The organism is Rhodobacter sp. SY28-1 (assembly GCF_005222785.1).
Taxonomy (GTDB): domain Bacteria; phylum Pseudomonadota; class Alphaproteobacteria; order Rhodobacterales; family Rhodobacteraceae; genus Tabrizicola.
This window is the reverse complement of the sequence record NZ_STGH01000002.1, coordinates 499204-553405: the sequence shown is the minus strand read 5'-3', so window position 1 is coordinate 553405 and position 54202 is coordinate 499204. Positions and strand designations below refer to the sequence as shown.

At 66.4% G+C, this 54202-nt stretch carries 56 protein-coding genes and 2 pseudogenes (2 of these 58 running past the window's edge); 25 read left to right on the top strand and 33 right to left on the bottom strand.

The features are described 5' to 3' along the window. A pseudogene (locus E8M84_RS21940) lies at window positions 1-246 on the top strand (transposase) (its annotated part extends 18 nt beyond the left edge of the window); the annotation flags it as partial. A 110-nt stretch (window positions 247-356) separates the two neighbouring features. Here the strand turns inward: E8M84_RS21940 and E8M84_RS11750 are convergent. Next, the gene (locus tag E8M84_RS11750; protein ID WP_137111381.1) at window positions 357-1502 is read right to left on the bottom strand and encodes an alpha-D-ribose 1-methylphosphonate 5-triphosphate diphosphatase; all 1146 of its coding nucleotides are present in this window, start codon (window positions 1500-1502) and stop codon (window positions 357-359) included. Between the two features lie 95 nt (window positions 1503-1597). Here E8M84_RS11750 and E8M84_RS11745 point away from each other — a divergent pair, with 95 nt between their 5' ends. Beyond that, complete coding sequence (locus E8M84_RS11745) at window positions 1598-2284, top strand: DUF1045 domain-containing protein (protein WP_137111380.1); 687 nt, start codon at window positions 1598-1600, stop codon at window positions 2282-2284. Here the strand turns inward: E8M84_RS11745 and phnN are convergent. Genes phnN through phnG form a run of 8 tightly spaced genes read right to left on the bottom strand, consistent with a single transcriptional unit; the run spans window position 2266 to window position 7876 of the window. Further along, entirely contained in the window at window positions 2266-2805 is a 540-nt protein-coding gene (gene phnN, locus E8M84_RS11740; protein ID WP_137111379.1) for a phosphonate metabolism protein/1,5-bisphosphokinase (PRPP-forming) PhnN, read from the bottom strand. The two genes, E8M84_RS11745 and phnN, sit on opposite strands and share 19 nt — an antisense overlap. Next, on the bottom strand, window positions 2802-3497 hold the full coding sequence (phnL, locus tag E8M84_RS11735) for a phosphonate C-P lyase system protein PhnL (protein WP_137111378.1): 696 nt from the start codon (window positions 3495-3497) through the stop codon (window positions 2802-2804). The genes phnN and phnL overlap by 4 nt, the downstream gene beginning before the upstream one ends. Before the next feature lie 4 nt (window positions 3498-3501). Beyond that, window positions 3502-4287, bottom strand: a complete 786-nt coding sequence (gene phnK / locus E8M84_RS11730; RefSeq protein WP_137111377.1) for a phosphonate C-P lyase system protein PhnK — start codon at window positions 4285-4287, stop codon at window positions 3502-3504. Further along, window positions 4284-5162, bottom strand: coding sequence for an alpha-D-ribose 1-methylphosphonate 5-phosphate C-P-lyase PhnJ (locus E8M84_RS11725; protein WP_137111376.1), 879 nt, complete (start codon window positions 5160-5162; stop codon window positions 4284-4286). The genes phnK and E8M84_RS11725 overlap by 4 nt, the downstream gene beginning before the upstream one ends. Further along, complete coding sequence (locus E8M84_RS11720) at window positions 5162-5752, bottom strand: histidine phosphatase family protein (protein WP_137111375.1); 591 nt, start codon at window positions 5750-5752, stop codon at window positions 5162-5164. Before E8M84_RS11720 ends, E8M84_RS11725 begins: the two co-directional genes overlap by 1 nt. Beyond that, window positions 5749-6849: a carbon-phosphorus lyase complex subunit PhnI gene (locus E8M84_RS11715; RefSeq protein WP_137111374.1), complete on the bottom strand. Its 1101-nt coding sequence runs from the start codon at window positions 6847-6849 to the stop codon at window positions 5749-5751. The genes E8M84_RS11720 and E8M84_RS11715 overlap by 4 nt, the downstream gene beginning before the upstream one ends. Further along, entirely contained in the window at window positions 6849-7430 is a 582-nt protein-coding gene (phnH, locus tag E8M84_RS11710; RefSeq protein ID WP_137111373.1) for a phosphonate C-P lyase system protein PhnH, read from the bottom strand. The genes E8M84_RS11715 and phnH overlap by 1 nt, the downstream gene beginning before the upstream one ends. Continuing rightward, window positions 7427-7876, bottom strand: a complete 450-nt coding sequence (gene phnG, locus E8M84_RS11705; protein WP_394347411.1) for a phosphonate C-P lyase system protein PhnG — start codon at window positions 7874-7876, stop codon at window positions 7427-7429. Before phnG ends, phnH begins: the two co-directional genes overlap by 4 nt. Before the next feature lie 112 nt (window positions 7877-7988). Between phnG and phnF the strand changes: the two genes are divergently transcribed. Next, window positions 7989-8702: a phosphonate metabolism transcriptional regulator PhnF gene (phnF, locus tag E8M84_RS11700; RefSeq protein WP_137111371.1), complete on the top strand. Its 714-nt coding sequence runs from the start codon at window positions 7989-7991 to the stop codon at window positions 8700-8702. Here the strand turns inward: phnF and E8M84_RS11695 are convergent. The 11 genes from E8M84_RS11695 to E8M84_RS11645 form a co-directional block, all read right to left on the bottom strand. Further along, window positions 8693-9310, bottom strand: coding sequence for a chloramphenicol acetyltransferase (locus E8M84_RS11695; RefSeq protein ID WP_137111370.1), 618 nt, complete (start codon window positions 9308-9310; stop codon window positions 8693-8695). The genes phnF and E8M84_RS11695 overlap by 10 nt on opposite strands. Beyond that, a complete protein-coding gene (gene phnE, locus E8M84_RS11690) occupies window positions 9310-10632 on the bottom strand; it encodes a phosphonate ABC transporter, permease protein PhnE (RefSeq protein WP_137111369.1) in 1323 nt (440 codons plus the stop codon). Before phnE (E8M84_RS11690) ends, E8M84_RS11695 begins: the two co-directional genes overlap by 1 nt. 1 nt (window position 10633) lies before the next feature. After that, window positions 10634-11512, bottom strand: coding sequence for a phosphonate ABC transporter, permease protein PhnE (gene phnE, locus E8M84_RS11685; RefSeq protein ID WP_137111368.1), 879 nt, complete (start codon window positions 11510-11512; stop codon window positions 10634-10636). A 63-nt stretch (window positions 11513-11575) separates the two neighbouring features. Then, window positions 11576-12472: a phosphonate ABC transporter substrate-binding protein gene (gene phnD, locus E8M84_RS11680; protein WP_137111367.1), complete on the bottom strand. Its 897-nt coding sequence runs from the start codon at window positions 12470-12472 to the stop codon at window positions 11576-11578. Window positions 12473-12513: 41 nt separating this feature from the next. After that, window positions 12514-13332, bottom strand: coding sequence for a phosphonate ABC transporter ATP-binding protein (gene phnC / locus E8M84_RS11675; RefSeq protein ID WP_137111366.1), 819 nt, complete (start codon window positions 13330-13332; stop codon window positions 12514-12516). Window positions 13333-13424: 92 nt separating this feature from the next. Continuing rightward, the gene (locus E8M84_RS11670; protein ID WP_137111365.1) at window positions 13425-14336 is read right to left on the bottom strand and encodes a lysophospholipid acyltransferase family protein; all 912 of its coding nucleotides are present in this window, start codon (window positions 14334-14336) and stop codon (window positions 13425-13427) included. A gap of 18 nt (window positions 14337-14354) precedes the next feature. After that, on the bottom strand, window positions 14355-15590 hold the full coding sequence (locus E8M84_RS11665; RefSeq protein WP_137111364.1) for an alpha-D-ribose 1-methylphosphonate 5-triphosphate diphosphatase: 1236 nt from the start codon (window positions 15588-15590) through the stop codon (window positions 14355-14357). Continuing rightward, on the bottom strand, window positions 15587-16255 hold the full coding sequence (locus E8M84_RS11660; RefSeq protein ID WP_240790363.1) for a class I SAM-dependent methyltransferase: 669 nt from the start codon (window positions 16253-16255) through the stop codon (window positions 15587-15589). The genes E8M84_RS11665 and E8M84_RS11660 overlap by 4 nt, the downstream gene beginning before the upstream one ends. Next, window positions 16252-17067, bottom strand: a complete 816-nt coding sequence (gene phnE, locus E8M84_RS11655; protein WP_137111363.1) for a phosphonate ABC transporter, permease protein PhnE — start codon at window positions 17065-17067, stop codon at window positions 16252-16254. Before phnE (E8M84_RS11655) ends, E8M84_RS11660 begins: the two co-directional genes overlap by 4 nt. Beyond that, window positions 17064-17867, bottom strand: coding sequence for a phosphonate ABC transporter ATP-binding protein (locus E8M84_RS11650; RefSeq protein WP_137111362.1), 804 nt, complete (start codon window positions 17865-17867; stop codon window positions 17064-17066). The genes phnE (E8M84_RS11655) and E8M84_RS11650 overlap by 4 nt, the downstream gene beginning before the upstream one ends. A gap of 7 nt (window positions 17868-17874) precedes the next feature. Then, window positions 17875-18741 carry a PhnD/SsuA/transferrin family substrate-binding protein gene (locus tag E8M84_RS11645; protein ID WP_137111361.1) on the bottom strand — a complete coding sequence of 289 codons (867 nt, stop codon included), beginning with the start codon at window positions 18739-18741 and terminating at the stop codon, window positions 17875-17877. A gap of 534 nt (window positions 18742-19275) precedes the next feature. Between E8M84_RS11645 and E8M84_RS11640 the strand changes: the two are divergent. After that, a pseudogene (locus E8M84_RS11640) lies at window positions 19276-19790 on the top strand (IS5 family transposase). Window positions 19791-19868: 78 nt separating this feature from the next. Here the strand turns inward: E8M84_RS11640 and E8M84_RS11635 are convergent. From E8M84_RS11635 to E8M84_RS11620, 4 genes are read right to left on the bottom strand one after another with little or no spacing between them, the layout of a single operon-like run. Then, complete coding sequence (locus tag E8M84_RS11635; protein ID WP_137111832.1) at window positions 19869-20690, bottom strand: sulfite exporter TauE/SafE family protein; 822 nt, start codon at window positions 20688-20690, stop codon at window positions 19869-19871. A gap of 8 nt (window positions 20691-20698) precedes the next feature. Next, on the bottom strand, window positions 20699-21565 hold the full coding sequence (locus tag E8M84_RS11630; RefSeq protein ID WP_137111360.1) for an NAD(P)-dependent oxidoreductase: 867 nt from the start codon (window positions 21563-21565) through the stop codon (window positions 20699-20701). Continuing rightward, window positions 21562-22176 carry an RraA family protein gene (locus E8M84_RS11625; protein WP_137111359.1) on the bottom strand — a complete coding sequence of 205 codons (615 nt, stop codon included), beginning with the start codon at window positions 22174-22176 and terminating at the stop codon, window positions 21562-21564. The genes E8M84_RS11630 and E8M84_RS11625 overlap by 4 nt, the downstream gene beginning before the upstream one ends. Further along, the gene (locus E8M84_RS11620) at window positions 22173-22871 is read right to left on the bottom strand and encodes a fumarylacetoacetate hydrolase family protein (RefSeq protein WP_137111831.1); all 699 of its coding nucleotides are present in this window, start codon (window positions 22869-22871) and stop codon (window positions 22173-22175) included. Before E8M84_RS11620 ends, E8M84_RS11625 begins: the two co-directional genes overlap by 4 nt. A gap of 217 nt (window positions 22872-23088) precedes the next feature. Here E8M84_RS11620 and E8M84_RS11615 point away from each other — a divergent pair, with 217 nt between their 5' ends. The 4 genes from E8M84_RS11615 to E8M84_RS11600 are packed head-to-tail and all read left to right on the top strand — an operon-like array spanning window position 23089 to window position 26496. Then, the gene (locus E8M84_RS11615) at window positions 23089-24120 is read left to right on the top strand and encodes an ABC transporter substrate-binding protein (RefSeq protein ID WP_137111358.1); all 1032 of its coding nucleotides are present in this window, start codon (window positions 23089-23091) and stop codon (window positions 24118-24120) included. Beyond that, window positions 24120-24935, top strand: coding sequence for an ABC transporter ATP-binding protein (locus E8M84_RS11610; RefSeq protein WP_137111357.1), 816 nt, complete (start codon window positions 24120-24122; stop codon window positions 24933-24935). The genes E8M84_RS11615 and E8M84_RS11610 overlap by 1 nt, the downstream gene beginning before the upstream one ends. Further along, window positions 24932-25792, top strand: a complete 861-nt coding sequence (locus tag E8M84_RS11605) for an ABC transporter permease (protein WP_137111356.1) — start codon at window positions 24932-24934, stop codon at window positions 25790-25792. Before E8M84_RS11610 ends, E8M84_RS11605 begins: the two co-directional genes overlap by 4 nt. Then, the gene (locus E8M84_RS11600) at window positions 25792-26496 is read left to right on the top strand and encodes a GntR family transcriptional regulator (RefSeq protein WP_240790361.1); all 705 of its coding nucleotides are present in this window, start codon (window positions 25792-25794) and stop codon (window positions 26494-26496) included. The genes E8M84_RS11605 and E8M84_RS11600 overlap by 1 nt, the downstream gene beginning before the upstream one ends. Window positions 26497-26891: 395 nt before the next feature. Here the strand turns inward: E8M84_RS11600 and E8M84_RS11595 are convergent, their stop codons facing one another. The 4 genes from E8M84_RS11595 to cobU form a co-directional block, all read right to left on the bottom strand. Next, window positions 26892-28409: a YifB family Mg chelatase-like AAA ATPase gene (locus E8M84_RS11595; RefSeq protein WP_137111354.1), complete on the bottom strand. Its 1518-nt coding sequence runs from the start codon at window positions 28407-28409 to the stop codon at window positions 26892-26894. Between the two features lie 209 nt (window positions 28410-28618). Continuing rightward, complete coding sequence (locus tag E8M84_RS11590) at window positions 28619-29491, bottom strand: glutathione S-transferase (RefSeq protein WP_137111353.1); 873 nt, start codon at window positions 29489-29491, stop codon at window positions 28619-28621. A 73-nt stretch (window positions 29492-29564) separates the two neighbouring features. Next, window positions 29565-30131 carry a histidine phosphatase family protein gene (locus E8M84_RS11585; protein WP_137111352.1) on the bottom strand — a complete coding sequence of 189 codons (567 nt, stop codon included), beginning with the start codon at window positions 30129-30131 and terminating at the stop codon, window positions 29565-29567. Further along, window positions 30128-30658, bottom strand: a complete 531-nt coding sequence (cobU, locus tag E8M84_RS11580; protein WP_137111351.1) for a bifunctional adenosylcobinamide kinase/adenosylcobinamide-phosphate guanylyltransferase — start codon at window positions 30656-30658, stop codon at window positions 30128-30130. The genes E8M84_RS11585 and cobU overlap by 4 nt, the downstream gene beginning before the upstream one ends. Window positions 30659-30722: 64 nt before the next feature. Here cobU and E8M84_RS11575 point away from each other — a divergent pair, with 64 nt between their 5' ends. The 5 genes from E8M84_RS11575 to E8M84_RS11555 are packed head-to-tail and all read left to right on the top strand — an operon-like array spanning window position 30723 to window position 35166. Beyond that, window positions 30723-31601, top strand: coding sequence for an RNA polymerase factor sigma-32 (locus E8M84_RS11575; protein WP_137111350.1), 879 nt, complete (start codon window positions 30723-30725; stop codon window positions 31599-31601). Window positions 31602-31661: 60 nt separating this feature from the next. Further along, complete coding sequence (locus E8M84_RS11570) at window positions 31662-32360, top strand: gamma-glutamylcyclotransferase (protein ID WP_137111349.1); 699 nt, start codon at window positions 31662-31664, stop codon at window positions 32358-32360. A 52-nt stretch (window positions 32361-32412) separates the two neighbouring features. Then, on the top strand, window positions 32413-33609 hold the full coding sequence (coaBC, locus tag E8M84_RS11565; protein WP_137111348.1) for a bifunctional phosphopantothenoylcysteine decarboxylase/phosphopantothenate--cysteine ligase CoaBC: 1197 nt from the start codon (window positions 32413-32415) through the stop codon (window positions 33607-33609). A 55-nt stretch (window positions 33610-33664) separates the two neighbouring features. Next, window positions 33665-34135, top strand: coding sequence for a dUTP diphosphatase (gene dut, locus E8M84_RS11560; protein ID WP_137111830.1), 471 nt, complete (start codon window positions 33665-33667; stop codon window positions 34133-34135). Then, entirely contained in the window at window positions 34132-35166 is a 1035-nt protein-coding gene (locus E8M84_RS11555; RefSeq protein WP_137111347.1) for a HesA/MoeB/ThiF family protein, read from the top strand. Before dut ends, E8M84_RS11555 begins: the two co-directional genes overlap by 4 nt. 139 nt (window positions 35167-35305) lie before the next feature. Here the strand turns inward: E8M84_RS11555 and E8M84_RS11550 are convergent, their stop codons facing one another. Together E8M84_RS11550 and E8M84_RS11545 are read right to left on the bottom strand one after the other, a co-directional pair. Beyond that, entirely contained in the window at window positions 35306-35950 is a 645-nt protein-coding gene (locus tag E8M84_RS11550) for a DUF924 family protein (protein WP_137111346.1), read from the bottom strand. Between the two features lie 77 nt (window positions 35951-36027). Continuing rightward, window positions 36028-37401 (bottom strand): amidase, encoded by a 1374-nt coding sequence (locus E8M84_RS11545; protein ID WP_137111345.1) that lies wholly within the window; start codon window positions 37399-37401, stop codon window positions 36028-36030. Between the two features lie 160 nt (window positions 37402-37561). On the opposite strand from E8M84_RS11545, the gene E8M84_RS11540 reads away from it, so the two are divergent. From E8M84_RS11540 to E8M84_RS11525, 4 genes are all read left to right on the top strand, one after another. After that, a complete protein-coding gene (locus E8M84_RS11540; protein ID WP_137111344.1) occupies window positions 37562-38347 on the top strand; it encodes a transporter substrate-binding domain-containing protein in 786 nt (261 codons plus the stop codon). 51 nt (window positions 38348-38398) lie between these two features. After that, entirely contained in the window at window positions 38399-39193 is a 795-nt protein-coding gene (locus E8M84_RS11535) for an amino acid ABC transporter permease (RefSeq protein ID WP_137111343.1), read from the top strand. Window positions 39194-39349: 156 nt separating this feature from the next. Next, window positions 39350-41359, top strand: a complete 2010-nt coding sequence (locus tag E8M84_RS11530; RefSeq protein ID WP_137111342.1) for a M3 family metallopeptidase — start codon at window positions 39350-39352, stop codon at window positions 41357-41359. Between the two features lie 9 nt (window positions 41360-41368). Beyond that, window positions 41369-41833, top strand: coding sequence for an MgtC/SapB family protein (locus E8M84_RS11525; protein ID WP_137111341.1), 465 nt, complete (start codon window positions 41369-41371; stop codon window positions 41831-41833). On the opposite strand, the gene E8M84_RS11520 is transcribed toward E8M84_RS11525, so the two are convergent. Beyond that, window positions 41830-42783, bottom strand: coding sequence for a GlxA family transcriptional regulator (locus E8M84_RS11520; protein WP_137111340.1), 954 nt, complete (start codon window positions 42781-42783; stop codon window positions 41830-41832). The two genes, E8M84_RS11525 and E8M84_RS11520, sit on opposite strands and share 4 nt — an antisense overlap. Before the next feature lie 73 nt (window positions 42784-42856). On the opposite strand from E8M84_RS11520, the gene E8M84_RS11515 reads away from it, so the two are divergent. From E8M84_RS11515 to E8M84_RS11490, 6 genes are all read left to right on the top strand, one after another. Beyond that, a complete protein-coding gene (locus E8M84_RS11515) occupies window positions 42857-43771 on the top strand; it encodes a 3-keto-5-aminohexanoate cleavage protein (RefSeq protein WP_137111339.1) in 915 nt (304 codons plus the stop codon). A 348-nt stretch (window positions 43772-44119) separates the two neighbouring features. Then, the gene (locus E8M84_RS11510) at window positions 44120-45595 is read left to right on the top strand and encodes a carnitine 3-dehydrogenase (RefSeq protein ID WP_137111338.1); all 1476 of its coding nucleotides are present in this window, start codon (window positions 44120-44122) and stop codon (window positions 45593-45595) included. Further along, on the top strand, window positions 45592-46347 hold the full coding sequence (locus E8M84_RS11505) for an SDR family oxidoreductase (RefSeq protein ID WP_170971909.1): 756 nt from the start codon (window positions 45592-45594) through the stop codon (window positions 46345-46347). The genes E8M84_RS11510 and E8M84_RS11505 overlap by 4 nt, the downstream gene beginning before the upstream one ends. 9 nt (window positions 46348-46356) lie before the next feature. Continuing rightward, window positions 46357-47520: an acyl-CoA dehydrogenase family protein gene (locus E8M84_RS11500; RefSeq protein WP_137111337.1), complete on the top strand. Its 1164-nt coding sequence runs from the start codon at window positions 46357-46359 to the stop codon at window positions 47518-47520. Window positions 47521-47784: 264 nt separating this feature from the next. Further along, on the top strand, window positions 47785-49770 hold the full coding sequence (locus E8M84_RS11495; RefSeq protein WP_137111336.1) for an acetate--CoA ligase family protein: 1986 nt from the start codon (window positions 47785-47787) through the stop codon (window positions 49768-49770). Further along, window positions 49770-50573: a carnitinyl-CoA dehydratase gene (locus E8M84_RS11490; RefSeq protein ID WP_240790360.1), complete on the top strand. Its 804-nt coding sequence runs from the start codon at window positions 49770-49772 to the stop codon at window positions 50571-50573. The genes E8M84_RS11495 and E8M84_RS11490 overlap by 1 nt, the downstream gene beginning before the upstream one ends. Window positions 50574-50580: 7 nt before the next feature. Here the strand turns inward: E8M84_RS11490 and E8M84_RS11485 are convergent, their stop codons facing one another. After that, window positions 50581-51117 (bottom strand): dihydrofolate reductase family protein, encoded by a 537-nt coding sequence (locus E8M84_RS11485; protein WP_137111335.1) that lies wholly within the window; start codon window positions 51115-51117, stop codon window positions 50581-50583. A gap of 140 nt (window positions 51118-51257) precedes the next feature. Here E8M84_RS11485 and E8M84_RS11480 point away from each other — a divergent pair, with 140 nt between their 5' ends. Then, window positions 51258-51728: an OsmC family protein gene (locus tag E8M84_RS11480; protein WP_137111334.1), complete on the top strand. Its 471-nt coding sequence runs from the start codon at window positions 51258-51260 to the stop codon at window positions 51726-51728. 140 nt (window positions 51729-51868) lie between these two features. Beyond that, the gene (locus E8M84_RS11475) at window positions 51869-53479 is read left to right on the top strand and encodes a GMC family oxidoreductase (RefSeq protein ID WP_137111333.1); all 1611 of its coding nucleotides are present in this window, start codon (window positions 51869-51871) and stop codon (window positions 53477-53479) included. Window positions 53480-53639: 160 nt separating this feature from the next. Here E8M84_RS11475 and betC read toward each other — a convergent pair whose 3' ends face one another. Continuing rightward, a protein-coding gene (gene betC / locus E8M84_RS11470; protein WP_137111332.1) for a choline-sulfatase crosses the window boundary here: on the bottom strand, window positions 53640-54202 show its end. It continues 940 nt past the right edge of the window; 563 of the gene's 1503 nt are visible here — the last part of the coding sequence; the start codon falls outside the window, past its right edge; it ends in the stop codon at window positions 53640-53642.

The window sequence follows — 54202 nt, the reverse complement described above, 5'->3', positions numbered from 1 at the left end:
GCTTTGAAAGACAAGGGGATACGAGCCTGCATCCCTGGTCGGACGTCGCGCGGCAAAGCTGTCCGCTACGACAAGCGCCGCTATCGCCGCCGAAACCGGATCGAGATCATGTTCGGTCGCCCGAAAGACTGGCGCCGTGTCGCAACCCGCTACGACAGATGCGGCAAGACCGTCCTGTCCACCGTCGCACTCGCCGAAACGGTCGTGTTCTGGCTTTCAAGATCAATGAGTCTGGACCCTAGCTGACCTTAAAAGGTGATCCATATAATCCGAGATCAACCATAAGAACGCTACGGGCGGAATTCAGACATTGGATTGTAAGGGATGGCCAACGGGCAGGTTCTAGAAACACCGCCCTACGCCACCCGCTGCCCCTGAACCCAGACGCCGCGTAAGGCTCCTGCAGTCCCGATCCTTGCGACCCGGACCAGGTCTGCGCGTGCTTTAAGCGCGATCTTTCCTCTGTCGGAAAGCCCCACGGCATCGGCTGGAGCCCTGGTGACTGCAGCAATCCCGCGCGAGATGTCGCCCCATAGGTCGCCCAACATCAGCGCCGCCGAGAGGAGCGACGACGGCACATAGTCGGACGACACGATGTCCAGCAGATCGGCCTCGGCAAGGTCCGAAGCGGCGACATTGCCGGAATGGCTGCCGCCCCGGATCAGGTTGGGCGCCCCCATCATCACCTTGATGCCATGGGTGTTGCAGGCCCGTGCCGCTTCGATCGTGGTGGGGAATTCGGCGAAATGCGCGCCATGTTCTGCCGAACGGGCGACATGGCTGGTCTCGGTATCATCATGGCTGGCAAGCACCGCGCCATAGCGGCGGGCGGCGGCGACGGCGGCGGCCTCGTGCGCTGCGCCCAGCCGGGCCTTCAGGTCCAGCTGGCGGGCGACATGGGCGTCCCAGTCGGCGTCCGAAATGCCATGCTTGCCGATGTAGTAGTCCTTGAGCTTGGACATGTCGCGGAACTGCCGGGCGCCCGGCGTGTGGTCCATCAGGCTGACGATGCCGATGCGGTCCTCGGGGCCGAACTTTGCCAACTCGTCGATCAGCGTCTCGGAACAGACCTCGGCGCGCAGGTGCAGGAAATGGCTGATCTTCAGCGCCCCCTCGGACCGCAGGTCCAGGATTTCGTCTGCCAGCGCCCGGGCATATTCGCCATAGTTGGCCTTGGAGTTCGACACGACGGAGCCAACCCGCAGGGCGTCGAAGACGGTGGTGATCCCGACTGAGGCAAGCTCGGCGTCATGGGCGATGATCGCGGCGGCATGGGGCCAGTTCACCTTGGGGCGCGGCTCGATATGGCGTTCCAGGTTGTCGGTGTGCAGCTCGATCAGGCCGGGCATCACCAGGTCGCCGCCGCAGTCGATGGCACCCGCCGGGACCGAAGTGCCTTCGGTGATATCGCTGATCTGGCCATCCTTCAGCCGCACCTGGCCGCGCAGGGTTTCGGTCGGCAGGACCAGGGTGGCATTGGCTAGGATCGTTTCGGTCGTCATCTCATGCTCTCTTGTCTTGCGGTCCGCGGGTGGCTGGCGTCTGGTGACACGGTCCCGTCACATGGATGTGACAGAGCCCCGCTACCCCGCCGAGCATGGACCAGATGAATCGCTACGCCGTCTACTATGCGCCGCGCCCGGGGCAGTTTGCCGATCTCACGTCCCAGTGGCTGGGCTGGGATGCCGCCAAAGGGCAGGCACTGGCGCAACCTTTGGTTCCTGGCATCGCCGATGCGGCAGGCATCACGGTGGACCCGCGCCGCTATGGCTTTCACGGCACGATCCGCGCGCCGTTCCGGCTGGCGGAAGGGGTGGACGAAGCCGAGGTCCGGAGCAATGTTGCAGAGCTTGCGGCCAGTCTGGCGCCGGTGATCTGCAAGGGGCTGGTGCTGGAGAACCTGCACGGGTTCCTGGCCCTGACACCGCAGGGTTGCGAGGCGGCGCTGCTGGAGCTTGCGGCGCAGGTCGTCGAAGGGACCAACGCCTTGCGTGCGCCCTTGACCGGGGCAGAAATCGCGCGTCGTCGGCCGGAAAGCCTGTCGCCCCGCCAGCGCGACCTTCTGGACCGCTGGGGCTATCCCTTCGTGATGGAGGAGTTCCGCTTCCATCTGACGCTGACCGACGGGCTTCCGATTGCCGACGCGGGGCCGGTGGCAGAGGCGTTGCAGGCGCATTTCGCGCCGGTTCTGCCGCAGCCCTTTGTGATCGAGGACCTGTGCCTGTTCGGCGAGGATACGGCGGGTCGGTTCCATCTTCTGCACCGCTATGCGCTGACCGGCTGAAGCGCGGACAGAAGACGCGCGACGCCGATTGCGGGGCTGGCATCGTTCACAACCGTCTGGAAGGCGATCCCAACGGGCATCTCGAAGGCTGCGCGCGTCAGGCGGGCGCGGATGTCTTCGGCGCTTTCGCGGCCACGGGCGGCAAGGCGGGCGGCCAGGACGATGTCCGGGGCTGTGACAAGGATCACGCGGAGGCTGGGGAAGACTTTGGCCGCCAGGGGCAGGGCGGCGCGGCTGCCGTTGAAGAGGACGGGCCCGGGGCTGGTGACCTGGTCCTTCGGGATGCCGTAGGACAGGCCATGGGCCTGCCAGGTCAGGGCAAAGTCGCCCTGCGCCTGGCGCAAGGCGAACTCGGCTGTCGTGACGCCGTCGAAGTCCTCGCCACCAGCCTCGGTCGGGCGGGTGATGACCCGGCGGACGAGGCGGAGGTCGGGCCGTGCCATCACGGCACCCGCGATCAGGGTGTCCTTGCCGGCGCCCGATGGTCCGACAATGGCAAAGACCTGGGGCGCAGGGATCATGCCGCTGCGCCGGGGATCAGGCGGGGCGTGAAGCCGGTCACATCGACCAGCCGGTCGCAGACGCGGGTGCGGGCGGCTTCGTCGTGGAAAATGCCAAGGATCGCCGCGCCGCGCGTCTTGGCTTCCTCGATCAGCGACAAGACCACTTCGCGGTTGGCGGCATCAAGGCTGGCGGTGGGTTCGTCCAGAAGGAGGACAGGATAGGCATGGGCAAAGCCGCGCGCGATGTTCACCCGCTGCTGCTCGCCGCCCGAGAAGGTGGTGGGCGAGAGGGTCCAAAGGCGTTCGGGGATGTTGAGGCGGGTCAGAAGGCTGGCCGCCCGGGCACGCGCCTGATCCGGCGGGGTGCCGAGACTGAGAAGGGGATCCGCCACCACGTCCAGTGTCGGCACGCGAGGCACGACGCGCAGGAACTGGCTGACATAGCCCAAGGTCTCGCGCCGAAGCCGGATGATCTCGCGCGGGGTGGCCGTGGCCACGTCGAGCCCGCCCACCGTCAGCCGGCCCTCGGCGGCAAGGTAGTTGCCATAGACCATCCGCATCAGCGTGGATTTTCCCGCGCCGGATTGTCCGGTCAGCCCGACACATTCGCCCGGAGCGACGGTCAGGGACGCCCCGGCCATGACCGGGATCACCGCGCCGCCCTGATTGTGCAGGGTAAAGCTTTTGGACAGGTTTTCGATCCGGATCATGGGGTTACACCTGCAGGACGGACGAGACGAGAAGTTGGGTATAGGCGTGCTGCGGGTCGTCCAGCACCTGGTCGGTCAGGCCCTGTTCCACAACGCGGCCCGATTTCATAACCATCAGCCTGTGGGCGAGGAGGCGGACCACGGCCAGGTCATGGGTCACGATGATGACCGACAGGCCAAGGTCGCGTACCAGTCCGCGCAAGAGGTCCAGAAGCCGGGCCTGCACGCTGACGTCGAGGCCGCCGGTCGGTTCGTCCATGAAGACGAGGCGGGGCGAGGTCACCAGATTGCGGGCGATCTGCAGGCGCTGCTGCATGCCGCCGGAAAACGCCGAGGGGCGGTCGTCGATCCGGTCGCAGCTGATTTCGACCCGGCCCAGCCAGTCGGAGGCCTTGCCGCGGATCTCGCCATAGTGCCGGGCGCCGACAGCCATCAGCCGTTCGCCCACGTTGCCGCCCGCGCTGACGCCCATCCGCAAGCCGTCGCGGGGGTTCTGGTGGACATAGGCCCAGTCGGTGCGGGACAGGCGGCGGCGGTCGGTCTCGGACATCGCCAACACATCTCGGCCGTCGTAGGCGATGCGGCCGAGGTCCGGGCGTTGATGGCCGGCGAGGCAAGAGAGCAGCGTGGACTTTCCCGATCCGCTTTCGCCGACGATCCCCAGCACCTCGCCGGGGTAGAGGTCGAAGGACACGTCCGCGCAGCCGATCCGGGAACCATAGCGTTTCGTAAGCCCATCGACCTTCAGCAGCGGTTCGTCGGTCGCCACGATCCTTTCAAGCACGGTCATTCCGCAGCCTCCGGTTCGGGCGCCCAAAGGCGCCCCTTCATGCCCCGTGCCCGCCTGCCTTCGCAGAAATCGGTGTCAGAACAGACGAACATCCGCCCGCCCTGGTCGTCGGTGATGACCTCGTCCAGATAGCTGTGGCTGGACCCGCAGAGGTCGCAATCATGCGGGGCTTTCGAGGCGTGGAACGAGTGGTCGTCGAAGTCGAGGCTGACGACCTCGGTCCAGGGCGGCACGGCATAGATGCGCTGCTCGCGCCCCGCGCCGAACAGCTGGATCGCCGGGTTGCCCGAAAGCTTGGGGTTGTCGAACTTGGGGATGGGCGAGGGGTCCATCACATAGCGGCTCTCGACCTTCACCGGATAGGCGTAGGAGGTCGCGATCTGGCCGTGGCGGGCGATGTCCTCGTACAGCTTCACATGCATGAGGCCGTATTCCTCCAGCTCGTGCATTTTCCGCGTCTCGGTCTCGCGCGGTTCAAGGAAGCGCAGGGGTTCGGGGATCGGGACCTGGTAGACGAGGATCTGGCCCGGCTTCAGTGGGGTTTCCGGGATGCGGTGGCGGGTCTGGATCACCGTCGCCTCGGTCGTGTGTTCGGTCACAGCCACCCCTGCCGTGCGGGCAAAGAACTTGCGGATCGAGACGGCATTGGTGGTGTCGTCGGCGCCCTGGTCGATGACCTTCAGCCGGTCCTCGGGGACCAGACAGGCCGCCATCACCTGCACACCGCCGGTGCCCCACCCATAGGGCATCGGCATCTCGCGGCTGGCGAAGGGGACCTGGTAGCCCGGCACGGCGATGCCCTTCAGGATCGCGCGGCGGATCATCCGCTTGGTCTGTTCGTCGAGATAGGCGAAGTTGTAAGCCTGATCGGTCATCAGATCGTCCTCCAGTCCGCGTCCGTTGTCCAGTCCGGCAAGTGGATGACGAAATAGTTGCCACCACCGGCCGGCTGGTCCTCGGACCGGTCAATCGGGCGCCCAAGGCATGCGCAGCGCAGAAGCGTACCGACAGCACCGTGGGAGACGATCAGGATATCGCCCCCGCTCTGGTCCAGTTCGGCGATCGTCCGCACCGCGGCCACGACCCGGGCCTGCGCCGCGCGGGCACTTTCCCAGCCTTGCACCTGTTGGTCGGGGTTTGCGAAGAAGGCATCCGCCATCGCCTCGAACTCAGGCGGGGGGAGATAGCCGGTGGCAGAACGGTCGTTCTCGGCCAGTGCGGTCACGATCCTGGGCGTCAGCCTCAGATGGGCAGCATGGATTTCGGCCCCGTCCCTCGCCTTGCGTTCGTCGCTGCAGTAGACCGAAGCGACCCCGCGCAGCACGGGATCGCGGGAGAACGCCTCATGCCGCGACCGCCCGAGTGTGTTCAGCGGCCAGTCCGGCACTGGTCGGTGCGGGTCGATCTCGACCTGCGCATGGGTGACGAACACCAATCGTCGGGACGACTGCGCGACAGAAGTCATTCCGCCGCCTCCTGCATCGCCATCGCTTCGGAGCGCAGCTTGCGGACCAGTTCCAGCTCGGCCTGGAAGTCGACGTAGTGCGGCAGCTTGATGTGTTCGAGGAAGCCGGTGGCCTGGATGTTGTCGGCGTGCATCAGGACGAATTCCTCATCCTGCGCGGGGGCGCCGGTGAAATCCTCGCCCAACTCTTTCCAGCGCAGGGCACGGTCGACGAGGCTCATCGAGATCGCCTTGCGTTCGGACTGGCCCATCACAAGGCCATAGCCGCGGGTGAATTGCGGCGGCTCAGTGCGGCTGCCCTTGAACTGGTTGACGGTTTCACATTCGGTCAGCTCGATCTCGCCGATCTCGACCGCAAAGCCCAGTTCGGGGATGTCCACCTCGACTGCGACGGTGCCGATGCGCAATTCGCCGACGAAGGCGTGGGTCCGGCCATAGCCGCGCTGGGTGGAATAAGCCATCGACAGGACAAAACCCTCATCCCCCCGGGTCAGGGCCTGAAGGCGCAAAGCCCGGTCGGCGGGCAGTTCCATCGGCTCGCGCGACAGGTCGGGGGGCGTGGCGTCGGACGGATCGGCGGTCTCGATCAACCCATCGCGGTTGAGGAAGCTGGTGACATGGGGGACGCGTGCCTGCCCCTCGCTCCGACCCTTTTCCTCGGGGGGAGAGGGGGTGTCTGACGGCTCGCCCTCGGCCATCAGTGCGAAGTCAAGAAGGCGATGGGTGTAGTCGAAGGTCGGCCCCAGGACCTGGCCGCCGGGAAGGTCCTTGAAGGTTGCCGAAATGCGCCGGTCCACCGCCATCGCGCCGGTATCCACGGGGTACGAGGCCGCAAGGCGCGGCAGCGTGGTGCGGTAGGCGCGGATCAGGAACACCGCCTCGATCAGGTCGCCGCGGGCTTGCTTGATCGCAAGGGCAGCAAGGTCGGGGTCGAAAAGCGAGCCCTCGGCCATCACCCGGTTCACGGCAAGCTTCATCTGCTCGCGGATCTGCGGGATGGTCAGTTCGGGGACCGACGGGTCACCCCGCCGCTCCTCGGCCAGCCACTGGTGCGCGTTGTCGATGGCGCGTTCGCCACCCTTGACGGCCACATACATCAGATCGCCTCCACGCGGGTAGACCGGGGCAGGCCGGCGATGCGGTCGCCGGCAGTGAAAATCGTGTCGAAGCCCAGCGGGAACCGGGCCCGGTTGGCGCGGAAGGCCGCGGTTTCGGGCAGGTTGAGCCAAGTCGCGGTTTCGATCCCGGGGCCGGTCAGGCTGGGACCGTGGTTCGTCAGTCGGTCGCATTCGACGATCAAGGTGGCCGAGCGGTCGGGATAGTCTGGCTGGCCGATGCGGAAGCGGCTGACGGGCTGCAGATCCTCCCACCGGCCAAGCGCGAATGCCGCGCCCTCGGCACCGACCAGCGGCGCGCCGATATGGAAGGCCACCCAGTCGCGCAAGGCGGGGCGGTCGATCGAGCCCGCCAGATGCAGGGGCGTGGTGCCGTCGCAGAGCGTCAGCAGGACGACCCCGGCGGCCACCGACAGGGGGGCTGGGGGCAGGGCGCCGGACACCCGGCGGATCGTGCCGGGACGGGCCATCGCCTCCAGCACGTCGCGGAAGGCGCGGGCGGACTGGACGGGGGCCTCGGTGAAGCCGCCTTCAAGCGCGTCATTCTGACGGGGCGCGTTCATTTGTCCTCTCCCCGGACCATGGTGAAGAAGTCGACCTTGGTGCCTGCTGCCTTGGCGGCGCGGGCCTCCCGGTGGGACCGGGCTTCGGACTCCAGCGGGTACAGGACCTGCGCGGTCAGGTCATTGGCGCGGTCGGTCTGCATCAATGCATCCACCGCCGCCGCCCGCAACGCATGGGCCTTGTCGCGGCCCTGCACCCAGGCGTGACCCACCTCTCCCGTCGCAAGCCGGACCGAGGCCCGGGTGACCGTCATCTCGCCCAGGTTGAAGGGCGCGCCCGTGCTGCCGACCCGGCCGCGGACCATGACCGCGCCGATCTCGGGCTGGCGGAGGACATGGTGGGGCGGCAAGTCGGGGAACAGCGCCGCGAGCCGGGCAGGGGCGGCCTTGGCCAGCGTTGCCATCCATGTCTTCCGCGTGAGGGGCGAGGCGTCGGTCATCTGCATCTCGACAGGTTGAGGGGGTTGTCTAATGTACTAGACAACTATACAAATCATACCTGACGGGCGGCCCTTGGCCAACCGGAGAGTTGTGAATTTTTCGTGACAGGAGAAATGCTTGGCGAAAGATGCCCTTTGGTCGGCGATTGCCGCGACCCTGACCCGTGAATTCGGGGCGGGACATTACCGCCCGGGCGACAAGCTGCCCACCGAGGCCGAGCTTGCCGCGCGGTTCGGGGTGAACCGCCATACCGTGCGCCATGCGCTGGCGGCGCTGGCCGAGCAGGGGCTGGTCCATTCCCGGCGGGGCGCAGGGGTCTTCGTGGTGCTGCGGCCGACGGATTATCCGCTGGGCAGGCGGGTGCGGTTCCACCAGAACGTGCTGGCGGCGGGCCAGACGCCCTCGCGCCGGATCAGCCGGGGCGAGACGCGGGCCAGCGATGCCGAGGAGGCGCGCGCACTGCGGCTCAAGCCGGGGGACGCGGTGCATGTGGTCGAAGGTGTCTCGCTGGCCGACAGTCAGCCCATTGCGGCTTTCCGCTCGGTGTTTCCGGCGGCGCGGTTTCCGGGCCTTCTCGACAGGGTGCGCGAGATGGGGTCGATCACCCGGGCGCTTTCTGCGGAGGGGCTGGCCGACTACACCCGGGCCGAGACGCGGATGACGGCGCAGCTGGCCGACCCGGTCCTCGCCGTGGCGTTGACAGTGCGGCCCGGCGCGCCGGTGCTGCGGACAGTGGCGGTGAACGTGGACCCCAAGGGCGTGCCGGTGGAACTGGGGACGACCTGGTTCGCGGGAGAGCGGGTGACGCTGACGGTGGCCGATCAGCCGTGATACTTTTCCAGGAACGCTTCGGCCTTCAGGCTGCGGAAGTCCGTCAGCGCGGCGCGCAGGCGGTCATGCGGCCAGTCCCACCAGGCGAGCGCCATCAGCCGGTCGGCGATGCCGGGGGCAAAGCGGGGGCGCAGTGGCTGGGCGGGCAGACCGGCCACGATCATGTAGGGGGCCACGTCCTTGGTCACGACGGCACCCGAGGCGATGACCGCGCCCGCTCCGATGGTGACCTCGGGCTTGACGATCACCCCGTGGCCCAGCCAGGTGTCCGGCCCGATCACCGTCCGGCGGCTGGCGCGGTGGGCCATGAAGTCCGCATCGTCGGTCACGTCGTCCCAGTAGTAGGCCGAGCGATAGAGGAAGTGGTGCAGGCTGGCGTGATCCATCGGATGATCCGTCGGCCCGATCCGCGTCATCGCGGCGATATTGGCGAACTTGCCGACGGTCGTGTTGGCGATGTCGGACAGGCGGTCGCAATAGGCGTAGTCCTGAAAGGTCGAGTTCAGCACACGGCTGCCTTCGCCGACTTCGCAGTAGGCACCGAAGGTGGAGTTGACGATCTGGCAGCCGGGATGGACGAAGGGTGCGTCGGGCGAAAGTTTCGGCATCAGTTGCCCTTGATCAGCTTGCGCCGGAGCCAGCCCGAAAGGCTGTCCATCAGCATGACCATCAGGACTATCAGGACCATGTAGTAGGCCACTTCCTCCCAGTCCTTCTGGGTGATGATCGCCTGCGTCAGGAGCAGGCCGATGCCGCCGCCGACGATGGCACCGATCACGGTGGCGCTGCGGGTGTTGGATTCGAGGTAGTAAAGCACCTGGGACAGAAGGACCGGAGTGATCTGCGGGATGACGCCAAAGCGGGCGCGCTGGAGGCTGTTTGCGCCGGTCGACTGGATGCCCTCGACCTGCTTCTCGTCGATGTTTTCCAAGGCTTCCGAGAAGGTCTTGCCGAAGGTGCCTGCATCGGTGATGGCGATGGCGATGGCCCCGGTCATCGGACCCGGCCCGAAGGCGCGGCTGAGGATGATGGTCCAGATCAGCCCGTCCACCCCGCGGATGAAGTCGAAGAACCGGCGCACGGCAAAGCGCAGGGGACCCAGGGGCATGAAGTTCCGCGCGGCAAGGAAGCCCAGAGGCAAGGCGACAAGGGCGGCAGTCATGGTGCCAAGGAAGGCCATCAGGATCGTCTCGAAGATCGCCCAGGCCACGTCGCCATGCCGCCACATCTTGTTGGTCCAGAATTCGCTGACCATGTAGCCGAAGTTGGTTCGGTCGGGGTCGATCCGGTCAGCCGTCGTGGCAAGGCCGATCAACTCGCCGAAGCCCTTGCCGTAGAACGGACTGTCGAGCGTGAAGAACCAGAGCTCCCAGCCGGGTTCGTACTTGAAGGTCTCGACCTTGGAGCGCGAGTAGTTGAAACGGCCCGCGTCGGTGGTGACGGAGACCTTGTTCTCGGACACAGAAATCCAGTCGGGAATGGGTTCCGGGGCGGTCAGGACCGGCTTGCCGCCTTCGGGGCGGATGTCGATGGTGCCGTAGTCCGGCACGACATAGCGCGCGCCCTGGTCGTCGTAGGTCACAATGTGGCCTTGGCCAAGGTCGATGGTGGTCGTCGTGCCCGCGATGGTCACCCAGTCGGGCAGCATGCCGTCGGGATAGGTGCCCTTGGTCTCACCCTCGATCGCGACCTCGATGCCACCTGTGCGGTTGTCGCGGGTGACGTGGGTCTTGTGCGTCCAGAAGTCGGACAGAAGGATCGCAGCATTGTCGAAGCGGGCGCGCTGGGCGAGGCCTGCGAGGTCGAAACTGATCGCGGCGTAGACGAGGTAGGCCAGGATCGCCGCCGGGATCGCGAAGGCCAAGCGGCGCTTGCGCGTGAAGCTTGCTGTGACGGTATCGGCAAGCGTGGGAGAGAGTAGTGCGGTCATCTCAGTGCCCCTTCACCAGCTTCTGACGGTAGCGGTCGGAGATCTGGTCGATCACCACGATGGTCACGAACAGCAGCGCGAATATCGCGACGACCTCGTCATAGCGGCCCTGGCCCCATTGCATCGCGAGCTTCAGGTCATGGCCGATGCCGCCTTCGCCGACGAAACCCAGAATCGCACTGGCGCGCACGTTGATCTCGAAGCGGAGGAGCGCGTAGGACAGCCAGTTGGGTGCCACCTGCGGGATCACCCCCAGCCACATGCGCTGCGACCAGTTAGCGCCGACGGACTGCAGGCCCTCGATGGGTTTGAGGTCGGCGTTCTCGGCCACTTCCGAGAAAAGCTTGCCAAGGGCGCCGCCGGTGTGAAGCGCGATGGCGATGACGGCGGGAACCGGGCCGCCGCCAAGGATGTAGATCAGCACCAGCGCGATGACGATTTCGGGGATCGCGCGCAGGGCGTCCATCGTGCGGCGGAAGACGGGGATGAGGCGGGGCCAGCGGGCGAGGCCGCGGGTGGCCAGCAGCGACAGCGACATCGCGGCCAGCGCGCCGATCAGCGTGGCGACGGCGGCGATGTTCAGCGTCTCGATCAGGGCGGGGATATGGGCGACGAAGATGCCGGGAAGATTGGCCAGCTTCTGCCAGGCTTCCGCGAAGACTTCGGACGGGAAGTCGAAGACCTGGTGCAGGCCTTCCAGGAAACCGCCGGCGTTGCGATGCTCGGCCAGGTTCCAGCCTGACGCCATCAGGGCAACGAAAATGACCAGAAGGATGCCACCATACATCCGCTTGCGGCGGACCATGTCGAGATAGGCTTCGTTGCGGTTGGACAGGTCGGGGCGCTGGCCCTGTTCTGGTCCGAAGGCGATATCGACCATGGGATCATCCGGATATGAAAAGGCCGGACCCCGGGGAGCGCGGGGTCCGGCCGGTCAGAAGGCTTACATGCCTTCCTGAAGCTTGCGGGCAGCCAGGATGCCGAGGTAGTCCTCGTGCTTGACCGGGACGAAGTCCTTGGCCTCACCGGCGGCGACGTTGTAGGCGCACTCCGGGTCGGTTTCCCACATCGTGTCCATCATCGCGTAGACCTTGTCCTTGACGTCCTGCGGCAGGGCCTTCCGGACGACCAGCGGGCCTTCGGGGATCAGGGTCGAGCGCCAGATTTCGACGAGGGTCGACATGTCGACGAGGCCAGCGTCTGCCGCCTTGCGGAACGCGCCCGAGCCGTAGCCGTCTTCCCAGTTGCCCAGGCCGTCAGCCCATGCCACGCCTGCCTCGAAGTCACCGTTGGCTACGCCGACGATGGTCTGCTCATGGCCGCCGGACATCTTCACTTCGCTGAAATAGCTTTTCAGGTCTCCATATTTTGTGGTCAGTTCGGCGGCGGGAACCAGGTAGCCCGAGGTCGAGTTCGGGTCGGCGAAGGCGAAGGATTTGCCCTTGGCGTCGTCCATCGTCTTGATGCCCGAGTCGGCCTTGGCGAAGCCGATGGAATAGTAACCGGTGGTGCCATCGACATTCTGTTTGGTCAGCATCACGTCAACCGCTTCCGGGTCGGTCAGGTAGACCTTGGCGTAGGCCGAAGCGCCGAGCCAGGCATAGTCCAGCGAGCCGCCGAGCAGGCCCTGGATCACGCCGTCATAGTCGGCGGGGGTGAAGAGCTTGACCGGAACGCCAAGCTCGGCCTCCATCTTGACGCGCAGGCATTCGGTCGAAGCCATGCGGTCCTGGGCGTTTTCGCCGCCAAGGATGCCGATGTTGAATTCGGTGATCTCTTGCGCGAAGGCCGAGGTGGCCATCACGGCGGTCAGTGCGGTTGCAGTCAGCAGCTTTTGCATGGGAACTCCATGAGGTTGAGGCCCGTAGCCCGGGCCGGGGGTCACGACAGCATGAGATCCGCGTAGGTGCGGTCGGCCGTGGTGTCGGCAGGGATCGAGGTCGACGTCGCGGCCTCGTTGAAGCTTTCGTCGGCGCCGTAGATGTCGCGGGCGGTGCCGGTCGACAGCTGGTCGGGGGTGCCGTCAAAGACGATGCGGCCGTCGCGCATGCCGATCACCCGGTCGCAGTAGCGCCGTGCGGTGTCGAGCGTGTGGAGGTTGGCGATGACCATGCGGCCGTCTTCCACGTTGATGCGCTTCAAGGTGTCCATGACGACCTGGGCGTTCATCGGGTCGAGGCTGGCGATGGGTTCGTCGGCGAGGATGATCTTCGGGTCCTGCATCAGCGCCCGGGCGATGGCGACGCGCTGCTGCTGGCCGCCCGAAAGCGCCTCGGCCCGCTTGGTGGCCTGTTCGGAAATGCCAAGCCGATCAAGGATTTCCAGCGCCTTCAGGATGTCGGTCTGGGTCCAGAGATTGAACATGGTCTGCAGGGTGGAGCGGCGGTTCAGGATGCCGTGGAGGACGTTCGAGGCGACATCCATCCGGGGCACCAGGTTGAACTGCTGGAAGATCATCGCGCATTGCGATTGCCAGGCCCGCGCCTCGGCTCCCTTGAGGGCGAGAACGTTGCGCCCATCTACGCGTATCTCGCCCGAGGTTGCGTCGAGAAGCCGGTTCATCATGCGCAGAAAGGTCGATTTCCCCGCGCCAGAGCGACCGATGATGCCGACGAAGGCCGGGCGGTCGACGTGGAAGCTGATGTTGTCGACGGCGGCCTTCTGGCCGAACATCCGCGTCACGCCTTGTACGTCCAGCATCGATACGTCCCTCGCCTTCGGTTTCTGGGGCGAGTCCTACGGACGGGTTGTGACAGGTTGTCGAAGGCTGCGTGAAGCTTGTGTAACGGGGGCTACCACTTGACGTGGCTGGGCCAGATGTAGGTCTCGTCGATATCCTTCAGCGTGGGCGAGGCAAGTGCCATGCAGCGGCGGCGGAGTTCGCCCGCCACCTGGTCCCGGTCACAGGACCGAAGGTCCGCAGCCGTGATCGGCGCGCCGATGCGCAACTGCACCGGGCGACCCATGCGGCGGCGGGTTTCGTGGAAGATGAGGGCCACGCGCAGGGGGTAGGAGGCGTGGCTGGCCAGCTGGAACAGCCGCGAGTTCTGACCGGAGAAGTGGACGGGCAGGGTGGTCACCCCCGGCAAGGTCGCAAGGCGGCCGACAAAGGGATGCCATGGCGCATCGACGGCGCGGCCCTTCAGGGGCTTGTTCGCCGTGGCCACACCCCCCGCCGGGAACACCGCGACGACTTTCCCGGCCATCAGCAGGGAGGCCGCGCGGCGGCGGGTCTCGGCTGTCAGGCGCCGCGCCTCGGGCGTGCCCGAAAAGTCCACCGGCAGAAGGTAGGGGTCCACCTCGGGCACCCGGCAGAGAAGGCTGTTGGTCAGGATCTGCACATTGCCACGCAGGTCCATCCCCAGATGCCCCATCGCCAGCCCGTCCACCACGCCGAAGGGGTGGTTCGCGACCAGAAGCACGCCCCCCGTGCGGGGGACCCGGTCCAGATGCTGCGTGCCCTCGGCGATCTGCAGCGTGATGCCCAGCTTGCGCAGCGCGGCGGCGAAGACCGGCTCACCCGCCCAGCGGTCATAGTTCAACCAGTCGAGGTAGAGCCTGCGCAGGTGCGGCTGTCCGGTCAGGGCCTCGACCGCGCGGATCAGGGTCTGGCGGAACAGCGACTGGCCGGAATGCGCATAGCTGAAATCGACCGTGCTGGTCGGTGGGGCGATGGGCGCGTCGGTCAGGATGTCGAGCAGCATGATGTCCTCGTGACGGGGTCAGATGGCAGGTTCGGGCAGGCGGGGCAGGGGCAGGGCGGAATAGCCGCCCCGACCCGCGACCCAGGTGCGCAAGGGGGCGGGGGCCTGGCCTTCGGGCCAGTCGAGCAAGAGAAGATCGGCGCGCAGGCCCGGCGCGATGCGCCCGCGGTCGGTCAGGCCCATGGCCCGGGCGGGGTTCAGCGCGACAAGAGCCCAGAGCTGGGGCAGCGGGGCCACGCGGTCGGTCAGCATCCGCACCACCGCCCCCAGCATCGCGGGGTAGTAGTAGTCCGAGGCAAGAATGTCGCAAAGCCCGCGCGTCACCATTTCGGCAGCACCCGGGCTGCCCAGATGGCTGCCGCCGCGCATCGCGTTCGGGGCGCCAAGGACAATGAAATCCCCCGCCTCGCGCGCCGCATGGAAGACGCGGTCGTGCATCGGAAACTCGGCCACCTTTGAGCCCAGCCCGCGATAGAAGCTGCGGGTCTCGGCCTGGCTGTCGTCATGGCTGAGCATGGGCGCGCCCGACTTGCGGGCAAGGGCGGCGATGCGGGCGATGTGGTCGGGGACCTTTGCCCGGCGCTGCCAGACGCGGGCGATCAGCGTGGTGTAGTCCTCGGCCGACAGCTGCGCGCGGCGGGCCTGGTCTGCCATCTTCTTCCGGAAACGGGGGTCATCGAAGGAGGTGACGGGATAGGGGTTCACCTGATCGAAGGGCCGGTCCTGCACCGGGATGTCGTAGTCCAGCAGCATTGACGTGGTGTGGTCGTTGAACGCCAGCGACGGCCGGTCCGGCCCGGACAGGACATGGGACAGAAGCGGCTCGGCCTCGTGGCAGAAGGTTTCCCAGCGCAGCTGGATGCGGTTGTCGGTGGTCAGGCGCGGGCGCAGGGCTTCCAGCGCGCGGACGACGGCCCATCCGGTTTCGACACTGCGCAGGCCCGGCTCCCATGACAGGGTCAGGGCGTGATAGGCCGTGGCGATCCCGTTGGCGGCAAGCTGGCGGTCGGTTTCCAGAAGGGCGGTTTCGGTTCCCACCATGACGCCGGGGCGCGGCATCAGTTGGCGCTCGAAGGCATCGCCGTGCACGTCGATGAAGGCCGGGGCCAGAACCCGGCCCTTGCCCGGGACGATCGCCGCCCCGTCGCGGGGGACGTCCAGCCCGGTGATCCGGCCATCCTCGATACGGACCGAGGTGACCTCGACCCGGTCGTCCAGAACGACGCGGGCGCCTTCGATCAGCTCGGCAGTCATGCCAGACGTTCCGCCAGGAGGTGCCAGTGCCAGGAGCCGGGCTTTTCGTGCGGGCGGTCGAACAGGGTGTAGACCTCGAACCCCCAAAGAAGGGACAGAAGGTCGGGCGCGTTGCAGAAGTAGTGCGGGTGGATCTTGTCGCCGGGGCCGTCGAAAACCCAGGTGTTGCGGCTGATCTCGCGCCCCTTGGCCTTGGCCTGTTCGACCGGCAGGCGGCGGGCCGAGAGCATGGTGCAGAGGAATGTGCCGCCGGGGCGGGTGACGCGGGCGACCTCGGACAGTGTGCGGCGGACGATGGCCTCATCCCCGTGGTAGATCACGTTCCAGGCCAGGACATGGTCGAAGCTGGCGGCCTCGAACGGCAGGTCGGTCATCGGGGCCTGCACGCAATCGACGGTCAGGCCCTGCGTGAAGGCCGCGGCCGAGGTGGCGGCGACGGCGGCCTCGGAGGCGTCAAGTGCGGTGACCTTGTGGCCGTCGCGGGCAAAGGCGAGGGCGTGGCGGCCGATGCCGGCGCCGAGGTCGAGGATGCGCGTCCCCGGGGCCAGGGTCGAGGCGTGGTCCATCACCCAGGGCTCGGCCATCGCCCAGGGGCTGGTGCCGTCAGCCTTCTGCCATTCGGTGTTCCAATAGCGATGGGCGGTGTCGGTGGTCATCTGGTTCATATCAGTTTCCTGCGGATCCAGCCGGATCCCTGTTCCACGGCGATGACGAGGGCGAGCATCATCAGGATGATCGCAAGGGCTTCGTCGTAGTTGAAAAGGTCGAAGGCGACCTTGAGGTCGACCCCGATGCCGCCCGCGCCGACCAGGCCCAGGGCGGCGGACCCGCGCACCGATTTCTCCAGCGCGAACAGCGATGTGGCGGTGAAGGAGGGCAGGCAGGCCGGCAGGATGGCCGAGCCGATGATGCCAAGGCGGCTGGCGCCGATGGCGCGCAGGGCGTCCTGCGGGCCGGGGTCGGTCTCCTCCATCGCCTCGGCGAAGAAGCGGCCGGCAAAGCCGATCTTGTCGACCATGATCGCCATGACCCCGGCGGCGGGGCCGAGGCCGACGATGATGATGAAGATGATGGCCCAGACCAGGTCCGGCACGGTGCGGAAGAGCGCGATCAGGGCGCGGGCGGCGGTGCGGACGATGGGGTGGGGCGACAGGCGGTCGGTGGCGAGGATCGCGAAGGGCAGGGCGAAGATCAGGCCCAGGACGCAGCCCGCGACGGCCATCTGCAGGGTTTCGAGGATCTTCCAGCTGATCGGCTCGATCCGGCTGAAGTCGGGCGGGAACATCTGGGTCAGCAGGCCCGAGGGCGCGAAGAGGCGCTGGATGCCATTGGCCAGCTTGTCGGGTGCCGGGGCGGTGGAGACGAGAGAGGAGATGACCAGCGCGCCCACGGCAAGGAGGGCCACGTAGCCGAGGAGGCCGGGTTGCCGGAAGCGGGCGGGTGCAGACCGAGGAGCGGAGAGGCTGGTGTCAGTCATGCCGCAATCTCATGGTCGAAGAAGCGGCGGAGGAGGGCGGCGTCGGTGCCGGGCGTTGGCCGGTCCAGCGCGATGCGGCCCTGCGCAAGGCCGAGGATGCGGTCGGAATAGGCCAGCGTATGTTCCAGCCGGTGCGAGATCACCAGGAGTGATAAGCCGTCCTGTCGGACGAGGTTCAGGAGAAGCTCCATCACCTCTTGGCCGGTCTGCGGGTCGAGGCTGGCGTCGGGCTCGTCCGCCAGAATGAATTCGGGCCGCTGCATCAGCATCCGGGCGATGGCGACGCGTTGTTGCTGGCCACCCGACAGGCTGTCGACGCGGGCAAGCGCGCGGTCGGCAAGGCCCACGCGGGCAAGGCAGGCCATCGCCTCGGACCGGACGGGGGCGGGGGCCAGGAACTGCGCCCAGGTGCGGGGGCCGGACATGCGGGCCTGGACGCCGTGGACGACGTTGGACAGGACGGAAAGCCGCGGAACCAGATTGTGGCGCTGCCAGACGATCCCGACCCGAGCGCGGAAGCGGCGCAAGGCGGCGGGGGAGAGCTTGTCCACCTCTTGCCCCAGCATCCGGACCTGGCCCGAGGTCGGTTCGACCAGCCTGACAAGGCAACGCAGGAGGGTGGACTTGCCGGACCCGTTCGCGCCGATCAGGGCGGTCGACTGGCCCGGCGCCAGCGCGAAATCCACGCCGCGCAGGATGTCGTGGCCTGAGAACGACTTGGCGAGGCCAGACACGGCAAGGACCGGCTCCACTGTCGTGGAACCGGCCAGGGCCCGGGATGGAAGGACGGGCGCGTTCATCTGCGGATCACTGACCGACGAATTCGGTGAACTCGGTGATCCCGATGTTTTCGTACATCTTGCGGACCACGTCGTAGTCGGCGTCGGTCACCGCCGCGTTGAAGGCGCCGCCGATGTACTTGGCGTTCTCTTCGGTCGAGGTGATGGCGGCCAGAAGCGTTTCGCCCTGGTCGGCAAAGGTCTTGCGGACCGTTTCGACCACTTCCGGCGCCACCTTGGGCGAGGCGAGGAGGATGTCGTCGGGCAGCTGGTCGCCCTTCACCACAACGCGGAACTTCTGGTCGGGGAACTTCTCGGTGATGCTGTCGATATGGGTGCGGTTCAGGCCGATCCCGCCGATGTCGCCCGCGATCAGCGCCTCGACCGCGACGTTGCGGTTCAGGAAGACGGGTTCGTAGTCGACCGCGTAGCCGAGCCCTGCCTTCGACAGAAGATCGACCGGGCCAAGGTGCTGCGAGGTCGAACCGATCTCGCCGAAGGAGATCTTCATGCCCTTCAGGTCCTCGGGCGTCTTCACCGGGCTGGCATCCAGCACGACGACGGTCGAATAGTAGTCCGGCCGCTTGAAGGTCACGACAGGCTGGGCGTCGAGGCGGGCGTTGAACACGACATATTCCGCCGGGCCGGTCAGGACGAAATCGACCTGTTCGGCGGCCATCGCCTCGACCGCCACGGTGCGGCCCGAGACCGGGAAGAATTCGACCTTCAGGCCCGAAGCGGCCTCGAACGCTTCCTTGAACGGGCCCATCTCGCGCTGGAGCGCTTCCAGACCGTCGATGTCGGTCACGGCAAAGCGGATGGCTTCCTGAGCGGCAAGCGGGGTGGCGAGGCTAAGGCCGAAAGCCAGAAGTCCAGAGGCGAGGGTGTACTTCATCAAATTGCGTCCTGTTCAGGTGATGCTGAACCGGCGGTAGCATGGCAGGATGACAGCGGAGCGACGTGCAAATGACAACTCTGCAACAGGCAAGCCAGGTGCTCAGGCGTGACGCCGGCCAAAGGAGTGAGTTCGCACTTTCCCGCGGAGAGATTGGGAAAATCGGTGTTTCCGCTTTGCGCTGAGGGCGACCGCGTGAAAGAGGAGGGTGGAGAGCGGTCTGACGGCGCTACGGCATGGCGATCGCAGCAAGGGTTTGATTTCTGTCGCTAAAGCAGAATGCAGCGAGCTTACAGAGCCCTATCTGACGATAATGATAAGCGCTGTTCAGATAGCGGAGTGAAGGCATGGTCCCACGCCAAGTCTTGAACTACGCCGGCGACGCGGCGTGCTGCAATGAAAATGACCTGTTTTCAGTAGGGCTTTGCTCCCCCCAGTCTCAACTTCGGCCCATGCTCAAGCTCTGCTCTTGGGGTCAGGACCCGTTGATCTTGCGTCTACGGCCTGAGTCTCGCTCCGCAAGTAGACTGGATCATGAGCAACCTTTTCTGGCTGACGGACGCGCAGATAGCGCGTTTGCAGCCCTTCTTTCTCAAGAGCCACGGGAAGCCGCGCGTTGATGACCGGCGGGTGATGAGCGGCATGAACACCAAGTTGCATGCCGTCACCGACGCCGAGGGCCGCCCTCTCCGCTTCTTCATGACCGCGGGCCAGGTGGGCGACCACACCAGTGCGGCGGCCCTGCTGGGCAACCTGCCAAGGGCGGAGTGGTTGCTGGCCGACCGCGGTCATGACGCTGACTGGTTCAGGGAAGCGTTGAAAGACAAGGGGACAAAGCCCTGCATTCCCGGAAGGAAGGCGCGCGGCAAACCGATCAAGCATGACAAGCGCCGCTTAAACGCTGCAACCGGATCGAGATCCTGTTCGGGCGGCTGAAGGACTGGCGGCGGATCGCTGCACGCTACGACGGATGCCCGAAGGTCTTCCTCGATGCCGTCGCCCTCGCCGCAACCGTCATGTTCTGGCTATCATGCGAGAACGAGACCTGACCCTAGAATCAGGCCCCGGCCGAACAGGTTTGAAGATCGAGATCCTGCGACCCTTCCAGCGTCGCTTGGCGCGCCGGACTAGCCCGCCAGAACAGCAAACAGAAACCGAAGGCATACGGCTGCCAGAAACAGACCGAACAGCAGCTCCAACCTGCGGCGGCTCAGTCGGTGAGCAAGCGCGACGCCAAACCGCGTCGTCAGCAGTGACGTCGGGATCGTCAGTGCAAATGTTGCCAGCGAGACAAAGCCGACCGCATCCGCGGGCAGGTCCGTCCGACCCCAGCCTGCGGCCACGTAGCCCAGCGTTCCCGGGATGGCGATCAGAACGCCCACCCCGGCCGAAGTCGAGACCGCCCGGTGGATCGGTACGTTGTGCAATGTCAGGATCAGGTTCGACACCGCGCCGCCGCCGATGCCCATCAGGGCCGAGACGAGGCCCACCCCGGCACCATAGAGCCGCAGGACGGCCTTGCCCGGCAGGCTGTCGCGCAGCCGCCAACCCGCGCCGCCCGACAGAAGCTTGGCCGCGTTCACAGCAGCGACCACCGCAAAAACCAGCTGGAAGACCTGCGGTTCGGCATAGCGGGCGATGACCGAACCGGCGGCCACGCCCACCAGCACCGGCAGCGCCCAGACCCGCAACAGGTCCATGTCCACCGTCCCGCGCTTGAAATGCCCGCGCGAGGACTGGATCGAGGTCGGGATGATCACGGCCAGCGAAGTGCCGACAGCCATTGGCATCGCCACCTCGGGCGCGTGGCCAAGGGTCTGGAAGACCTCGTAGAAGACCGGGACCGAAATCGCCCCGCCGCCGATGCCGAAAAGTCCGGCCAGAAAACCGATCAACGCCCCCGCCACCGCGAGCGCGGCGATCAGGGGGAACAGGGTCGCAGGGTCCATAAGGTCGCTCACTTGCCAGCCGCCCGCCGCGTCAGGCTGGCGCCGTCAAAGCCGCCCAGACCGGCGGAAAGGGCCGCCGCATAGCGGGACTCGACCGAGCGGGACAGGGGCATGTCCGCGCCCTCGGCCTCGCCCAGTTTCAGCGCAAGGCCCAGGTCCTTAGCCAGCCCGGCGATGTCGAATGTTCCGGGCTGGTCTGTCCCGGCCAGCGTGTCGACTGCCACCTGCGCGCGGTTTTTCAGGACGGTCGGCCCGGCGGAACTGTCGGCGATCAGGCTGATCGCCAGGTCCTCCGGCACTCCGGCACCGCGCAGAAGCGCAAGGCTTTCGCCCAGGGTCTGCCAGTAGATTGCCAGCGGCAGGTTCACCGCCAGCTTCATGCGCGCCGCGGCCCCGACCGTCCCCAGATGTTCCACCCGACGGCACAACTCGGCCAGGACGGGTTTCGCCCGGTCAATGGCCGCGGCTGTCCCGCCAGCCATGCCCAGAAGCTGGCCCTTCAGAGCTGGGGCGACCGTGCCGCCCACCGGGCAATGCACGAAGTCGGCCCCCGCTGCCTGCGCAATCGCGGCCAAAGCTTCGGCCTCGTCGGGCAAAAGGGTGGACATCTCGATGACCAGTCGCCCCTTCAGGCCCAGATCCGCCAGGCTCCTCAGGACCGATTGCGAGGCGGCGGCATCGGTCAGTGACATCAAGATCACGTTGCATCCCGCAAGTTGCGCCAGATCCACAGCCTCGGCCCCCGCCGAGACGGCAGCAGCCGTCCGCGCTGCGTTGCGGTTCCAGACCTGGACCTTGTGGCCCGCCTCGATCAGACGGCGGGCGAAGGCGGTGCCCATGCGGCCGGTCCCGGCGATTCCGATGGCAATGGTCATGAGGGTGCCTTTCCTGACAGTCCAAGGATCGAAAGCGTCGTTTCACCTGCGCGCAGCCGCTCCATCATCCGGGCCTCACGCTCGGCGCGGCTTTGGGCTGCGGCCAGTGCCGGGGCAAGGTCGCGGGCCTTCAGGACGAGAATGGCGTCGGCATCGGCCAGGACAAGATCGTCGGCGGCGATCTCGACCCCAGCCAGCGTGACCGGCGCCCCGATCCGACCGGCATCCTGCTTCACCGTGCCGCGGATGTTCAGGCCGCGGGCAAAGACCGGAAACCCGAGTTCCGCGATCTGCGCGCTGTCGCGGACCGCGCCGTCGATCACCATCCCGGCTATCCCGCGCTTCTGGCAGGCCAGCGCCATGATCTCGCCGAACGGGCCGCTTTCGAGGCTGCCACCGTAGTCCACCACCAGCACATCGCCCGGACGGGCCTCGGCAATGGCAAGATGCAGGGCCAGGTTGTCTCCGGGCCGACACCGGACGGGAAGCGCCGTCCCTGCCAGCGTCATCCCCGGCGACAGTGGCCGGATTGGCGCCGCGACCAGCCTTGCTGCGGGCCAGGCCTCACCGACCGTGGCCGTGCCAAGCGCCAGCAGGTCGGCGGCGCTCACGCCGCCTTCGGGCCGATGCGGACCTGCATCGGCTGGACGCCATCCATGCTGCAGTCAAGCACATCTCCGGTGACAACTGCGCCTACACCCGCAGGTGTGCCGGTCATGATGATGTCGCCCGGCATCAGTTTGTGCTGTTCGGACAGTTTCGAGATGATCTCGTCCACCTTCCAGATCATCAGCGAGATGTCGGCATCCTGCTTCACCTCGCCATTCACCTTCAGACGCACATGGCCCGAGGTCAGGATGCCGCAGTCGCTGACCCGGGTGATCGGGCCGATGGGGGCGGAATGGTCGAAGCCCTTGGTCACTTCCCAGGGCAGGCCCTTGGCCAGCGCCGCCGCCTGATGGTCGCGCCGGGTCATGTCCAGGCCGATGGCATAGCCGTAGATGTGGCTGGAGGCCTCGGACACCGGGATGTCGTAGCCGCCCGATTTCAGCGCCACGACCAGCTCGCATTCATAGTGGAAGTTGGTGGTGAACACCGGATAGGGGATCTCTCCGCCGTTCTTCACGATGGCGTCGGTGGGCTTCATGAAGATCACCGGGGGGTCGCGCTCGTCCGCGTTCATCTCGATGATGTGGGCCACGTAGTTCTTGCCGATGCAGTAGATCCGCCGGACCGGGAACTTCTCGTCCGAGCCGGTGATGTCGAGATGCGCCTGCGCGGGCGGGGTCAGTGCAAAGGCCACGATGGAAAACTCCTGTTCTGCCGGGCGAGCGCCGGGGGATTGCCGAGTCACGATGGCCGCAGGATTTCCCGCTTCTCGCTTCAGATCAAGATACGAAATGAAGTTTCTTGCCGTTTCATATATTTTTTTGCAATCCGGAAAGAATCGTATAGCCTGCAGTCAGGACCGACCACGCGACGGGAAACGGGCGGGCGGCCTGCGGTTATCGGGAGGAAACCAGATGAAGAACTTGACCAGACTGAGCCGTCGGAGCTTCGGACTTCTGACGGCGGGCGGGGCGGCAAGCCTTGTCCTTGGCGCGCCGGCAATCGTCCGGGCGCAGACGGCGGTGACCTTTGCCGTCCCCAACCCATCGGCCCTGACCTGGCTGCCCTACTGGGTCGCCGTGGGCGAAGGATACTTCGCAGAAGAGGGTCTCGACCTGCGGCTTGAAGCAATTGACGGGTCGTCGGCTGTGCTGCAGGCGATGACGGCCGGCCAGGCACAGATTGGCGCCCCAGGGCCTGGGCCGACGCTGGGCGCACGCTCGCGCGGAGTGGACGTAAAGTTCATCTACAACCTCTATCCCAAGTCTGTCTTCGGGCTGCTGGTGAAGGAGGAAAGCTCCTACCAGACCCCGTCCGATCTAAAGGGCACGATCATCGGCGTTGGCACTGCGGATGGGGCGGAGGTGTCCTTCACCAAGGCGATCATGACTGATCTCGGGATGACGGAAGGCACCGACTATACCTTCCTTCCCGTGGGGGATGGTGGCACCGCTGCGGTGGCCTTCCTGCGCGACGAGGTGAACAGCTACGCGGGTGCCGTGTCTGACGCGGCCATCCTTGCCTCGCGGGGCCTCACGCTGCGCGAGATCACGCCCGAGGCCTATCTCGGGTTCTTCGGGAACGGCATTGCCATGCTGGAAAGCCAGATGGCCGCAACGCCCGATCTTGCGCCAAAGTTCGGCCGCGCGCTGGTGCGGGGCACGAAGTTTGCCACAGACCCCGCGAACAAGGAAAAGGCGCTCGCCCATTGCGCGGCCGGCAACCCACAGGAGGGCGAACAGGACTACGCGCCCTCGCTTTATGACGGCGTCGTCAACCGGATGACCCCAACCGATGCCTTCATCGGCCAGGGCTACGGCTACCAGCCGCCAGAGCACTGGCAGGCGATCCACGACAGCGCCGTCGCATCGGGTGCGCTGGAGGCTGCGCTGCCAGACCTTGCCGCTGTCTACACGAACGAATTCGTGGCAGGCTGGAACGCCTGATGAGCATGGCAGAGCCCCGTCCCTTGACCGCCAGCCCGGCCGCCGTCTCGCGGCCGGTCTACGAGATTGCGAGACTGTCGAAGACCTATGCCCGCAACCACCTGACTGCGCTGACCGACGTGAACCTGACCCTCAACAAGGGCGAGTTCGTGTCGGTCGTCGGCTCCTCGGGCTGCGGTAAATCGACACTTCTCAAGATCATGTCGGGGCTCTTGCCACCCACTAAAGGCCGAGTCGTGCTTGAAGGAAAACCGGTTACCGGCGCACGCGCCGACATCGGGATGATGTTCCAGCAGGCGACGCTTTTGCCTTGGAAGACCACGGTCGAGAACATCGTGTTGCCAATCGAGATCCGGCAGGGCCGGGCAGCCGCAAAGGCGGCGATCCCCCGCGCGCATGAGCTTCTGAAACTTGTCGGTCTCGGCGATTTCGCCAATGTCTATCCGGGCGAGCTGTCCGGCGGCATGGCGCAGCGCGCCTCGATCTGCCGGATGCTGATCGCCAACCCTGCCGTCCTCTTGTTGGACGAACCCTTCTCTGCGCTGGACGAATTGACCCGCGATTTCATGAACATGGAACTGCAACGCATCTGCGCCGAGCAGCAGTCCACCGCCTTCCTCGTCACCCATTCGCTGGCCGAGGCGGTGATCCTGTCCGACCGCATCCTGGTGATGAAACCGCGCCCCGGCCGGATCGTCGAGGAGATCGTCATCGACCTGCCGCGCCCGCGCACACTAGAAATGATCAACACCCCCCGCTTCGGCCAGATCGTCGCGCATATCCGCGACCTTCTGGGCAAGGAGGCCTTCCAATGACTGCCAAGCCGGAACTTATCGTCGATCCGAACCAGGACACGGTCTGGGTCGAGCACGTCGCGCTCATCGACCGCATCCCGCGTTGGCTGGCGATGCTTGCACTGGCGGTCATTGTCATCGGCATCTGGGACCTTGCGACCGCGCGAATGGGCTGGGTCTCGCCCATCATCCTGCCATCGCCCGGCGAGACTCTGGATGATCTGATCTTCGTCGGAAAGAACCTTCTGACCGGCGGCTACATGCTGGAGGCGCTCTGGACCACGACCCGCACGGTATTCTGGGCCTTCCTGATCGCCGCGAGCGCCGGCTTCTCACTGGGCGTTCTGGTCGGCGAAACCAAGTTTGGCGAACGCGCCGTGATGCCTTATCTCGTCGCCATCGACACCATGCCGAAGGTCGCCTTCGCCCCCCTGTTCATCGCCTGGCTTGGCTTCGACATCGCCTCGAAAGTGGCGCTTGCCGCCTTCATCGCCACTTTCCCGATCATCGTCTCGACCGCCGCCGGTTTCTACGCCGCTTCCGAGAACGAGCGGATGCTGTTCAAGGCGATGGGTGCCAGCCGCTGGCAGACCCTGATCCGGCTAAAACTGCCCACCGGGCTACCCTACATTTTTACCGGACTGAAGATCGCGGCTGTGGGCGTGATGGCTGGCGCGATTACCGGCGAGTTCCTGGGCGGCGGCAAGGGATTTGGCGCGCTCATCCGTGAGTCCGCCAGCATGCTGGACACGCCCCGCGTCTTCTCGCTGATCCTTTATCTAAGCCTCCTCGGCCTGGCCCTTTTCTTTCTGGTAGCCTGGGTGCAGAAGCGTCTGGTATTCTGGAACAAGGCTGACAGGCCGGGTGGAGTTGGCTGATGAATGCCTCTGACAAGGCATTGAACGATTCTCGGAACCTTTCCGAGCAGGCGCACGAGCGTATCCGCCGCGACATCCTGAATGGCGAACTGTTCCCCGGTGAAAAGCTGCAGATCGAGGCAATCTCCGACCGCTACGGCATCGGCATGGCGCCGGTGCGCGAGGCGCTGAATCGCCTGTCGTCGGAAGGACTGGTCGAACGCAAGAGCCAGCGTGGTTTCTTCGTGGCCGAAATCTCGATGACCTCGCTGGAAGAGCTGGTCAAGACCCGGATCTGGCTGGAAACGCTGGCCTTGCGCGAAGCGATCCTGAACGCGACCGAAGATTGGGAGGAACAGCTGGTCCTTGCCTATCATCGTCTCGCCCGGACCCATCGCCGTTTGCCTGCCGAGGCGGGGCGTGAGCTGTCCGAAGAATGGGAACTGCGCCACAAGGAATTCCACATGCTACTGCTCGACCGCTGCGGATCGAGCTGGCTGCTTGGGTTCTGCTCTACGATGATGGACCAAGCGGTGCGCTATCGCAGCCTTTCCATGAACGTGCACCCAAGTCTCCTACGTCGCGAGGGTGCTGCGGCCGAACATCAGGAACTCCTGAACGCGGTCATCGACCGCGACGCCGACCGCGCCTGTCAGTTGCTTGCAGATCACTACAACACGACCCTTGAAGGCTTGCGGACCGTGATCGAACACGGGCAGGGGTGAGCTTCACGTAAGGTTTGTTGTTGGTGCACTCCATCAGCATAAAGGCGCTTTCGTCTGGCATCGCAACCGAAAGCGGCAAGCGGGAATCGTTATCCATGCAATCCGGTTGAATGACCGGAGTGGGCCAAAAGCGATGACTGGTTTGGCCATGTGCTCACTTCTGCATGTCGCATTCGACACGTTGACCCGTTCGAGGAGCACAACCGCAAATGACTCAGCGGTCGAGGTGAGCGGAGAAAGATCGTAGCAGTTAGCATCAGACAAAATATAAAAAAATCAGAATAATAAGATCAGTTTCAGGCAATTTTCCTCCTTGCCACAAGCTAAGAAGGTCCTGTGTCCCAAGCCTGCATGTCACCCATTCCAGGGCCAAGTTTCCACCGCTCTCCGGGATGCTAAAGGCCGCCCACGGTTGTCGACAGGCGGAAGCTGATGGCTTCGGCGATATGGGGTTTGCGGACGGTGGGGCTGGCGTCGAGATCGGCGATGGTGCGTGCGACGCGAAGGACGCGATGATAGCCGCGCGCCGATAGTCCCATACGTTCGGCGACGCGGCTGATCAGCTCCTTGCCCTCGCTGTCGGGGGCGGCGTGGTCTTCCAGCGCGGCGCCGTCCAGGTCGGCATTGACCCGCAGGCCGGGCGCGTCAGCGAACCGGGCGGACTGGCGGTCCCGGGCGTCGGCAACGCGGGCGGCGATGGTGGCCGAGCTTTCGCCGGACGAGGGCAGGTCCAGGTCGGCAAAGGCGACGGGCGGGACCTCGACGCGCAGGTCGAAGCGGTCGATCAGGGGGCCCGAGATGCGACCAAGGTAGTCCTCGCCGCAAAACGGTGCGCGGCCGCAGGCGCGGTTCGGGTCCGACAGGTAGCCGCATTTGCAGGGGTTGGCGGCGGCGATCAGCAGGAAGCGGCACGGATAGCGGATATGGGCATTGGCGCGGGCGACCATCACGGTCCCGGTCTCGATCGGCTGGCGCAGGGTGTCGAGGACGGTGCGGGGAAACTCGGGGAATTCGTCAAGGAAGAGGACGCCGTTGTGGGCGAGAGAGATCTCGCCCGGTTTCGCGCCCCGCCCACCGCCGACGATGGCGGCCATGGAGGCAGTGTGGTGCGGTTCGCGGAAAGGCCGGTCGCGCGAGATGCCGCCTTCGGTCAGAAGCCCGGCAAGGGAGTGGATCATCGACGTCTCCAGCGCCTCGGGCGCCGAGAGCGGCGGCAGGATGCCGGGCAGGCGGGCGGCGAGCATCGATTTGCCGCTGCCGGGGGTGCCGACCATGAACAGGTGGTGCCGGCCGGCGGCGGCAATTTCCAGAGCGCGCTTGGCGCGTTCCTGGCCCTTCACCTCGCGGAAATCGCGCGGGGTGGCGGTGCGGGTAACCTCGCCCGCTTCGGCGGGGATCAGGGGCGTGCGGCCGGTGTAATGGTGCAACACCTCTTCCAGCGAGGCGGCGGCAAGGACTGTGGTCGCGCCGACCCAGGCCGCCTCGGCCCCGCAGGCCTTAGGGCAGAGGAGACCGCGGTCCTCCACTGCGGCGGCCATCGCGGCTGGTAGGGCGCCAGCAACGGCGATCAGTCGGCCGTCGAGTGACAGTTCGCCCAGGGCGACCGTGCCTTCGATATCCTCGCGCGGGATGATGTCCAGCGCGGCGAGAAGGGCGACGGCGATGGGCAGGTCGAAATGCGAACCCTCCTTCGGCAGGTCGGCGGGCGAGAGGTTGACGGTGATCCGCTTGGCGGGAAGGGCGATGGACAGCGCCTGCAGGGCGGCGCGGACGCGTTCCTTGGCCTCGGTCACTGCCTTGTCGGGGAGGCCCACCAGGGTGAAGGAGGGCGAGCCAGGCGAGACGGCGCATTGCACCTCGACCAGGCGGGCCTCGACGCCTTCGAAGGCGACTGTGAAAGCGCGCGCGGTCATTCCAGCGTTCCAAGGGTCGGGGCGGTGGTGAATAGGAGCGCGTGCCGCGCAAGCCTTTTGTCTCGCCTCTGCGCATGAAGGACGCGCAACCGGCTCGGGCCAAGGGCCTCCGGCGGGGATATTTGCAGACGGGAAATGATCTTTTCTGGTTTCGCCCGACCCATGCGCCCCACCCGATTCACCTTGGTTAACGGGTAGGGCGGAATGGTTTACGAATGGTAAAGCGCCATGAACTTCGGCCAGGCCTCGGCATCGGCGAGGGTCTTGTCGCGGCAGAAGGCATTGCAGAAGCCGAAGCGGCGTCCGTAAAGCTCCAGCGCATGGGTGACGGGCTTGCCGGAATAGGGGCAGGCCTGGTTCACGGTGTCGGCGCAGTCGACCGCCTTGGCGGGCAGAGGCACCGGGCCGGGCCAGTCGCGGCGGGGATAGTCGCGACGGTAGAAGTCCTGATCGGCGCCGTCGATCATGCCCATCGCGCGCCAGCGGCGGAAGCTGGGGTGCGACAGGTGAGCGTTGACGTAGAGCATCGCGTCGGCGTTGACCGGCAGATTGTAGGTGGCGATCCGCGTGGCGACGGGGGCAAAGAAGGCATCCGCCGCGGAGTAGGCGCCGCAGAGCCAGGGGGTGGTGGATTTCGTGGTCTCTCGTGCCCAGGACCAGAGGGTTTCCAGGCGACGGAGGTCGGCAAGGACCTCGTCCGGAGGCTGGCAATCGGTGTAGCTGACCCGCAGGTTCATCGGGCAGTAGGACCGCAAGGCGGTGAAGCCCGCGTGCATTTCCGCCGCCAGCACCCGGGCAGTGGCGCGGGCGTGGGGGTCAGTGGGCCAGATGCCGGCCTCCGGGTGGCGGGTGGCCAGTTCCTCGGCGATGGCGATGGTTTCGGGAACGACAGACCCTTCGGGCGTCCGCATCGTGGGCGCGGTCTTCGCGGGGAAGTAGTCCTTCAGCATGTTCGGTAATTCGTCGGTGTAGAGCCGGGCGGAATGGGTTTTGACGGGCAAGCCGAAGGCGTCGAACAGAAGCCAGCCGCGCAAGGACCAGCTGGAATAGGCGCGGTCGCCGATCACGAGTTCATAGGTCATGTTTGTTGTCCTTTCTCGGACATTGAACCGTGCGCGCGCGGCAAAGGAAAACGAAGATTCGTGGCCTGATTCATCACGGACGGTGATTGATCGCAAAGACCCTGGGCGGGGGGCCGTAGGTCAGGCAGGTGACGGAAAGGTTGTCGATGCGATGGGCGAAGGCCTGCTCGGCGTTCAGGTCCTCGGCGCGTTGCAGCGCTGCCAGGATCGGGCCGAAATGGGCAACGACAATGATGTCGGGTGCGGTGCCCCGAAGGCGATCGAGAGCGGACCAGGTTCGTGCGGTTACCTCGTTCCAGCTTTCGCCGCCGGGCGGTCGAACCTCTCCCGGCTGGTCCCAGAAAGCGCGGATCAGGTCCGGGCTTTCGGCCTCGATCTCGGCGAAGCTGCGAGTTTCCCATTTGCCGAAATGAATCTCGCGCAGGGCGGGGTCGTGCGGCAGGCGGGGCCGGGGGCCAAGCGCGTCGGCGGTGGCGATGGCGCGCGAAAGATCGGAGGAGATCACCGGGGCGCCTGCGGGCAGGTGGGTGGACAGCCGCTGGAGGGCGGCGGTGTCGGACAGGTCGGCGGGTAAGTCGGTCCAGCCAACCATCGTCTTGGCATGGGTGGGTCCATGGCGGACCAGCCAGAACCGCGTCACGGCAGCCGGCCCTTCAGCACCAGGGGCAGGCCCGCGATGACCGTCACGACCAGCCCGGCCTCATGCGCCAGCCTTTGGTTCAGGCGGCCCTGTTCGTCGCGAAACCGCCGGGCGAGTGCATTTTCCGGAACGATTCCCCAACCGGTCTCGTTGGAGACGATGACGACCGGAGCGGGACAGGTGGCAATCGCAGTGACCAGGCCTTCGGTCTGGGCCGGAAGATCATGGTCGGCCAGCAGGTGGTTGGTCAGCCAGAGCGTCGCGCAGTCGATCAGGACGGTTTCCCCGGCCTTTGCTGCGGACAGGGCGGCGGGCAGGTCCAGCGGCGCCTCGACCGTGATCCAGTCCCCGGCACGGTCGCGCTGATGCTGGGCGATGCGGTCGCGCATCTCGTCATCCCAGGCCTCGGCGGTGGCGATGTACCGTCTGCGGCGGCCAGAGGCGGTCACAAGCCCTTCTGCAAAGCGGGATTTTCCCGATCGGGCGCCGCCGATGACCAAAGTGAGGGGCGGGAGTGATCCGGTCACGGGTTGGCTCCGTATGAAAGGCAAAGAACAGGCGAAAGCGCCACGACAGGATCAGGAGGTGGCCATGGCACTTGACGGATATACCGACCTCAGCATGTCGCGCCAAGCGATGAAGGCAGAGCTTCTTGATGCCGAAACCGAAGTGCGTCTGGCCAGGGCCTGGCGCGACTTCCGCGACGAACGCGCGCTGCACCGGCTGATCACCGCTTACATGCGCCTGGCGATTTCGATGGCCGCGAAGTTCCGCCGCTATGGCGCGCCGATGAACGACCTGATCCAGGAGGCAAGCCTTGGACTGATGAAGGCCGCCGACAAGTTCGACCCCGACCGCGGTGTGCGGTTTTCCACCTATGCCGTCTGGTGGATCAAGGCCTCGATCCAGGACTACGTCATGCGCAACTGGTCGATGGTGCGGACGGGATCGACCTCCAGCCAGAAGGCCCTCTTTTTCAACCTGCGCCGGGTGCAGGCCAAGCTGGAGCGTGAGGCCTCGCAGCGCGGCGAGGTGCTGGACCAGCATCAGCTGCGCCAGATGGTGGCAGCCGACATCGGCGTGCCGGTTGCCGATGTCGAGATGATGGAAGGTCGGCTTTCAGGGTCGGACTATTCGCTGAACGCGACCCAGTCGTCCGACGAGGACGGGCGCGAGTGGATCGACGCGCTGGAAGATGACGGCGTGCAGGCCGACGAAGCCGTCGAGACCGCCCATGACGGCGAACGCCTTCGCGGCTGGCTGGTCAAGGCGATGCAGGGCCTGAATGCGCGGGAACGCTACATCGTCGCCGAACGCAAGCTGAAGGACGAGGGACGGACGCTGGAATCGCTCGGCGAGGAACTGGGTCTGTCGAAAGAGCGGGTCCGCCAGTTGGAAGCCGCCGCCTTCGCCAAGATGCGCCGGTCGCTGGAAACGCAGTCGCGCGAAGTGCGGCATTTCCTGGCCTGACCCTTGACGCCGGGCGGGTGACCGGGGACCCTGTCGACATTTCCGCCGTCGGAGCTGGTCATGTCATCCTCGCTTCGCCTGACCCAGGATCATATCGCCCGGGTGCATCGGGCCGTCGCGGACCCGGGGCCGGTTCCCGGCGTTGTCCAGCAGACCGACGCGGACTGTGCCGAATGGGTCGAGCGCATCCTCTCCAGCAATCCGTCCGAGGGTCGGCCTGTCCAGCTGTTCGCCTATGGCTCGCTGATCTGGAAGCCGGAAATCCCCCACACCGCCGAACGCGCTGCCGTGGCGCAGGGCTGGCACAGGTCCTTCTGTCTGCGCATGACGCGCTTCCGGGCCTCGGTCGACCAGCCGGGTCTGATGATGGCATTGGACCGCGGCGGGCAATGCAGGGGCGTGGTGCTGGATCTGCCGCCCGAGGACCTTGCCGGCCAGCTGGACCGGCTGTTCCGGCGCGAGTTCACGGTGAAGCCGATCAGTTCCATGCCGCGCTGGCTGACGGTTCAGACCGAGCGGGGAGTAGAGACCGCCTTGGGCTTTGTGATGAACCGCGCCTCGCCGAACTATGCAGGCCGCCTGCCCGCCGCAGAGGTGGCTCAGGTGCTGGCGCGGGCTTGTGGCCATTGGGGGACGGCGGCTGAGTATCTTCTCAACACCGTGACCCAGCTTGAAGCGCGCGGCATCCGGGACCGGGGCTTGTGGCGGCTGCAGGTGCTGGTCGCCGAGGAGATCGACCGCATCGCCCCGCGCGCTTGAGTTTGCCGCGCCCGGGACCTACACCTTGGGTCAGGCCAAGGGAGACCTGCCGATGCTGGCTGGCAAGCGGATACTTCTGATCATCGGCGGCGGGATCGCGGCCTACAAAGCGCTGGACCTCATCCGTCGCCTGCGGGAACGTGGCGCCTCGGTCCGCGCGGTGATGACCGTGGCAGCGCAGCAGTTCATTACGCCCCTGTCGGTGGGCGCGCTGACGGCGGATCATGTGTTCACCGACCTCTTCGACCGGCAGGACGAGCAGGACGTGGGCCATATCCGCCTGTCGCGCGAGGCTGACCTGATTGTGGTTGCCCCGGCGACGGCAGACCTTATGGCCAAACTGGCGCAGGGTCTGGCGGGGGATCTGGCAAGCGCAGTCCTATTGGCGACGACCAAGCCTGTGCTGATGGCCCCGGCCATGAACCCGGCGATGTGGTCGCATCCGGCCACCCGGCGCAACCACGCGCAGCTTCAGGCGGATGGTGTCCGCTTTGTCGGTCCCAACCGGGGCGAGATGGCCGAAAGCGGCGAGGCGGGCGAGGGCCGGATGGCCGAACCGCTGGAGATCGTCGATGCGATCACGACGGCGTTGGGCGGTGGGGTCTTGGCGGGAAAGCATGTGGTCGTGACGTCCGGGCCGACGCATGAACCCATTGATCCGGTGCGCTATATCGCCAACCGCTCCTCGGGCGCGCAAGGCACAGCTTTGGCCGCCGCGCTGCGCGATCTGGGGGCGCGGGTGACGTATGTGACCGGACCTGCATCGGTGCCGCCGCCGTCCGGCGTAGAGGTGGTGCGGGTCGAGACGGCGCGCGAGATGGCGGCAGCGGTGGAGGCGGCCCTGCCTGCGGATGCGGCGGTGATGGCGGCGGCGGTGGCGGATTGGCGGGTAGCCAATGCGAGTGCGCAGAAAATGAAGAAGGACGGCTCGGGAAAGGCCCCGGCGCTGGAATTTGCTGAGAACCCCGACATCCTGGCGACGGTGTCGAAGGGGTCGAAACGGCCCGGCCTTGTCGTCGGCTTTGCGGCAGAGACCACGGACGTGGTGGCCCATGCCACGGCCAAGCGGGCGCGCAAGGGCTGCGACTGGATCGTGGCGAACGACGTGTCGCCAGAGACGGGGATCATGGGCGGGTCCGAGAACGCGGTGGTGCTGATTTCCGAGACGGGGGCCGAGACCTGGCCGCGGATGGGCAAGGACGAGGTCGCGCGGAAGCTCGCGGCGCGGATTGCCGAGGCACTGCGCTAGGTGCGGCGCTGGAGCCTCCGGCGGGGATAATCGAGGACAGATGAAAGGCGGGGCGATGGGGCCGGTTGTGCAGGTGCTTTGGGAAGACTGGGCTGACCAGAGCCTGCCTTTGCCCACCTATCAGACGGCAGGGGCCGCGGGTGCGGACCTGTGCGCGAACTTCCCGGCCGAAGCGCGCGAGGCGGGACTGACGCTCTTGCCGATGGGGCGGGCGATCTGTCCAACCGGCATCCGGGTGGCGATCCCCGAAGGCTATGAAATGCAGATCCGGCCCCGGTCGGGTCTGGCATCGAAGCACGGGATTACCCTGCCGAACACGCCCGGGACGATCGATAGTGACTATCGCGGCCCGCTGGGGGTATCGCTCATCAACCTCGGACTCGAGCCCTATACCATCCGGCATGGTGACCGGGTGGCGCAGGCAGTGGTGGCGCCGGTGGTGCAGGTCGGCTTTGCCGTGGTGGATGCGCTGGAGGAGACCGAGCGGGGGACCGGCGGGTTCGGGTCGACCGGGTTCAGGTCATGATCGGACTGCTCGGCTTTGTCGCGATCTGGGCGCTTGGTCGCTGGCGGGGCTGGGGCACACGCTGGCTCTGGTTTGCCGGGGGGTGGTGGGTGATCCTGATGATCGCGCATTTGCCGATCCAGGGCGAGAATCCGTTCGCACGGTTGGTCGGGGGCGATTTCCGGGGCTGGACCGTGTTCGGTCTGCTGGCGGCGGTCGTGCTGGGCTATCGCGAGGTCCTGCGGGCGGTCCGGCGACGGAAGGTGGTGGAGCCGGGGGCCGCTCCGGCAACGGGGGCGTTCCGTGAGGCCGAGTTGGACCGCTACGCCCGCCACATCATCCTGCGCGAGATCGGGGGGCCGGGGCAGAAGCGGCTGAAGGCGGCGAAGGTGTTGGTCGTGGGGGCGGGGGGGCTTGGGTCGCCGGTCCTTCTGTATCTTGCGGCGTCGGGAGTGGGGACCATCGGGGTGATTGACCACGACGTGGTGGAAGGGTCGAACCTGCAGCGGCAGGTGATCCACACCGACGGGCGGATCGGGATGCCGAAGGTCTTCTCGGCCGAGGCGGCGATGCGGGCCTTGAACCCGTTCATCGAGGTGCGGCCCTACCATCGGAAGCTGACCGAGGAGATCGCGGTCGACCTTGTCCGGGACTACGATCTGGTGCTGGACGGGACGGATGATTTCGACACGCGGTACCTGGTCAACCGGGCCTGTGTGGCGGCGGGGGTGCCGTTGATTTCAGGGGCGATCACGCAGTGGGAGGGGCAGGTGTCGCTGTTCGATCCGAAGAAGGGTGGGCCGTGTTATGCCTGCGTCTTCCCGGTGAAGCCTGCGCCGGGTCTGGTGCCGACCTGTGCCGAGGCCGGGGTGGCGGCGCCCCTGCCGGGGGTCATCGGGTCGATGATGGCGATGGAGGCGGTGAAGTGGGTCACGGGGGCCGGGGAGACGCTGGCGGGGCGGCTGATGATCCACGATGCGCTCTATATGGAGACGCGGGTGATCGGGGTGAAGAAACGGGCGGATTGTGAGGTCTGCGGGGGGACGCACTGAGGTGTGTCCACGGTGGACATTTTCTGGAAATTAATTGAGATCAATGGCTTGGACGTGGCCATTTACTGCGCGTTAAGGGCTTGGTTGATGGCGGATTGACCTTGAATTGGTGCGTTTCAGCGCACCCTTTGCGGGTCCGTCAGTCGGGTCGCGGGCCCTTGGCCACATGCGGGAAGTCGCCGGTGGCGATGTAGACCTCTTCCTCGGGCGTCGAGATGCGGCCGAGGATGTGATTGCGATGCGGGTGGCGACCGAAGCGTTCGATCACCTGTCGCACGCGGGCGTTCTGGGCGCGGATCCTGGCGCCTGTTTCGGGGAGGCTGGGCGGAAGGTCGGCGATGAGGTCATTGCAGAAGGCCTCCATGAGCGCGAGCCGGTCCAGGTGGTCCGGGCCTTCGCAGTGACCCAAGGCGATGGCGTAGAACATCCGCTCCCAGGGCGCGACGGCCTTGGCGTGACCGTTGCGGATGCCTTCGAGCGCAAGGCGGGTGGCCTTGATGTCCTGGCCGAAGGCCGCGGGCCTGTCGCGCCAGAGCGAGCGGGGGAACTGGTCAAGGACGAGGATAAGGGCGAGGCGGCCGCGCGGGGCTTCGGCCCAGTGGTCGAGCTCTCCCCTTGCAGCAGCCAGTGTCAGGTCGGCGAAACGGCTGCAGATCGCGTGGTCCATCCCGCCCTGCATCCGGTCGTAGACCCATTGGGCGAAGAGCTTCTGGTCGGTCCAGAAGCCGGTGTCGGGAAACCAGAAGGCGAGGACCTCTTGGGGGTCGTAGCGCGTGGTGGGCATGTGGACCCCCTTGGCAAGCGAGACAAGGATGGGGCCGCAGGGCTGAGTCGTGCAAGGGAGTCGGGGTAAACCCCGACCTACGGGGTCACGGCGGGGATTTCAGGGGCGAGCAGGTCGGCGAGGTCGAGGAGGATGTCTTCGCGGCCTCGGTCGGCGAGGGCCTGGATCCCGCTGGGGTGGGTTGCAGTGCGGCCCGTGGTGACGCTAAGGCCGGGGAGGCCCATGAACGGTGGGGCGATCTGGGGCATCTGGGCCTCGATCACGTTGGCGAAGGCTTGCGGCGACGAGGTGTCGTAGTGGTCGAGGAATGGAAGTTCGCCTGAAACAGGGGTAAGAACAACCGGCCAGTCGGCGAAGAACATGCGCCAGAGGCGGGCCAGGCGGGCGCGGGACTGGAGCGCCTTCATGAAGGTTTCCAGGGTCGGTGCCGGGGCGAGTTTCGTCAGTTCGCGGTGGACGAAGGTCGCGTCGGGGTCGGCCTCGCGGGCGATGGCCTCGGTGCCGCCAAGGCCGAATTCGGAGAGCCAGAGAGTGAGTTGCAACTCCATCGCCTCGCGGAAGGGCGGGAGGGGTGGAGTGCCGATCTCCCAGCCATGGGATTCGAGGGTCTTTGCGGTCTCGGTCAGGGCCTTCTGGATCGTCGGATCGGTTTGCAGCCCGTCGGGGGTGAGGGCGAGGGCGGCGCGTTTGCGATAGGGCGCCGGGGTGGTGGGGGTGTGCCAGGGGTCGCGCGGGTCGGGGTGGGAGAGGGCCTGGAGGCCGAGGCGGAGGTCAGACGCGGAACGGGCGAGGGGGCCGGAGACGGCCATCAGCTGCCCGCCGATCAGCCGGTCGCCCACAGTAGCGTTGAAGGCGGGAACGCGGCCAAGGCCGGGGCGGAGGCCGTGGATGCCGCAGGCGTAGGCGGGATAGCGGATCGACCCGGCGATGTCGGTGCCGTGGGCGAGGGGGCCCATGCCTGCGGCGACGGCGGAGGCGGCACCCCCGGAGGAGCCTCCCGGTGTGAGGGCGGGGAAGGCGGGGTTCTTCGTTGCGCCGTGGAGGGAGTTGCGGGTGAACCAGCGGAGGGAAAAGGCCGGTGTGTTGGTGCGGCCGACAATGATGGCGCCTGCGCGGCAGAGGTTGGCGACGGGCGGGCTGTCCTCGGTTGCGATGAGGTCCTTCTGGATGCGGAGGCCGTTCGTCGTGGCAAAACCCGCCTGGTCGATGTTGACCTTGACGGTCACCGGAACACCGGCAAGCGGGCCGGGGTCCTCGCCCCGGGCGATCTGGGCGTCGATGGCGCGGGCCTCCTCTAGCGCCGCGTCGTCACGGCGCTGGACGATGGCGTTGAGGCCGGGGTTCAGCCGGTCGATGCGGGCGAGGGTGGCACGGGTCGCCTCCTCGGCCGAAAGCTGGCGGGCGCGGACAAGGGCGGCTAAGCCTGCGGCGGTGAGTGTGGCGGGGTCCATCGGGCGCTCCTTCTGCAGGGGCAGGGTGGACCGGATTTCAGGGCAGGGAAAGGGGGCGAGGTGACGCTCGCGGCAAAGTCCGGGGCCTGCTCTTGCCGCCTTGCATCGCGCCTTGGGAATGGCATAGTCGGCGCTTGATAATTCCAACGGGAGCTAACCCATGAAACTGTCTGCTGCCGCCCTTCTGGGCCTGTCTCTTGCCGCCCTGCCTGCGCTTGCCCAGGACCTGCCGGACCTGGCGGGTCGCGAGGTCGTCGTCGTGACCGAGAACGCCTATCCGCCGCTGCAGTTCCTGGACAAGGATGGCGCCGCCGTGGGCTGGGAGTATGACGCAATGGCGGAAATCGCCAAGCGGCTGAACATCACGGTCAAATACGAGAACACCAGCTGGGATGCGATGATTCCCGCCGTGTCGGAAGGCCAGTACGACATCGGCATGACCGGGATCACCATCAAGGACGAGCGCAAGGAGAAGGTCGATTTCAGCGAGCCCTACATGCGGTCGGAAATGCTGATGATCGTGCGTGGGGATGAAGAGCGGTTCACCGATGCGGCCTCGTTCGCGGCGATCCCCGAGCTGCTGATTTCGGCCCAGCCCGGGACCTCGCCCTTCTATGCCGCGATCTACAACATCCTGGACGGCAACGAGGAAAACCCCCGCGTCATCAAGTTCGAGACCTTCGGGGCCGGGCTTGAGGCGCTGAAGGCGGGGGATGTGGACCTGACGCTGTCGGATTCGACGGCGGCGAATGGCTATGTCACGGCGTCGAACGGCGGGCTGAAGATCATCGGCGAGCCGCTGGCGTCGGAGGATTTCGGCTTCATCTTCCCGAAGGGCTCGGACCTGGTGGCGCCGATGAATGCGGCGATTGCCTCGATGAAGGCGGACGGCACGCTGGATGCGCTGAACCAGAAGTGGTTCGTCGAATACAAGATGGGCGAATGAAGGGCGGCCCCCGGTCGGTGTGGCCGGGGGCAACCTGATGGCCCCGATCTGATGGCCCCCAACGCCGAACCCGAGAAGGACTTTCCCTGGTGGCTGGTGATCCTTGCGGTCACCGGCCTTTGGCTTTTGTACAAGATGCTGGCGGACCCGTTCTATGCCGGGGCCTTGCGGGTGCTGTCGAAGGGGCTGGTGGTGACGCTGGCGGTGGCGGTGGTGGCCTATCTGGGGGCCTGCGCCATCGGGCTGGGGCTGGCGGTGATGGGGATGTCGAAGCGCATCGTCCTGCGGCAGTCGGCGCGGCTTTACATCGAGGTGATGCGGGGCGTGCCGATCATCGTGTTGCTGCTGTATGTGGCCTTCGTGCTGGTGCCGGGCGTGGTGGCAGGGGTGAACGCGCTGGCGGGGGACGAGGTGATGCGGACACGGGACGTGCCCCTGTTGTGGCGGGCGGTCCTGGCGCTGATGCTGGCCTATTCCGCCTTCCTGGCCGAGATCTTCCGGGCGGGGCTGCAGGCGGTGGACAAGGGCCAGATCGAGGCGGCGCAGGCCCTGGGGCTGAACGGCTGGCAGCGGTTCCGGCATGTTCGATTTCCACAAGCCTTTCGGCTGATCCTGCCGCCTCTGGGCAATGATTTTGTGGCAATGGTGAAAGATTCAAGCCTGGTGGCGGTGCTGGGGATTTCGGATGTGGCTCAGCTGGCCAAGGTCACGGCGGCAGGGAACTTCCGTTATTTCGAGACCTACAACGTGGCGGCTTTCCTGTATCTGGTGATGACCATCGGCCTGTCGCTGGTGTTGCGCCGGTTCGAAGCGCGGATGCGGTCGCGCGGGCGGGACGCGAATTAGGCGGAGCGCTGGCGCGCAAGTCCTTTGTCTCGTCGTCGGGCTGCGCCTCCTCCTCGGGCGGAGGGGTTCCACCCCAAACCCCGGAGTATTTGTGGCATGGGCAAGGGTGGACCTTGGGAAGCTGCGAGCCTAGGTTCGCCGCAAAGGAGATCTGCGATGAACGTGCTTCTGGAAAAATGGAACACTCCATTCGGCTTGCCGCCGTTTGCGGCGATCCGGGACGAGGATTTCGGGCCTGCCTTCGACGAGGCGCTGGCGAGGGCTCGCGCGGCGATCCAGGGCATTGCGGATGGGCCGGGGACGTCCTTTGCCGAGGTGATCGAGGCGCTGGAACTGGCGGAGGGCGATCTCGACCGGGTGGCGGGGGTGTTCTACAACCTTGCGGGCGCGGACAGCACCGAGGCGCGCGAGGCGCTGATGCGGGAACTGGCGCCGAAGATGTCGGCGTTTTCCAGCGAGGTCACCAACAACAAGGCGCTGTGGGCCAAGATCGAGGCGCTGTGGCAGGGGCGCGACTGGCTGGGTCTGACATCCGAACAGGCGCGGGTGCTGGAGCTGTACCGGCAGATGTTCGTGCGGTCCGGGGCGGCGCTGGAAGGGACCGCGGCCGAGCGACTGACGGCGGTCAAGGCGCGGCTGGCGGTCCTGGGGACGCAGTTCGGGCAGAACCTGCTGGCGGATGAACGGTCGTGGCACATGGAGCTTTCAGAGCGTGACCTGGCCGAGTTGCCGGGTTTCGTGCAGGAGGCGGCCAAGGCGGCTGGGGCGGAAAAGGGGCTTGGACCGGTCGTGACGCTGAGCCGCAGCCTGATCGTGCCTTTCCTGCAGTTCTCGCCGAACCGCGCCTTGCGCGAGAAAGCCTATGAGGCCTGGGTCGCGCGGGGGGCCAATGGGGGCGAGACCGACAACCGGGCGATTGCGGCGGAAATTCTGGCGCTGAGGGCCGAGCGGGCGCAGCTGCTGGGCTACGCCGATTTCGCGGCCTTCAAGCTTGAGCCGGAGATGGCCAAAACGCCGGATGCGGTGCGCGACCTGCTGATGCGGGTCTGGCAGCCCGCGCGGGCCAAGGCGCTGGCGGATGCGGGCATCCTGGAAGCAATGCTGAAGGCGGACGGCCTGCCCGCGCCGCTGGAGCCTTGGGACTGGCGCTATTACTCCGAGAAGCGGCGGAAGGCCGAGCACGATCTGGATGAGGCGGCGCTGAAGCCGTACCTGTCGCTGGACGCGATGCTGGGGGCGATGTTCGATTGCGCGACGCGGCTTTTCGGTCTGGAGTTCCGCGAGATCGAGGGGCCGTTCTACCATCCGGACGTGCGGGGGTGGGAGGTTACCCGCGGCGGCAACCATGTTGCGGTGTTCCTGGGGGATTACTTCGCGCGCGGGTCCAAGCGGTCGGGCGCCTGGTGTTCGGCGATGCGGTCGCAGCGCAAGCTGGGCGGCGAGCAGCGGCCCATCGTGGTCAACGTCTGCAACTTCGCCAAGGGCGACCCGTGCCTTCTGTCCTACGATGACGCGCGGACGCTGTTCCACGAGTTCGGCCATGCGCTGCACCAGATGCTGTCGGATGTGACCTATGGGTTCATCAGCGGGACCTCTGTCGCGCGCGACTTCGTCGAGTTGCCAAGCCAGTTGTACGAACACTGGCTGGAGGTGCCTTCGGTGCTGGAGGCCCATGCGAAGCACCATGTGACGGGCGAGCCGATGCCTGCCGACATGTTGCAGCGACTGCTTGCGGCGGGGACCTATGACCAGGGGTTTGCCACGGTGGAATTCGTGGCGAGCGCCATGGTCGATCTGGAGTTCCACACCGGGGCGCCCCCGACGGACCCGATGCAACGACAGGCCGAAGTACTGGAGTCCCTGGGAATGCCCCGGGCGATCCGGATGCGCCACGCGACGCCGCATTTTGCGCATGTGTTCAGCGGGGACGGCTATTCCAGCGGCTACTACAGCTACATGTGGTCGGAAGTGATGGACGCCGATGCCTTCGCGGCCTTCGAAGAGACGGGCGATGCCTTCGATCCGGAAACCGCGCAGCGGCTGGAGCGTTTCATCCTGAGCGCTGGCGGGTCAGAGGATGCCGAGGCGCTGTATCTGAAATTCCGTGGCAAGATGCCGGGGGTCGAGGCGCTGCTCAAGGGCCGGGGGCTACTGGACGCCGCATAGGAACCGAGCATGGAGCAGTATCTGACCTGGAATTCGGAACGGGCGGTGGCGCATCTGGTGGCGCTGGCGGTGGCCTATGTGCTGGCGCTGCCCATCGGCTGGAACCGCGAGCGGGAAGAACGCAGCGCGGGCCTGCGGACCTTTCCGCTGGTGGCGATGGCGGCCTGCGGTTTCGTGATGATCGCCATCGAGGTGCTGGGGGCCACGTCGGAGCAGCATTCGCGGATCATGGAGGGGCTGATGACCGGGATCGGCTTCATCGGCGGGGGCGCGATCCTGAAGCAGGGGGACCGGGCGAAGGGCACGGCGACGGCGGCGAGCCTTTGGGCGACGGGGGCCATTGGCGCGGCGGTCGGGTACGGGCAACTGGATATCGCAGTGATCCTGAGCCTGGTCACCGTGCTGACACTGGTCCTGATGGCCCCGCTGCGCCGCGTGGTGCAGGAAAGGGCCGAGAACGAGGATGCGTCCTAGCGCAGGCTGCTTGGCGGCTGGCCGAAGCGGGCCCGGAAGGCACGGGACAGGGTCGAGGGGCTGGAAAAGCCGGTGCGCAGGGCGACCTCGGCGATCGGGTGGCGCGTGTCGGTCAGCATCCGCCGCGCGGCCTGCAGCCGCAGGTCAAGGGCATGGGCGGCGGGCGTGCTGCCCAGGGCGGCGCGGAAAAGGGATTCAAGGCGTCTTGGGGAAAGGCCCACGGCCTTTGCAGTGGCCGAGGCGGGTTCCGGGGTGTCGATGCGCGCCTCCATCCGGGCCAAGGCTTGTGCCACGCGGGGATCTAGCGCGGGATCCTGAGCGCCGGTCTGGGGTTCATGGCCGGGGCGATGGGTGGCAAGGAAGCTGGCGGCCACCTGTCGGGCGAGAGCCGCGCCGTGGCGGCTGCGGATAAGGTGAAGCATGAAGTCCTGGGCCGGGGCTGCCCCGCTGATGGTCACGCGGTTGCTGTCGATCACGAAGCGGTCGGGGACGACGTCGACATGCGGGTGTGCGGCGGCGAGGTCTTCGAGGTCCTCCCAGTGCACGGTGGCGCGGTGCCCGTCGAGGAGGCCTGCGCGGGCCAGCACCCAGGGGGCGGCGTCGATGCCGCCGACGAGTTGGAAGCGCGGGGCTATGCGGCGGAGGTCGCGGATCAGGGGGCGGGTGGCGACTTCGTTCAGGCGGTAGCCGGCGATGACAATCAGGGCGTCCGCGCCCACTGCGTGAGCAAGGGGGCCGGAGGAGGGCAGTTCAATGCCGCAGGTCAGGGGGACGGGGGCTCCTTCCGGCGAGACGACACGCCAGCGGTAGGCCTCGTGCCCGAGCTGCCGGTTGGCGTTGCGCAGGGGGTCGAGGGCACTTGCCACCTCCAGGATGGAGGCTTGCGGCAGGACCAGAAGCGCGATGGTGAGCGGCTGGTCAGAGGGCTGGAAGATGGCATTTTCCGTCATCCGGATTTCGTAATCTGCAAAGCGCTGGCTTGCAAGCGGGCTATGGTGGGACAAAGCCCGAGGGAGGTCCGCGATGCCGCTGAACATGAACAAGGAAGTCTTCATCACCTGCGCCGTTACGGGTTCGGGCGGGACGCAGGACCGTAGCCCCCATGTGCCGAGGTCGCCGAAGCAGATCGCCGACAGCGCCATTGCGGCGGCGAAGGCGGGGGCGGCGGTGGTGCATTGCCATGTGCGGGACCCGGAGACGGGAAAGCCCTCGCGCCGGTTGGACTATTACCGCGAGGTGACGGAGCGTATCCGCGACAGCGATACCGACGTCGTGTTGAACCTGACCGCCGGGATGGGCGGGGACATGTATTTCGACGGCACCGAGAAGATGACCGAGATGGCCGCGATTTCCGACATGTGCGGGGCCGAGGAGCGGGTGGCGCATATCGTCGAATGCCGCCCGGAGATCTGCACGCTGGACTGCGGCACGATGAACTTTGCCGAGGCCGACTATGTGATGGTCAACACGCCGGGCATGCTGCGCGACATGGCGCGGCGGATGACGGCGGCGGGGGTGCGGATCGAGATCGAGGCGTTTGACACGGGGCATCTGTGGCTGGCCAAGCAGCTGCATTCCGAAGGGGTGATCCCTGATCCGGTGCTGGTGCAGTTGTGCATGGGCGTGCCGTGGGGTGCGCCCGATGACCTGAACACCTTCATGGCGATGGTGAACAACGTGCCCGCCGGGTGGCACTTCTCGGCCTTCGGTCTCGGTCGCAACGAGATGGCCTATGTCGCGGCGGCGACCATTGCCGGGGGCAACGTCCGGGTGGGGCTGGAGGACAACCTGTGGCTGGAGAAGGGGGTTCTGGCGACCAACGCCCAGCTGGTGGAGCGTGCGGCGACAATTGTCGAAAACCTTGGGGCGCGGGTGATTACCCCGGCCGAGGTCCGGGCGAAGCTGAAGCTGGAAAAGCGGGCGCCAGTGGCGAAGTAGGGGGATGCGGGCATCTGGCGCGGCCTGGCCCCTTGGGGCGGTCATCAGTCTGCTGGTCCTGTCGGCATGTGTCGAGGATGGACAGTGGTACACGCCAGCGGGTGTTCCGCTGGGCGAGGTTGACTGCACCAGTCCGGCACCGCTGGACGGCCTGGCAGGTCGGGAAATCTGTCTCGCCCGCGTCATAGACGATAGCCGCGAGGCAGTTGCGCGCTGCGGGCGGGATGGCGGACGGACGGGGCCTGTCTCGGTCGTCGATCGGCGTTTTGCCTGCGATTACCGCAAACCCGCCGACGGGGTGACGGTTGGGTCGAGTGAAGAAATGAATCAGGGATCAGGGACGCGGCAATGAACAGGAAGGCAGCAATCATCGGCGGGGGTGTGATCGGCGGCGGCTGGGCCGCGCGGTTCCTGCTGAACGGCTGGGACGTGGGCGTCTTCGACCCCGATCCGGAGGCGGAGCGCAAGATCGCAGCGGTGATGGCGAACGCCCGGGCAGCGCTGCCTGCGCTGTCGGATGTGCCAATGCCGCCAGAGGGCAAGCTGACTTTCCACGGCACCATCGGCGAAGCGGTGGACGGCGCGGAATATGTGCAGGAATCCGTCAGCGAGCGCATCGAGCTGAAGCACAAGGTCTATGCCCGGCTGCAGCAGGCCAATCCGGGGGTGCTGATCGGGTCTTCGACCTCGGGCTTCAAGGCGTCTGACCTGCAGAAGGGCTCACCCGCGCCGGAGAACATCATTGTCGCGCATCCGTTCAACCCGGTGTACCTGCTGCCCCTGTCCGAGGTGTCGGGGTCCGAGAAGAACCCTCCGGCGGTGGTTGAGAAGACCGTGCGGATCATGAAGGACATCGGGATGTTCCCGCTGGTGATCCGGCACGAGATCGACGCCTTCATCGGCAACCGCTTCCTTGAGGCGGTCTGGCGCGAGGCGCTGTGGATGCTGAAGGATGGCATCGCAACGACCGAGGAGATCGACGAGGCGATCCGCATGGGGTTCGGCCTGCGCTGGGGGCAGATGGGCCTGTTCGAGACTTACCGCATTGCCGGGGGCGAGGCCGGCATGCGGCACTTCATGGCCCAGTTCGGCCCGGCGCTGAAGTGGCCCTGGACCAAGCTGATGGACGTGCCGGAGTTCAATGACGAGTTGGTGGATCTGGTGGCCAACCAGTCCGACGCGCAGTCCGGCATGTATGGCATCCGGGAATTGGAACGCATCCGCGACCGCAACCTGGTGGGCTTCCTGCGGGCCTTGAAAGAGCGGAACTGGGGCGCGGGCAAGGTGCTGCGCGAGCACGACGAACGCCGCGCGGCGGCCTTCAACGCCGAGATGGCGCAGGGGCTGGATAGCGGGGCCAAGGCCACGCCGCTGGTGATGTGGCAGGGCCAGGTCCTGCCGGGCTGGATCGATTACAACGGCCACATGACCGAAAGCCGGTATTACTTTGCCAACTCGGAAACCGTGGACAATTTCCTGCGCATGATCGGCGCGGGGATGGACTATGTGGCGGCGGGGCACTCCTACTACTCGGCCGAGACGCATATCCGCCATCTGGGCGAAGCCAAGCTGGGCGACCAGCTGCGGGGTGAGTTGCAGATCATTTCCGCTGACGAAAAGCGCTTCCGCAGCTTCGTGCGGATCATGAAGGGCGACACTTGCGTGGCGACAGTGGAGCAGCTGTGCCTGCACGTCGACATGAAAGCGGGCAAGACGGTTCCGGCCTCGGCGGAGGTCTGGAACAACCTGCAAGCGGTGGCCAAGGCCCATGCGGGGCTTCCCCTGCCCGAGGGCGCAGGCCGGGCCATCGGTCAGCCGAAGTGACCCGCCGCGTCCTGATCACCGCTGGGGCCAATGGCATCGGGCTGGTAATGGCCCGGGCCTTTGCCGCCTTGGGCGACCGGGTCTGGGTGACGGACGTGGATCAGGCTGCGGTGGCAAGCTTGCCTCCGGGGATCAGAGGAACGGTCTGCGATGCCTCCAGCGAGGCGGCGATGGAGGTGCTGTTTGCCGAGGTCACGGGCGACTGGGGTGGGCTGGACGTCGCCATCGCCAATGCCGGGATCAAGGGGCCGACGGCGGCGATCGAGGAGATGCCGCTGGAAGGCTGGCACCAGTGCCTTGGGGTGAACCTTGACGGCGCGATGCTCTGCGCGCGGGGCGCGGCGCGGCTGATGAAACCGGCGGGCAAAGGGGTTCTGATCTTCATTTCCTCGACCTCCGGCCTTTATGGCACCCCGTTCCGCGCGCCGTATGTGGCGGCAAAATGGGGCGTCATCGGGCTGATGAAAACCGTGGCGATGGAACTCGGGCCGCATGGCATCCGGGCGAATGCGATCTGTCCGGGCTCGGTGAATGGCCCCCGGATCGACCGGGTGATCGAGGCGGAAGCGGCAGCCAAGGGGATGACCCCGGACGCCGTGCGGCAGGGCTACGCCTCGGGGACGGCGCTGAAGCGGCTGACCGACCCGGAGGATGTGGCCGACATGGCGGTTTATCTCGCGTCCGACGGCGCGCGCATGGTCGCAGGACAAGCGCTGGCGGTGGACGGCATGACTTACAACGTAGACCCGTAGGGGGATGGCATGGATTTCGGACTGACCGAAGAACAGCAGATGATCGTCGATACGACCCGGGCCTTTGTCGAGGCGGAGTTGTACCCGCACGAGCAGATGGTCGAGCGGACGGGTGTCCTGCCGGTGGAGCTGATCCGGGAGATCCAGCAGAAGGCGATGGCGGCGGGGCTCTATGCGGCGAACATGCCGGTGGAGGTAGGTGGCGCGGGGCTCGATACGCTGTCCTGGCTTCTCTACGAAAAGGAGCTGGGCCGGGCGAACTATGCGCTGCATTGGACCTGCGTGGCGCGGCCGTCGAACATCCTGCTGGCGGGGAATGCGGAGCAACGCGAGCGGTACCTGATGCCCTGCATTCGGGGCGAGACCTGGGATTGCCTGGCGATGACCGAACCCGGCGCGGGGTCGGACCTGCGGGGAATGAAGGCCAGTGCCCGGCAGGATGGTGGGGACTGGGTGCTGAACGGGACCAAGCACTTCATTTCCCACGCGGACCTGGCGGGCTTTGCGATCTGCTTCATGGCGTCGGGCGAGGAACAGACCCCGCGCGGGCCGAAGAAGCTGATCACGGCGTTCTTCGTGGACAAGGGGACCCCGGGCTTCACGGTGCGCGAGGGGTATCGGAACGTTTCGCACCGGGGCTACACGAACGCGGTGCTGGAGTTCGACGACTGCCGGGTGCCTGCGGCGAACGTGTTGGGCGAGGTGCACAAGGGGTTTGAAGTGGCGAACAGCTGGCTGGGCGCGACCCGACTGCAGGTGGCCTCGACCTGCCTTGGCCGGGCCGAGCGCGCGCTGGGCCATGCAGTGTCCTATGCGGCCGAGCGGAAACAGTTTGGCCAGCAGATCGGCAAGTTTCAGGGGGTGAGCTTCAAGCTGGCCGACATGGCGATGGAGTTGAAAGCGGCGGAACTGCTGACGCGGGAGGCGGCCTGGAAATACGACCAGGGCACGGTGACCGAGGCTGATATGTCGATGGCCAAGCTGAAGGCGACCGAAGTGCTGGCCCACATTGCCGACGAGGCGATCCAGATCCACGGCGGGATGGGGCTGATGGACGAGCTGCCGCTGGAACGCATCTGGCGGGACAGCCGCGTGGAGCGGATCTGGGAAGGCACCTCGGAAATCCAGCGGCACATCATCAGCCGGGAATTGCTGAGGGCGGTCGGGGGTTGAATCGTCGGACCGGGGGTTTCACACCCCCGGACCCCCCGAGGATATTTGAGGACAGAAAATGCAGGCTTCCCTCATCTCTGGTAACCGCGCGTTAACGTTGATGCGCGACTCTGCAAGAGCGGTACAGGCGGGGACGCCGATGACCGCGACAGGAAATGGCACCTCGCTTCGGGTTCCGGGGCGGGGTGTTCCCATTTTCTGTCCTCAAGTATCCCGGGGTCCGGGGCAGCGCCCCGGGGCTGATGCAGCAAAGCGAGGCTTCGCATGAGCCGCCTCGACCGCCTCCTCCGCCCGCGCCACATCGCCGTCCTTGGGGCGGGTTGGGCGCTGAATGTCATCGAGCAGTGCCAGAAGATGGGCTTCAAGGGCCCGGTCTGGCCGGTACATCCGACAAAGGCCGAGATCGGAGGGCTGAAGGCCTATGCCTCGCTGGCCGACCTGCCCGCGCCGCCGGATGCGACCTTCATCGGGGTGAACCGTTTCGCCACCATTGATGTCGTTGCGGATCTCGCCGCACTGGGGGCAGGCGGGGCGATCTGCTTTGCCAGTGGTTGGACCGAGGCTGGTGAGCCGGGTTTGCAGGACAAGCTTGTCGCGGCGGCGGGGGACATGCCGATCCTGGGTCCGAACTGCTATGGGGTCATCAACTACCTGGACGGGGCGCTTCTCTGGCCGGACCAGCATGGCGGCATCCCTGTGGACAAGGGCGTGGCGCTGGTCAGCCAGTCGTCGAACATCGTCATCAACCTGGGCATGCAGCAGCGCGGGTTGCCGGTGGCCTATGTCGCTTGTCTTGGCAATGCCGCCGTCGTGGGCCTTGCGGAACTGACTGGCGCGCTTCTGGACGATCCGCGGGTGACAGCGGTGGGACTGTATATCGAGGGGATCGACGATGCCCCGGCCTTTGCCGCGCTGGCCGAGAAGGCGCGGGGGATGGGCAAGGGCGTCGTGGCAATCAAGTCGGGGAAGACCGAGCTGTCGCGGACGGCGGCTGCAAGCCATACCGCATCCCTGGCCGGGGGCGGGGCGGCGTCGAGTGCCTTGCTGCGGCAGATCGGGGTGGCGGAAGTGAACACGCCAAGCGAGTTGATCGAGACGCTGAAGATCTTCCACCTTCATGGGCCTCAGATCGGGACGCGGATCTGTTCCCTGTCCTGTTCGGGCGGTGAAGCGGGGCTGGTCGCCGACCTTGCCGCGCCCTACGGGATCGACTTCCCGCCGGTTCCCAAGGCCACGCATGACCGGCTGTTCGCCGTGCTGGGCGAGATACCCACAATCTCCAACCCCCTAGATTATCACACCTTCATCTGGGGCGACGGGCCAAAGACGACCGAAGTCTTCTCGGCGATGCTCGATGCCTATGACGCGGGGATCTACATCATCGACAGCCCCCGGGCGGATCGGTGTGACCCCTCGGGCTATGACCCGGCGTTCCGGGCGATTGTCGACGCGCAGAAGGCGACCGGAAAGATTGCCTTCCCGGTCGCCTCGATGGCCGAGAACTTCGGCGAGGGGCGCGTCACGGCAATGATGGCCGAGGGCGTCTGTGCGCTTCTGGGATTGGAGACGGCGCTGGCGGCGATCAAGGCGGCGCAGACCCAGCCGGGCGTTCCGGGATGGCGGCCTGTCGCCACGCTGGCCCCGCGCGAGACGCGCCTTTTGACCGAGGCGGAGGGCAAGGCGCTTCTGGCCGGGGCAGGGGTTGCGGTGCCGAGAGCGGTGACGGGGACAAGCCTGCCGGCGCTGGATGTGGCGGGGTTGACCGCGCCTTTCGCGCTGAAAGGCCTTGGGTTTGCGCACAAGACCGAGGCAGGGGCGGTGCGACTGGGTCTGACCTCGCTGGACGGGCAGGCGGAGATGCCGGGGGCCACGGGCTATCTCGTCGAGGAAATGGTGACGGGCGCGGTGGCCGAGGTGCTGCTGGGCCTGCGGCGTGACCCGGTCTATGGCGTGACACTGACGCTGGGGATGGGCGGGGTGACGGCCGAGGTGCTGGCCGATACGGTGACGCTGGTCTGGCCCGCGACCGAGGCGCAGGTGCTGGAAGCGGCGCGGAGCCTTCGGCTCTGGCCGTTGCTGGATGGGTATCGTGGGCGGCCGCGCGCGGACATGGGTGCGGTCGCGGCGATGGCGGTCCGGCTGGGGAGCCTGATGCTGGGTGACGACAGCCTGGAGGAAATCGAGATCAATCCGGTCATGGTGCGCGAAGTGGGCGCCGTGGCGGTAGATGCGCTGGTGAGGAGGGCGTGATGCCAGAGATGCAGATGCGGACGGAAGGCCCGGTGAAGACGCGCCGGGAAGGGGCGATCCTGGAGGTCACGCTGGATGCGCCGAAGGCCAACGCGATCAGCCTGAAGACCAGCCGGGTGATGGGTCTGGTGTTCCGGGATTTCCGCGACGATGACAGCTTGCGGGTCTGCATCCTGCGCGCGGCGGGCGAGAAGTTCTTCTGCCCCGGCTGGGACCTGAAGGCTGCGGCCGAGGGCGATGCGGTGGATGGCGATTATGGGGTTGGGGGCTTTGGCGGGCTGCAGGAGCTGCCGAACCTCAACAAGCCGGTGATTGCGGCGGTGCAGGGCATCTGCTGCGGCGGGGGGCTGGAACTGGCGCTCTCGGCGGACCTGATCCTGTGTTCGACCAACGCGACCTTTGCTCTGCCGGAAATCCGGTCGGGCACGGTGGCGGATGCGGCTTCGATCAAGTTGCCTAAGCGCATTCCCTATCATGTGGCGATGGACCTGCTGCTGACGGGCCGCTGGTTCGACGCCGAAGAAGCGCATCGCTGGGGGATCGTGAAGGAAATCTGCGCGCCCGAGGAGCTGATGGCCAAGACCTGGGATCTGGCGCGGCTTCTGGAAAGCGGCCCGCCTCTTGTCTATGCGGCGATCAAGGAAGTGGTGCGCGAGGCGGAAAACATGCGCTTCCAGGACGCGCTGAACCGGATCACCAAGCGGCAGATGCCGACGGTGGACCGGCTGTATTCGTCGGAGGACCAGTTGGAGGGCGCGCGGGCCTTTGCAGAAAAGCGCGATCCGGTTTGGAAGGGGCGGTGAGGCCCCTTCACCCGACGACACTGTAGCGGGACTGCACGAGGCCCGAGGGGAATGCGGTCGTGGCCTGATGGACCAGCGCAAGGTCGCGGTCGACCGCGCCGAACAGGCTGCGCCCCGCGCCGATCAGGACCGGAATGCGCGACAGGACCATGTCCGCCACTAGACCCGCGCGCAGGAAGGCCTGCACGATCTGGCCGCCATCGACATAGACGCGGGCGGCCCCCTGCTGGCCCAGATGATCCATCGCCGCCTGCGGGGACAGATCGGCGAAGGTCACCTTGCCTTGCAAACCCTCAGGCGGTTCGCTTCCTGCAAGCTGGCGGGACAGCACCAGAACCGGCTTGTCATAGGGCCAGGCGTCAAAGCCCAGAACCGCCTCATACGTGCCGCGCCCCATGACGATAGCGTCGATGTTTGCCATGAAGGCGTCATAGCCATGATCCTCCCCCTCATGAGCAGGAGAGATCAGCCAGTCGAGGCTGCCGTCCGCCCGGGCGATGAAACCGTCCAGGCTGGTGGCGATGAAGACATGTCCGGTGGGCATCCTTGCGTCTCCTGTGCAATACTGGGGGGCCTTCCATGCCACGCCGGGGCGGCTTTGCCAAGGCGATGTTTTCCTTTCGTTCGTGGGGTGGCCCGGCACGCGGAATACGGTTAGCCTTCATCCCCGCAAAGGACTCAACCATGCCCACACACGACTACACCACCCGCATTGAATGGACCGGCAACCGGGGCGAGGGGACGGCGCATTACAAGGCTTATGACCGGACTTGGGACATCGCAGTGCCGGGGAAGGCACCCGTGCATTGTTCGAACGATCCCCTCCTGGGCGGGGACCCCACGAAGATGAACCCGGAGGATCTGCTGCTGAGCGCCCTCTCGGCCTGTCACATGCTGTGGTATCTGCATTATGCCAGCGATGCGGGGATCGTGGTGACCTCGTATTCCGACAGCCCGGTGGGCGTGGGTGAGGTCGGCCGTGGTGGCGCGGGGCGGTTCGTCAAGGCGACCCTGCGGCCGCATGTGGTGGTGAAGCCGGGAACGGACCTTGCCGCCGCCGAGGCGATCCATCACCGCATCCACGAGGTCTGCTTCATCGCGCGGTCGGTGAACTTCCCGGTGGACTATGCCCCGACTTTCGAGGTCGCGTCCTAGGGCTCTTCGCCGGGCGACCCCGCGACGAGACGACGAAGTCGTGACGCAGGAGCCATTCATGCGCGACATCCGGTGTCGCAAACCGGACGGTTCGGCCTTTGACCCGCCGTTAGGGTCGCGGTCGGGTGCCGGGGACTGACATGGACGAGACCGACTACATCATCGTGGGCGCGGGCAGCGCGGGCTGCGTTCTGGCCGAGAGGCTGACGGCCAATGGCAAGCACAAGGTCACGGTGCTGGAGGCGGGCGGGTCGGACCGGAGGTTCTATGTCCATCTGCCGCTGGGGTATGGCAAGCTGTTCTACGACCCGGCGGTGAACTGGCTTTACAAGACCGAACCCGACCCGGGCCTGAACGGCGCGCGGGATCATTGGCCGCGGGGGAAAATTCTCGGCGGGTCGTCCAGCATCAATGCGATGGTCTACATCCGGGGCCACAAGGCGGATTACGACGACTGGGGCGTCAATCCGGGCTGGGGCTGGGAGGAGTGTCTTTCCGCCTACAAGGCGATGGAGGACAACGAGGCCGGTGCCGACGACTGGCGCGGGCAGGGCGGGCCGCTGTTCGTCTCGGCCAACCGGGCGGGGCTGCATCCGCTGGTGGGCATGTATCTGCAGGCCTGCGAACAGGCGGGCCTTGCGCCGACCGCCGATTTCAACGGGGCCCGGCAGGAAGGCGCGGGCATCTACCAGATGACGATCAAGGGGGCGCGGCGGAATTCGGCCGCGCGGGCTTTCCTGCGGCCGGCGATGAAGCGGTCCAATCTGCGGGTGGTGACAGGCGCGCTGGCGACGCGGGTCGTGATCGAGGGTGGCCGGGCCGTGGGCGTGGAATACCGCCGGGGCGACGAGACGCGGGTGCTGCGGGCACGGGGCGAGGTGATCCTGGCGGGGGGCGCGATCAACTCGCCGCAGCTGTTGCAGCTGTCGGGGATCGGGCCGGGGGCCTTGTTGCAGGGGCTGGGCATCCCGGTAATCAGGGACAATGCGAATGTGGGCGACCATCTGAGCGACCACCAGGGGATCAACTACACCTGGGCGATGAAGGTGCCGACCTACAATGACGAGCTGCGGCCCTGGTGGGGCAAGCTGCGCGCCGGGATGCAGTACTTTCTAGGCGGCGGCGGCCCGTTGGCCAAGTCGATCAACCACGCCGGGGGGTTCTTCCGGACGCGTCCGGACCTCGACCGACCGAACATGCAGTTGTATTTCCAGGCCTTTTCAACATTGATCCCGCGTGAGGGCGAGCGGCCGCTGCTGACGCCGGACCCCTGGTCGGGCCTGTCCATCGGGTTGTCGAATTGCCGACCCACCAGCCGGGGCCATATCCGGCTGCGTACGGGTCGGGCCGAGGATCATCCGGTGATCACCGCGAATGCGTTTTTGACGAACCATGACGTCGAGGAGATGCTAGCGGCGGTGAAGTTCCTGCGGAAAGTCGCGGCCCAGCCCGCGATGGCGGCGCTTGTGAAGGAAGAGCTGCGGCCAGGGCCGAAGGTGCAGTCGGATGAAGAGCTGATCCATGATTTCCGCGCCCGTTCGGGGACCGTCTATCACCCGAGCTGCACTTGCCGGATGGGACCGGATGCGTCGTCTTCGGTGGTGGATGCGGGTCTTCGCGTGCACGGGCTGGGCGGTCTGCGGGTGATCGACGCGAGCGCGTTTCCGAACATCATCGCAGGGAACACAAATGCTCCGGCCATGCTGATGGGCTGGAAGGGAGCAGAGCGGGTGCTGGCCGACGCGCGGTGACCTTCGACGGAGGAGCCATCCTTGGGGCATCGAGCCCCGCGGACGGCGCATCCGCGGAAGGACGACGGGCCGGTCGTCCCGGGATTGGCGACGGATCCTCCGGCGGGAGTATTTGTTGCATGGGCAACGACCGGGCCTTGGTGAGGCGGCGAACCTGACCTTATTCCCCGCGCGGAAACCGCTTGGAGTCCTCTAGAACATTCAGATCCATGTGGTTGCGCATGTAGCGTTCGCTTGCCGCACGAAGCGGCTGGTGGTCCCAGGGGAAATAGGCGCCGTTCCGCAGCGCCTCGTATACCACCCAGCGGCGGGCCTGGCTTTCGCGGACTGCCGCGTCGTAGGCGGAGAGGTCCCAGCGTTGGTCGGCCAGCGTGCGGAAATGCTGGAGGATTTCGGTGGTGCGGGGATCGGTGGCGAGGTTCACCGTTTCTCCCGGGTCATTCGCCACGTCGAACAGCTGTTCGGGGTCGGCGGGGCAGCGGATGTATTTCCAGGCTCCGTCACGCAGGGCGACCATCGGGGTGATCGTGCCTTCGGCGGCGTATTCCATGGCGACGGGGGCGCGAGGCGCTCCATTGGCCACCGGGATCAGGTTCACGCCTTCGGTCCAGGGGGCGACTTCGTCCATCGAGAGTCCTGCAAGTGCTGCGAGAGTGGGGGCGAGGTCGATGGAGGAGACGGGGGTTTCGACAAGGCCTGCGGGCATCTCGGGGGCCGCGATCA

Excerpts from the sequence above, each read along its gene's own strand:
- E8M84_RS11750 (WP_137111381.1), bottom strand. The coding sequence starts at position 1,502 with ATGACGACCGAAACGATCCTAGCCAATGCCACCCTGGTCCTGCCGACC.
- E8M84_RS11745 (WP_137111380.1), top strand. The coding sequence starts at position 1,598 with ATGGACCAGATGAATCGCTACGCCGTCTACTATGCGCCGCGCCCGGGG.
- phnN (WP_137111379.1), bottom strand. The coding sequence starts at position 2,805 with ATGATCCCTGCGCCCCAGGTCTTTGCCATTGTCGGACCATCGGGCGCC.
- phnL (WP_137111378.1), bottom strand. The coding sequence starts at position 3,497 with ATGATCCGGATCGAAAACCTGTCCAAAAGCTTTACCCTGCACAATCAG.
- phnK (WP_137111377.1), bottom strand. The coding sequence starts at position 4,287 with ATGACCGTGCTTGAAAGGATCGTGGCGACCGACGAACCGCTGCTGAAG.
- E8M84_RS11725 (WP_137111376.1), bottom strand. The coding sequence starts at position 5,162 with ATGACCGATCAGGCTTACAACTTCGCCTATCTCGACGAACAGACCAAG.
- E8M84_RS11720 (WP_137111375.1), bottom strand. The coding sequence starts at position 5,752 with ATGACTTCTGTCGCGCAGTCGTCCCGACGATTGGTGTTCGTCACCCAT.
- E8M84_RS11715 (WP_137111374.1), bottom strand. The coding sequence starts at position 6,849 with ATGTATGTGGCCGTCAAGGGTGGCGAACGCGCCATCGACAACGCGCAC.
- phnH (WP_137111373.1), bottom strand. The coding sequence starts at position 7,430 with ATGAACGCGCCCCGTCAGAATGACGCGCTTGAAGGCGGCTTCACCGAG.
- phnG (WP_394347411.1), bottom strand. The coding sequence starts at position 7,876 with ATGCAGATGACCGACGCCTCGCCCCTCACGCGGAAGACATGGATGGCA.
- E8M84_RS11695 (WP_137111370.1), bottom strand. The coding sequence starts at position 9,310 with ATGCCGAAACTTTCGCCCGACGCACCCTTCGTCCATCCCGGCTGCCAG.
- phnE (WP_137111369.1), bottom strand. The coding sequence starts at position 10,632 with ATGACCGCACTACTCTCTCCCACGCTTGCCGATACCGTCACAGCAAGC.
- phnE (WP_137111368.1), bottom strand. The coding sequence starts at position 11,512 with ATGGTCGATATCGCCTTCGGACCAGAACAGGGCCAGCGCCCCGACCTG.
- phnD (WP_137111367.1), bottom strand. The coding sequence starts at position 12,472 with ATGCAAAAGCTGCTGACTGCAACCGCACTGACCGCCGTGATGGCCACC.
- phnC (WP_137111366.1), bottom strand. The coding sequence starts at position 13,332 with ATGCTGGACGTACAAGGCGTGACGCGGATGTTCGGCCAGAAGGCCGCC.
- E8M84_RS11670 (WP_137111365.1), bottom strand. The coding sequence starts at position 14,336 with ATGCTGCTCGACATCCTGACCGACGCGCCCATCGCCCCACCGACCAGC.
- E8M84_RS11665 (WP_137111364.1), bottom strand. The coding sequence starts at position 15,590 with ATGACTGCCGAGCTGATCGAAGGCGCCCGCGTCGTTCTGGACGACCGG.
- E8M84_RS11660 (WP_240790363.1), bottom strand. The coding sequence starts at position 16,255 with ATGAACCAGATGACCACCGACACCGCCCATCGCTATTGGAACACCGAA.
- phnE (WP_137111363.1), bottom strand. The coding sequence starts at position 17,067 with ATGACTGACACCAGCCTCTCCGCTCCTCGGTCTGCACCCGCCCGCTTC.
- E8M84_RS11650 (WP_137111362.1), bottom strand. The coding sequence starts at position 17,867 with ATGAACGCGCCCGTCCTTCCATCCCGGGCCCTGGCCGGTTCCACGACA.
- E8M84_RS11645 (WP_137111361.1), bottom strand. The coding sequence starts at position 18,741 with ATGAAGTACACCCTCGCCTCTGGACTTCTGGCTTTCGGCCTTAGCCTC.
- E8M84_RS11635 (WP_137111832.1), bottom strand. The coding sequence starts at position 20,690 with ATGGACCCTGCGACCCTGTTCCCCCTGATCGCCGCGCTCGCGGTGGCG.
- E8M84_RS11630 (WP_137111360.1), bottom strand. The coding sequence starts at position 21,565 with ATGACCATTGCCATCGGAATCGCCGGGACCGGCCGCATGGGCACCGCC.
- E8M84_RS11615 (WP_137111358.1), top strand. The coding sequence starts at position 23,089 with ATGAAGAACTTGACCAGACTGAGCCGTCGGAGCTTCGGACTTCTGACG.
- E8M84_RS11610 (WP_137111357.1), top strand. The coding sequence starts at position 24,120 with ATGAGCATGGCAGAGCCCCGTCCCTTGACCGCCAGCCCGGCCGCCGTC.
- E8M84_RS11605 (WP_137111356.1), top strand. The coding sequence starts at position 24,932 with ATGACTGCCAAGCCGGAACTTATCGTCGATCCGAACCAGGACACGGTC.
- E8M84_RS11600 (WP_240790361.1), top strand. The coding sequence starts at position 25,792 with ATGAATGCCTCTGACAAGGCATTGAACGATTCTCGGAACCTTTCCGAG.
- E8M84_RS11595 (WP_137111354.1), bottom strand. The coding sequence starts at position 28,409 with ATGACCGCGCGCGCTTTCACAGTCGCCTTCGAAGGCGTCGAGGCCCGC.
- E8M84_RS11590 (WP_137111353.1), bottom strand. The coding sequence starts at position 29,491 with ATGACCTATGAACTCGTGATCGGCGACCGCGCCTATTCCAGCTGGTCC.
- E8M84_RS11575 (WP_137111350.1), top strand. The coding sequence starts at position 30,723 with ATGGCACTTGACGGATATACCGACCTCAGCATGTCGCGCCAAGCGATG.
- E8M84_RS11570 (WP_137111349.1), top strand. The coding sequence starts at position 31,662 with ATGTCATCCTCGCTTCGCCTGACCCAGGATCATATCGCCCGGGTGCAT.
- coaBC (WP_137111348.1), top strand. The coding sequence starts at position 32,413 with ATGCTGGCTGGCAAGCGGATACTTCTGATCATCGGCGGCGGGATCGCG.
- dut (WP_137111830.1), top strand. The coding sequence starts at position 33,665 with ATGGGGCCGGTTGTGCAGGTGCTTTGGGAAGACTGGGCTGACCAGAGC.
- E8M84_RS11555 (WP_137111347.1), top strand. The coding sequence starts at position 34,132 with ATGATCGGACTGCTCGGCTTTGTCGCGATCTGGGCGCTTGGTCGCTGG.
- E8M84_RS11550 (WP_137111346.1), bottom strand. The coding sequence starts at position 35,950 with ATGCCCACCACGCGCTACGACCCCCAAGAGGTCCTCGCCTTCTGGTTT.
- E8M84_RS11545 (WP_137111345.1), bottom strand. The coding sequence starts at position 37,401 with ATGGACCCCGCCACACTCACCGCCGCAGGCTTAGCCGCCCTTGTCCGC.
- E8M84_RS11540 (WP_137111344.1), top strand. The coding sequence starts at position 37,562 with ATGAAACTGTCTGCTGCCGCCCTTCTGGGCCTGTCTCTTGCCGCCCTG.
- E8M84_RS11535 (WP_137111343.1), top strand. The coding sequence starts at position 38,399 with ATGGCCCCCAACGCCGAACCCGAGAAGGACTTTCCCTGGTGGCTGGTG.
- E8M84_RS11530 (WP_137111342.1), top strand. The coding sequence starts at position 39,350 with ATGAACGTGCTTCTGGAAAAATGGAACACTCCATTCGGCTTGCCGCCG.
- E8M84_RS11525 (WP_137111341.1), top strand. The coding sequence starts at position 41,369 with ATGGAGCAGTATCTGACCTGGAATTCGGAACGGGCGGTGGCGCATCTG.
- E8M84_RS11520 (WP_137111340.1), bottom strand. The coding sequence starts at position 42,783 with ATGACGGAAAATGCCATCTTCCAGCCCTCTGACCAGCCGCTCACCATC.
- E8M84_RS11515 (WP_137111339.1), top strand. The coding sequence starts at position 42,857 with ATGCCGCTGAACATGAACAAGGAAGTCTTCATCACCTGCGCCGTTACG.
- E8M84_RS11510 (WP_137111338.1), top strand. The coding sequence starts at position 44,120 with ATGAACAGGAAGGCAGCAATCATCGGCGGGGGTGTGATCGGCGGCGGC.
- E8M84_RS11500 (WP_137111337.1), top strand. The coding sequence starts at position 46,357 with ATGGATTTCGGACTGACCGAAGAACAGCAGATGATCGTCGATACGACC.
- E8M84_RS11495 (WP_137111336.1), top strand. The coding sequence starts at position 47,785 with ATGAGCCGCCTCGACCGCCTCCTCCGCCCGCGCCACATCGCCGTCCTT.
- E8M84_RS11490 (WP_240790360.1), top strand. The coding sequence starts at position 49,770 with ATGCCAGAGATGCAGATGCGGACGGAAGGCCCGGTGAAGACGCGCCGG.
- E8M84_RS11485 (WP_137111335.1), bottom strand. The coding sequence starts at position 51,117 with ATGCCCACCGGACATGTCTTCATCGCCACCAGCCTGGACGGTTTCATC.
- E8M84_RS11480 (WP_137111334.1), top strand. The coding sequence starts at position 51,258 with ATGCCCACACACGACTACACCACCCGCATTGAATGGACCGGCAACCGG.
- E8M84_RS11475 (WP_137111333.1), top strand. The coding sequence starts at position 51,869 with ATGGACGAGACCGACTACATCATCGTGGGCGCGGGCAGCGCGGGCTGC.